Below are 57,671 nucleotides of genomic sequence, written 5' to 3'. Positions count from 1 at the left end.
AAATGCTCCCTCTAAATCTTCACTGATTACACTGGCAAAGATTTCATCGTCTAATGCACGGTCGAGTGCAATAACGGGTACGCCGCCAGTTTGAATACGTGGATAAAAGGTATTATCAGCAGGTAGGGCACTGGCCACAAGTAACGCATCGATACGACGACTTAAGAGTGTCTCAGCAACTTTCATTTCTGTATCAGGATCATCATCAGAGCATGAGATGATCAATTGATAGCCTGCTTTACGCGCATTTCTTTCAAGCAATTTCGCTAACTTGGCATAACTGCTGTTTTCCAAATCAGGAATAATTAGACCAAACGATCGGCTACTGCCTGCACGAAGAGAGGTCGCAGCGTGATCAGGACGGAAGTTATGCTCATTAACAACTGCCATTACCTTTACTTGTGTTTTTTCACTGATCCGGTATTTGCTAGCTTTGCCATTTATGACATAGCTAGCTGTTGTGCGAGAAACACCAGCCAATTTTGCAATTTCATCTAATGTCATGATGAGTTCTTATCGTTTGCTTATAGTTGAGATTAAAAAGAGATCTGTGCGCTTGATCATATAATCGCAAATGATCCTTTATAGAACAATTGCAATCATAGCTGAAACGATTCAGTATGTCTGCTGAAAGGTTTCAGCAAAGCTCGAAAATGTTAAGTGGCTTTACTGAAACTTTTAATTGCACCAAAAGCTGAAACGATTCAGCTTTTAAGTTTAAGCAGTAACTTATAATTAAACGACGTGTCGATGGGCATTTTAACTGGGTATGAATAGAGATTTTTTCCTCAGTGATTAGCGCTTAATCAGACAAATAGAAGACAGAAAATGCCATTGGAGTGAATTCATGTTGTCACTATCTAAGAACGATATTCAGTTAAAGCAAACCGCGACCAGTAAAGAAGATGCGATTAAAGCATTAGCAGCAAGCCTTGAAACACAAGGGTTAGTCGAAGCAGGGTATGTGAATGGCATGCTTGCACGTGAAGCGCAGAATTCAACATTTCTAGGTAACGGTATCGCGATTCCACACGGTACAACAGATACTCGCGGTTTGGTGAAGCAGACAGGTGTAAAGGTGCATCATTTCCCACAAGGCGTTAACTGGGGTAATGGCAAAACGGTTTATTTAGCAATTGGTATTGCCGCTAAATCTGATGAGCACCTTGGTATTTTGAAGCAGCTAACGAAAGTGCTTTCAGCTGATGGCGTTGAAGAGAAATTAAAAAATTGCGATAGCGAAAGTGGCATCATTTCTATCTTAAATGGTGAAGCGCAACTAGAAGCAGAGTTCGATGCCGGTCTTGTTCAACTGGCATTTCCTGCAACAGATTTGATTCAACTAACAGCCGTTGCGACTGGGCTTATTAAGAATCGTCAGTTTGCAGGTAATGGCTGTGTAGCAGATGCGATTGCAGCAGGTGCTACGCATTTAGGTCAAGGCATTTGGTTAGCAAAGAGCAATCAAGATGTGTCACGTACTGCATTGTCTTTTGTGACCCCAGCCGTGGCGTTTGAAGAAAATGGCCAAGCAGTTAAAGGTTTGATTATGGTTGCAGCGTGTAACAGCGCACATGTATCAAATTTGGGTTTTTTAACGCAGCTTATCTATACAGCACAGGCCGATAAATTGGCAACGGCAGATGCAGACAAAGTTGTGTCTTTACTGACTCAAGAAACCTTAGAAGGCTCTACAGCATCGTTCAAAATTCGAAACTCACATGGCTTACATGCTCGCCCAGGAGCGATGTTAGTGAGTGTCGCGAAGAAATTCAACTCCGCTATTCAGGTAGTTAACCTTAACGGCGAAGGAAAACCTGCGAATGCGAAAAGCTTGATGAAAGTGATTGCATTGGGTGTGAAATGTGGACATGAACTGCAGTTTACCGCTCAAGGTGATGATGCAGAACTGGCGCTTGAATCGATTGGTCAAGCAATAGCTGATGGCTTAGGTGAAGGTAAGTAATGATGAATACGACAACTATAGCTACAGGCGTTATTAAGCCGAAAGTGGTCACTGTTACATTAAACCCAGCATTGGATTTAACTGGCAGCTTAGATTCATTATCCCTTGGCACCGTTAATGTTGTGAACAAAGGCAGCCTTCATCCTGCGGGTAAAGGCGTTAATGTGGCAAAAGTGTTGGCTGAATTAGGTGCAGAGGTAACGGTTACAGGGCTATTAGGTGCCGATAACCAAGAACCTTTCTGTCAATTGTTTGAAGAGATTGGCGCGAAAGATAAGTTTATCCGCGTAAAGGGTGCTAGCCGCATTAATGTAAAGCTTGTTGAAAGTACTGGAAAAGTCAGTGATATAAATTTCCCGGGTGTTGCCGTATCGCAAGATGATATCAATCGGTTTGAACAGACGTTATTCGAATTAGCTGAAACACATGATGTATTTGTGATTGCAGGTAGTTTACCTGCAGGTATTACACCTGAATTATGTGCAGATTGGATCGCGCGTTTACATCAAAAAGGCAAAAAGGTGCTTTTTGATAGTAGTAAAGCGGCATTAGTGGCCGGCTTTAGCAAGAATCCATGGTTAGTTAAGCCCAATGATGAAGAGCTTGCACAGTGGGCAGGTCGAGAGTTAACAACGGAACACGATTTTACAGAGGTTGCAGAACAACTGGCTGAACAAGGCATCGCTAATGTAGTGGTTTCTTTAGGGGCAGATGGTGTGATGTGGCTGAATAATGAAGGCTGGTTACGTTCGCAACCACCAAAAATGCAGGTTGTTAGTACCGTTGGTGCTGGTGACACGCTGGTGGCTGGAATGTGCTGGGGACATATCAATAAGTGGTCGAAACAAGAAACTCTTCGTTTCGCAACTGCGCTTTCTGCTTTAGCTGTCAGCCAAGTCGGCGTGGGGGTTGAAGATATTAACGCGGTTAATGCGATGAAAGAAAGAGTCACTATTTCTGGTTGTGTACTTGCGGGTACAAATGAACTGGATAATTCAATTAATAATGTGAAGTGCTAACACGGATCTGAGGGTATCAACATGAAAATTGCAATCGTAACAGCTTGTCCTAGTGGCATTGCCAACAGCGTAATTGCTGCTGGCTTATTAGAAAAAGCAGTAGCAGAGCTAAAATGGAATGCTGACATTGAGTGTCAGTCAACGGTTACAGCTGCTACATCACTAACAACAGAACAAATTAAAGCGGCTGACTACATTGTGATTGCCGCGAGCACAGCAGTTGACACATCACGTTTTGCGGGTAAAAAAGTCTATCAATCTGCGGTGTCTGCTTGCTTCTCAGATCCAAAAGCCTATTTAGAAACTGCTATTGATAAAGCAGCTGTGTTGTCAGCATCTGAACTAAGTGCAGAAGCTGCTGTTAGTCATACATCTGGTAAGAAGAAGATTGTTGCTATTACAGCGTGTCCTACTGGTGTTGCGCACACATTCATGGCGGCTGAAGCGCTTGAGCAAGAAGGTCAGCGCCAAGGTTATGATATTAAAGTTGAAACACGGGGGTCGGTTGGTGCTAAAAACCAATTAACCAATGAAGAAATTGCAGCTGCCGATCTTGTGATCATTGCAGCTGATATCGAAGTGGATTTAGCCCGTTTTGATGGTAAAAAGCTGTATAAGACAAGTACAGGCTTAGCACTGAAGAAAACGAAGCAAGAAATGGACAAAGCCTTTGCAAGTGCCTCGGTATACAAACACGAAGCGGGCAGTGCATCTTCTAGCGACCAGACGCAAGAAAAGGCAGGCGCATATAAACACCTTATGACGGGTGTATCGCACATGTTGCCATTGGTTGTTGCAGGTGGTTTATCTATTGCTCTCTCTTTTGTTTTTGGTATCGAAGCCTTTAAAGAAGAAGGAACATTAGCAGCGGCACTAATGACAATCGGTGGTGGTTCAGCCTTCGCATTAATGGTTCCAGTGCTTGCCGGATTTATTGCTTTCTCTATTGCTGATCGCCCGGGTTTAGCACCTGGCTTAATTGGCGGTATGTTAGCGAGTTCAACGGGAGCTGGTTTCCTTGGCGGTATTGTTGCAGGTTTCCTTGCTGGTTACAGTGCGAAGTTCTTAGCCGATAAAGTGAAGTTACCGCAATCGATGGAAGCCCTTAAACCTATCTTGATTATTCCGCTTGTTGCGAGTTTAATCACCGGTTTAATCATGATTTACGTTGTTGGTGGCCCTGTTGCTGCAGCAATGACTGGCTTAACTGAATTCTTGAATAACATGGGTTCTGCAAACGCAGTGCTGCTGGGTATTATTCTTGGTTGCATGATGTGTTTCGACCTTGGTGGCCCAGTAAACAAAGCGGCATATACATTTGGTGTGGGTCTATTAGCGTCACAAACGTATGCACCAATGGCAGCAGTAATGGCGGCGGGTATGGTGCCTGCAATGGGCATGGGGTTAGCAACATTCCTTGCGAAACGTAAGTTTAACTCAAGTGAGTCAGAAGCGGGTAAAGCATCATTTGTATTGGGTCTTTGCTTTATCTCTGAAGGTGCAATTCCTTTCGCAGCGCGCGATCCAATGCGTGTAATCCCATGTTGTATGGCTGGCGGTGCGTTAACCGGTGCATTATCTATGTTGTTTGGTGCAAAACTAATGGCACCACATGGCGGTCTATTTGTTCTGCTTATTCCAAATGCTATTAGCCCAGCACTTCTGTATTTAGTGGCGATTGCTGCAGGTACATTGGTAACCGGTATTAGCTATGCACTCTTGAAAAAATCAGACCAAGAGCAATTAGCTGCAGCATAAAATGTAATGTGTAAGTAAGATTTAAAAGCCTCAGATAATCTATTAGTCATTAATAGTCTCTGGGGCTTTTTTATGCGTATAAATAAAACCAAGAATATGCACGTAAGTTCTTCGGTAATAATAAAATTATATGCTTAAGTGTTAAATATAATCATTGTTAATATATGTGTTTTTGAGGGAGATATTTAACATATTCATCTTCTAATTATACTCAGTAAAATAATAACTTATGTATTAATGTCAATGTGAATAATGGAGTTAATGTTAGTTGTTATTATATCTCTTACGAAAAAAGAGAGAGTTATACGTTTAGTGTGAAATATGTTTAGGTTAGGTTTTCTAGTTGTTAAATGTATGTTTTCATTGTATTTGATTATTGGTTTTTATGCTGGAAAAGTAAGATCTAGTGCAAGCTTTTTAAAACTGAGAATACCTTCTAAACAACTTAATCGTATAGTAAATGGCGAGTGCAATTAATTGCACTAGAAATATTAGTAAAGGTAAGTGATTTTTCTTTTAAGGAGAAATATGGAAATATTAGCCGCATCCTCAAAAAAAGAAAATGTAGTGTTTGATTACACGTTATTCTTATCTGCGTCTTGTAAGCATCGATTCACTTTTTTAGATGCGATAAAAGCGTGTATACCTGCGTTTGAGATATCATGGAGGTCATCTCTACCTAGCGGGTTAAGTGTTTCTGAACAGTTGCAAATGCAAGCATTAAAAGTGCTTTCTACCAATGTGAGTGATGCCAGTAATCTTGTACGCTTGTTGCGTTTAGCGCGCTCAGAGCACATTGATGAGATTGTGATTTCTTTGCCATATTCTTTGGATGAAGAACAATTATTATTAATCGAAGAGAAGTCGGGTTGCCACATTGGCTTTATAGAAGACAATAATGAACAGTTACGAGTCAGTATTTGATTAATGCTCTAATGCCAAATTAGTATTTATAGATAAAAGAAAAGCCAGTTTTAAGCTGGCTTTTTTGTGTCTGCTATTTTAGAACGAGTAAAATTAACAGAATTATAAGATACCCGTCCAAAGCATACCGACTGCAAAACACGCAGCAACGGTGAGCATACTAGCCGCCGCTTTTTCTTTCCCAACGAATACTTTTACGCCTTGTTCACGTTTAGCTTTGACGTAGAAATACAAACCAGGAAGGTAAAGTAATGCAGAAAGTAGCAGGTAATTTAAGCCCGAAGCATATAGAAGCCATAAGCCGTAACTACTTGCACAAATCCCAACAAATAACAGCGAACCGCGATTTTTAGTCTGGATAGCTAGCTGCAATGTATATGCACCAACGAAGAAATAAGGCACTAAGATCATTTCAGAAGCGATGGCTAGTAGGGTGTCATATGTTCCCCCTGCGTACATCACGAAAAATAAAGAAACTTGAATGCAGACGTTCGTTAATAATAGAGAGTTTACAGGGCTTCCTGCTGTATTCAGAGTAGCAAAACACTTAGGAAACATCTTATCTTTAGCGGCAAGGTAGGGCGCTTCAGAGGCTAGTACAGTCCAGCTTAAGAATGCTCCGCATACCGAAATTAACAAACCACAACCTATAATAACACCACCCCAAGGGCCTAAGATATGCGTGAGCACTTGTGCCATTGATGGGTTCTTATAGGTCGCCAATTCTTGAGTAGTAATGACACCCATAGAAAGCAGCGTTACCAGTACATAAATAGATAGAGCGGTTAATAAGCCAAGAATGGTTGCTCTACCAATATCTCTACGGTGTCTTGCGCGGCTCGAAACAACCACTGCGCCTTCAATACCTATGAAAACCCAGACGGTAATTAGCATGGTGCTTTTTACTTGGGAAAGTAGATCATGCTCTTCACCAAAATGAAGCCCAGTAAAATCAAAAATAAAGGTGTCCCACTTAAATGCTACAAAGGCAAAAGCAATAAACATAAAGAGGGGAACAAGTTTTGCGATGGTTGTTACCATATTAATAATGGCTGCAGTTTGAATACCACGAAGAACTAAAGCGTGTACAAGCCACAATAAAATGGAGGAGCCCGCAACAGCAAGCCAGGTATTTCCTTCGCCAAATAAAATCATATCGGGTTGATCGAAAAACATACCTAGCGTGCTGAAGACGATCACTAAATAAGAAACGTTGGCAAGCATTGCGCTTAGCCAATAACCCCATGCAGAACAGAAGCCAATGAAATCACCAAAACCTGCTTGTGCGTAACCAAAGACGCCACTTTCAATTTCTGGTTTTAAATGGGAAAGATGTTGGAAAGCGAGGGCGAGAAAAATCATGCCTACACCTGTAATGCTCCAACCAATCATTACAGCTGCTGGGCTAGCCACTGAAGCCATGTTTTGAGGAAGGCTAAAAACGCCCGCACCAATCATAGAGCCTATTACCAGTGCGGTCATCGCACCTAAACCAAGTTTATTATCCAAAATAAAATCCGGTGTATATAACTATAGGTCGTAGATAATAAAGCATTTCATTGTGCTTTTTTGGTAAATTTCAGAAATTATGTGACATTGATTAACTTAATAGCAGTGGATAACCCTTTTCATTGCTACAGATCAAAAGTTTAATCAGATATTTTGATTAAACAACAACACTATTCGTTTTTTCTAGCACTTATCGCGAATTAATGAAGGGTAACCTTATGTTTTGTTGCGTGATTAATAACGAAAGCGAGTGTTTGACCTTGTTCTGATGCTTGGCGAATAGCATCTGTTTGGAAGCTAGTAATGTTACCCGCCGCTATAACTGCACTGCAATTGCCACTAATTAATGCTTTTGTCATCAACGCTTGATTATCTAACGACTTTTTATTTTTTAAGACTAGCACCTTACTAATATTAACGCCTGCGTTTATAAGAAGCTTTTTATCAATCATTGCTTCGTCGCCAATGAACATAATCCAACGGCTCTGCAAGCTTGCCTGCTTTAATAAACGTAGAAAGTAGGCGAGTTGAGTTTGCGACTCATCGGTAAATGAAACATCAATTGGGCATTTAACCGACTGGTATTTAGGCATGGTAGAGTTTGTTGTAAAGGTTGATTTATATGCCTGAGAAGCAGTAACCGATTGTAGGTTATTCAATAATGCTGTCATGGTTTGTCATCCTTATACCAGTGGTTAATTAGTACTGTGTATCTATACTGTACTGTATGAATGCACAGTAGTGTTATTTAGGCTGGGATGCAAGTATTTTTTTGTGTCAGTTCCAGTCTCATTTGGGATTTTGTATAGGAAAATGAGATTATGGTTTTCTTATTATTGTATTGTTTTTTATGATCTTATTAAAAAAATGTTGTTTTTCTGAAAATCAACTTGTTCAGTTTAGATAAAGTAAAAACTAGAAAATGAGAGTCTAGAAACTTGAGTTACTTCACGCCTGCTGAGTGGACTATATAGTGAATGATCAGTATTACGTGAAGATTTGTCATTGCTAGTGGTCAGAACTTAATCAAATTAGATCCCGCGACGCACATAATGGGTTAAGAGCGTGATTTTCCTTCTTGCTTAGCCTTACATATCCCATAGATTTCAATGTGGTGAACCTCTGCTATGCCAGACGATGCTTAAAAATTGCGCATTTAGTGTTTGTTGACTTATAAGTCGGTAGTTAATGCCTAATTAATTAGACCCCCATCAAGTTACATATCAAATGACTACCGATTCTTCGAAGGGGAATGAAAAATAAATCTTGAAAAGTATGATGCTGACCATATGTACAGTGTGTGTTAACTTGGTTATGGAGTTCTAAAAGATGGCTGTTGATTGCTCGTTAGAAATGAATTGATATGAAAAAACTTAGGGGGTTGAGGTGAGTGGTCAAATAAAACAGGTGGCAGAAAAGCTCATTCCTCATATGGAAATGTTGAATGCTCATTTTGAAGAGAGTAATTCAAGGTTTAACTCGTTAATGGGAAAAGGTCATGATGATTTAGGGCGGGTACTGAAATGCCATCTTATCATTGAGTATTATCTAAATTTGTATCTTTCACATCAATATGGAATAAGTGATATCGACCAAATCAGACTATCATTTGCTCAAAAAGTTAATTTGTTACCGAAGCAGGGAAATGCCGTTGTCTATGTAAAAAAGGGCATCGAGAGAATCAATAAAATTCGGAATCGTTTTGGTCATAAATTGGATGCCTCAATCTGTGAAGGCGAGCTCAACGAAATAGATGACGTTTTAAAAGTTATGCGACCTGAAACCAAAGATTTGTCTCCAATCGAGCGCATTGAAAATTTCACAGCTACGGCTTGTACATTTCTGATCGTACAACCTAAAGAAATCGAAGAAATTTATGCTGATGCCTTCAATTTATTTTTAGCAGAAAAGACCAATAACAATGCTGGTTAAGTAGATTCACAATTGCTTGAACATAACATTTGAAAAACGTCTCGCGGATAAATAAGCAAAAAGGTCACGTCCATGGCCTTTTCTCTAACATACTTATGTCCAGAGGCGAGCCAACGCGATCTTGGTGAGCACATGATCACTGTCTGACACGCTCTTGCCCCATTCCTTGCTAGGGATACAGCTAGCCAGTTAACCGCAGCATTGCTTTTCTTATTGAAGCTAGGATCCGGCTCCATTCAATTCGCCCCCTGTTAATAAACGAAACGCTTGCGGATGAACGGCTAGGGATGCCAATTCGCCGATTTCAACTTACTGAATAATTTTCAGTCCATTCGGGTAATAAAGGTTTGCTCGTCATCCACAAAAGCAACAAAGCCGCCATAATAGATAAACATCCTACCACGCCCCTCAACTAGGCAGGCAAGCTGTGGGTTCAAATCTTCTTCGTTATCCTGGCTTTGAAAAGTGCCGGTATCGGTGATTACGCCGCTGAGTGTAGGCAAATATCCATAAGTGCGCTTGGCTTGATCAATCAGGTTCAATTCGCTGGCGGTAGAGAAGCAAAAGGGGATCGCACCGGCTTCTTCGATAAATATAGTTTTCAGTTCTTCAAAAGCTGTAATCACCAGCCAGTCGATGCCGTTAACATGATGGATAAACATAGAGTTTCTCGTTAATTCTGATGCGGAGATTTTATCACTATCAGGGGCAGAACGTAGTAGAGATTTAGTTGCTAAAGGCGGTAATTCTGTGCCATTTCCGGACATTAACTAGGCTAACTTGAAACACGTTTTTGCCCCTTTCTTTGTTAGTGCCATTACTCATTCATAGCCTGTTAATGTGTATTTACCATATTTTAATTAATACTATGGGACAATCAAATGCAGTAACGCAGCTATATTCTGCGCAAAACCCTAAGATCGTGACCAATATTTCTTGGCCACTACAATATTCTTGCAACTATAAATGGTAGTTTTGTTTAATAATTGAGATGGGATTTATGGTTAAACCTTTGATTGTCAACGAAAAAATTGACGAGATATTCAAGGGGCCAGATGGTTTGGGGGTTGAGAGACGATCCTATGTTATGGGAATAGCTCAAAACCTCATTGAAGCGAGAACCTTTGCCCTTAACTGCCTCTGAGTTTATCCAAAGGATTGAATCTCACCTATGTGAGTTTGGTATTGATACTGATTCTAACAAAGAAAGTATCGACTTTTCGGAGTCATTCTATATCAAAGCGTTTGATATAGGGGGCATGTCAGGTGGTCAAGTTTCTATCTCATGGTGGCGAGCAGAGGGGATGCCACTGATTAAAGAGAGACTATCTGGAATCGAATTTGAGGGCACTTCATTTGATGGGCGTCCAGAAACTGTTGCTTCCTCACACCCGACAAATATCGGCGTCAAAAGCAAAGCAATATTTAACGACTTTACCAATAAGCCAAAAACAAAGGACTGGTTTAGTGTAAGACCACATATGGTCTACTTGTTCGAACATGTCTTTAATCAGTTATGTGCGATATATAATCCAGATAAACTCAGCACACAGTTTATCCGCTCGCAAAACAAGCATCTTCCTCATCTTCTTTTCAACCTAAACGCCAAAACTCAGGAGATAGCTGACAATCCTGATTCGGAGTTTGGGAATGCTATTTGGATCAAGCCTCGTTACAACAGCAGAAAGCCAACAGATCAGTACATAATTCATGTTGAAATAGCGATCACGTTTAAAGAACATCAACATCATTTCATCTCTTTTCACAAAGGTATTAAGGGGTTAATTGAAGCTATTCAGAGGCACAAGTTTAAGAATTTTGTTTTCACCGATAAAGTGTAGGGGAAAGAATTTGTTGAAGTTATGACGGATAATATAGCTAGTGATCACTTAGAGCTGATTACACAACTTAACAAAGTTTTATCTGACTCGTTTTCACGTTTTCCAAGACGCCAAAATGACTACCGCCGTCTTATCCATGAAATGGAGAAAAAGCATAATATAACTGGTGTGAAATATCCTGCTGCGAATTGCGTGGCATCGCATATCAAACCACTAGCGCAGTGTGAAGTCTACGAAGAAGCCCATGATAAATTTAATGGATTGTGGCTGGACAAAAGAATGGATCAGCTTTTTGATAAGGGCTATATCACATTTACCGACGAAGGTGTGGTGATTATCGGGTCTCAATGTTGTGATGAACGACTTAATCGTCTTGGTTTACCAAGAAACGAAATTCATCACATTTCACCATTACTATCCGAACAGCGGAGCTACATGCAATATCACAGAGAATATGTTTTTAAACCTTAGCTCAAGAAAATATCCAAAGGCGTGCCAGCGCGAACATCGTTAGTACGCTTATGCCCCAAAGTTTGTTAGCACAGATATTGCACTTTCATTTGAACTATTTTCCAGTCATTGTTTATCGAATGGTTAAGTAAACTCAGATTGTGAGCCTAGGAATGGTATTTCACTCCCTCATATGATGTGTAAGTTTTACGGCAACATCCTGTAAATTACGCTGATTGCTCTTTTTAGCCAGCATTAGAGCTATGATAGGGCGCTATTCTCAGATACTTCTTCATGGAGCCATTGGGTAAATGCTTGAATACGTTCCTTTCTTGGGGAGCTAGGGTCAATACACAGATTCACTTGCACTCCGGGTGTCATCCCTATATCGAATGGTTTAACAAGAAGCCCTCGCTCAATGAGATCGCCAGCTAGGCTGTCGGTAGCCAAGCAAACACCATGCCCAGCCATTACCGTAGTAAGGCCCATATCAAATGTACCCACTGTCATCCATTGAATATCATTTCCCTCAGTTGAAACATTAGCTTGTTCGAACCACAAATCCCAAGGAAAGCAGCCACTTCCAAAGGATATTAGCCAACATTTTAAGAGGTCTTCTGGTTTACTAAGTTTGATAGAATTCGCGAGTTTTAGGGAGCAATAAGGGTAAACAGGTTCGTTCATAAGTACTTCATGCGATAAACCATCTTCTATACAAAGGTTCTCGCCTTGTATGATTGCGATATCAACTTCACCAAGCTTTAAGTTCGGAGCATCGCTACTAGCTAGTACTTTGATTGGAATTTCAGGGTGCCTTAATGAGAATTTCCATAATCTAGGTAATAGCCACCGCGAAGCAAATGAAGGAGGGCTTCCTACGACTAATACGCCCTCAAAAGGTTCTGATTTAATTTGATTTAAACCGCTTAAAATGGATTTGAAACCACAAGAGACATGTTTTAGTAACGTCTGCCCCTTCTGGGTAAGCGTCATTTCTCGTCCCTTTCGAATAAAGAGCTTACATGCGAGTTGCTCTTCGAGTTGTCTAATTTGTTGACTAACAGCAGCTTGGCTTACGAAGAGTTCTTCAGCTGCTTTGCTGTAGCTACTTAGTCGTGCAGCAGCTTCAAAGTACCTTAGACCTGAGAGGTGTCGCAATCGGTTATCCATAATCTCTGCTTATAGTTGGTGTTAGTAATGGTTGTTGGCTTATTTATCTGCATGTTTTCATAATAATGACAAATTAAAGAAGAAAAAAGGTGATAAAGTGAAAGTTGTATGGAATTGGAAGGAGAACATTAAGGATATAATGGCTTACTTCAAGGGGGGAAGTGAAAAAAAAATTGCTTATTCGCGAACTAAACTTATTCTCGTAGAACAGTTAAGTAGTCACCTTCAAAAGGATCTGGGTCTAGAAGCGGAACATACCGAGGAAAAGGACTACTCGAAGTTTCTATAACGTAGGGTTATATAATGCTTTGGCATATGTACTTACATAGTTTGTAGCGGACGAGTAAAGTCGGTCACTGTTTTGTAGTTAACTAGCGAGTTTGACATAGAAAAAGTTATCTGAACTTTGGACATCATCCGTACTTCGTAACTCGAAATTGTCCATTAATGATTTAGTTAGATTGTTATAAACTGATTTTTCCTGCTTAAGTTAGAAAACTTTCTTGCAAAGATTCGTGTGGTTCTAAATGGCTCCAAGAATTTTTAATATATAAATATGGGTTAAGCTTTATATTTTCTCATATCTCTTAGTACACTAAGATGTTCGAATTAAGCAAAGTGAACACATCTCTTGAGAAAGGCTGTGTTTGATGAGAATACAATTGAAGTGGTTGCGATTCGTTGAAATAAGAAAAGGTGCCAAGGGCACCTTTTTAAAGTTTAGTTAGCGTTAAGCTTCTGCCATTGCATTACTTTCTTCTTTAACTCGTTGCGTATATCGCTGCTGACTTAAGGCTAGCGCATGCTGGTACAAGGCGATGTCGACAAAATCATTCTGAACCACGACTGGCCCATTTTGTTTTGCGATTGCTTCTACCGTGTCTGGCTGTGTCAGCCAAGTGTAGGTGGCATGATCGAAGGTGGGTTTGGTAGCTTGGAGTAAGTTGCCGGTACCGGAAAACACTAAATCGTTTAACCAGGCTGTGACGTGCAGGGCGATTTGGCTTTTGTAGTGTTTCAGAGCAGCCGAACCCGTATTTTGCAGTTGGAGTACCGTATATTGGTACTGGGCATTTTTCTGCACAGTGCTGTTTAGGGCTGTAATGACAGCAGAGGGATCATTCAACGAGGCAGAATAATCCTCATCATTATAACTGTCATTCACATTACTGGCGCCAAACAATACGATAAGCCGTTTCCCCTTAGCGACTTGGCTTAAGGTTAATTCATGGAAACTATCTAGGCTGTTTGTTACTTGATAACCAACAGACGGAGATACGCTAGCCTGTAAACACGCTTCGACCTGTTCTTGATTGAGAGGCGTAAAGTTGTCGGTGTCGATACCGGATTTGGCAATGCGGACAATCGCAAATTCGTTGCTGTTTTCTTTGAGGTATTTGTCGATATCGGTTAGGAAATCATTAAATACTACGCCGGGAATAAAATTGTGTAAGTGGTAGGTTTGGTTCATGGAGAACACATTACCGCCATAGGCCGGACGGAAGTCAAAGTAGCGGGTACCAGTAACAAGCTGGGTATACGCATTATCTTTTTGTGTCAGTGATAAGTTAGCCAGCAACTGTTCACCGGCCTGCGTCCCGACCAACTCTAGGCTTGCTAGCACTGGGTTGGAATCGAGCATTTTTTGAATTGCGATTTTAGGATCATTGATATGTATTTCGTACATACCGGCATCATGGGAGCCACTTAATACTAAATCTCTGAATCTGAAATCCGGATTCTGTTTGGCTAGCGTTGTCATCCATTGCTTATTGTACTCACCCGCATAAATATAACTTTGGTTTCCTAGTGGAAGGGCGGCATGCGAAACGCCATAGTTCATCATGTAGGGTTTGCCATCCCCTTCGAATTGAATGGTGGTTTGTTTAAGTACGTCATTGCCTTCAATCGCGCTGGTGATCCTGTTTAGCTTAAACAAGACATTCTGATACTGACTATTATTGGAGCTCAAAAGTTGTAGATGAAAGTCGCGGTGGGTAGGTGCAGTACCTGTTGTATCAAAGGCGTAGCCACTTTGCATCGTACCTATGCTGGGTAAGAGACCTGAATGATAGGGGAAGGGGTGAAGTGCGTCTCCTTCAAGATCAAAACGTGGGGTCAGTGATTCCGTATTGGTCGATGTCCACAAGTCAAAACCTTTACCTTCGCTGATTGTGTTGGCATCTGCCACATTGAATTCATCGCTGCCTGATGTAGTAATGAAATATACATTGTCGAGGTAGGCTGATTTGTTGTTGGCTCTCGCTGAAATAGTATTTCCAGCCATATGCCAGTTATTGGTGGTTGCATAATGGCCTTGACCAATGCAGACGTCAAAGCGCTGACTGCCAATGGATAGCGTACCTTTAACGGCAAAATTTAACTTCTCTGGGCTATTGCTGCCGCGGGCTGTATGAACCATGTGGCGAGTGTTGTTATTAACGGATTTTTTGTACCAGCTGGCAACGTCCTGATTGCCGTTTCGGCTAACGTCCACGGTGAGAGTGAGTTTTCCTTTGCCTCCTGAGACTGAAATCTTGCCTAAATCAATGATTTTGTCTTTTTTGATCCTTGAGTCTGTAACAATGAAATCAACATGCTGGTTTGCAGCCTGACCACTAAATGAAAAGGTAACCTGATTTTTACTCATAGCATTCCTAGCCTTTGGGTTATTGATTTTAATTGGTGTGGTTTACTTACCTCATGATGGAGGTGTGCAATGAGTGTATGCAATGTTATGCATTGGTGCCTGTATTTTTGTTATGGTTAGCACAATACCTTGCTCATCAGCTTGTTGCTGTTATGAATAAAACGCTCTTCAAGAAGGGGAGATATGAGTTGTTTATCTTACTTGAATGCCGAAGAGTGCTCCCACAAAGAGTGTGTGATGGACTGTGTTGCTCATGGTTTATGGCGGTTTTGTTGTCTAGCTACTTGAAATTGATCAAATTTTATTAGTTTACTGTTTATTTTCTGATCGTATTTTAAAAGCATTTACTGTTTGATGGTTGTTTTAATAGATAGTAATCGCCTAAATTATTAAACTTTCATTAAGTTGCATATCAAACTCGGTTGGTATCATACTGTCTACATTTTTCTGGCACGAATACGTGGACGTACCGAAGGCGGTAGCGTACTTAATGTCATTCATGATTGACGTCGTTATATGCTGATTTAGTGAGGATATACGAATTCATTTCGTAGAATAAAATGTTAGGTTTTTGAGTGGCTCAAGTGGGAGAAAATATGATTTCTGTTGGTTACATGTATAAGTTAGCTTCTGAACACTCAATCAATTTAAAGGGGATGACTTTATTCTACTATGAAGTGTATGAAAAGCAGTGGGACTATGACGACTCTTGGGTAGAATTTTTCCCGAGGAATCCTTTCCCACAAACGTTGAAGTCCCTAAATCAAAAGTTTCTTTAGGGTTTGATATAGTCACGTATGCGAACAATGCTTCGGCAGAATGTTCTCCGCTTTCGTGTAACCGTATGGCTGAAGTAATTGACACGACCGAACATTGCTTATTGAAGACCCTGCAATCAGCTATAGATCTAATTGAGCAAGAAGAGTTTAGTCATTGTGAGCCTGGTCCGTATCGAATAGTTGAGGTGTTTAAATGTGAGAAAACCTAACAAAAACATCAAGTTGACACGTTTTGCTCCGCAGTTTTGGTGTGGAATTCAATGTGTTTTGTTTGTTGATCGTGGTGTAACTTATGTTAGACGTTATGTTTTCGAGGGAATATGAATATACAGCAGGTTACTTGGGAAGAGGCATTACCACTTAGGCGTCGTGTTTTGTGGCCAAATAAGTCGGTGTCATTTTGTAAAGTTAAGGGCGATGAATCAGCGACTCACTATGGTGCATTTATCAATGGGGAGTTGGTTTGTGTTGCGTCAGTTTATATTGATGGTAACGAGGCTAGATTACGAAAATTCGCAACTTTACATGAGCACCAGGGAAAAGGTATTGGTTCAAAAGTCATTGAGTATATTGTTCTCAATTTGAAATGTTTGAATGTTTGAATGTTAGATATTTTTGGTGTGATGCGCGTACAACAGCCCTAGGTTTTTACCAAAAATTTGGGTTAGAAGTCGAGGGTTGTGAATTTGATAAATCAGGTGTTTCATATTATAAAATGTCAGTTCAGTGGCATTAAAAAGTATAAAAATAACAATCGCATCAACACGATGTTTATTACATTCGGCGGTTTTGGTTTGAAGAGTAATTGGTTTGGATAAATCAGGGTTAGCACGTGTTATGCCAGCGTTATAACGCAGGAGATTTATGAGCAAACAAGACATATCTCAAATGGGTTCGGCTAGAGTTTCTATTGAGGTGCTTGAAGGGGTAGATTGTGTACTTAAGCAAGGTGCATCAGACGTTGAGATTAACTTCTACCAGTCAGCAGCCCCTAATTTAGCTGGAGTTAACATTCCGAACTTAGTCAAGCTCGATGGACGGAATTTATTTATAGAACGTATTCCAAACAGTATCTCGCTGAACAAATTGCAATCGAATCCTAAAGTGTGTGAGCAATTGGCAAGTCTTCATCGCTCTCAATATGTTCCATCTTTCCCTGTTAAAAAACATGAATGGACTAATGTAGCTACAACTGAAGCTCTCAGCATATTAGATCTACCCGAGAGTGCGCAGTCTTCAATAAAATTAATGCAGTCGTTATCTAGCTGCATATTTGAATGTTCAGGACTAATATCGGGTGATACCAATGATGGTAATTGGGGCACTAGAGCCAATGGGGAGCTTGTATTATTTGACTGGGAGCGTTTCGGTCATGGAAGCCCTGCGATTGATTTGGCACCTTTAGTCAGTGGACTAGGGGCAGTTTCTGAATATGAGTTAATCATTCGGCAGTACAGTCAGTATAATTCATCGTTGCCGGAAGCAGAGCTAATGAAGGATCTGATAATAGCTAAATGTTGGATAATCATTGAGGTGGTCAACATATTGGTTAGCCGGAATAACCCAGAAACAACCAAGTACATTAATTGGTATAGAAGTAATGTTCCCCAATGGTTAGCATCGGTGGCAAATGCGTTATAACAAGCGCTTCAAGCTGATTTGCAACGCGTGGCATTTTTGGTTCAAAATGCCACTGTGTTTACGGTGCAATGCAGAATGTTCGGTTTTGTTGCTCAAAGCTTAAGCGGACGTTATGCATTACTTTTACTCAGAATATAAGGATAGATATGAGCGTTCAAAAAGTGGCAGTGATTACAGGTGGCGGACGAGGAATTGGTGCCGCAACAGCTCAACTTTTTGCGAGAAAAGGGTATGCTGTATGTATCAACTATAAATCTAATTCAGAATCCGCGAATAAATTAGCTCAAGCAATAATAGCGGAAGGTGAAAAGTGTATTACTGTTCAAGCTGACGTTTCTTGCGAAGATGATGTCATTCGAATGTTTTCTACCGTCGATAGAGAATTAGGTTCACTATCTGTCCTTGTTAATAACGCGGGTATCTTGAAAAAACAATCACGTTTAGAAGATATGACAGCTGCTCGGATTAATTCAATATTTACAAATAATGTCACGAGTTACTTTTTATGTTGTCGAGAAGCAGTAAAACGAATGTCTACACGGCATGGTGGCTTCGGTGGCGTAATTGTTAATGTATCTTCTGGCGCTTCACGTTCAGGCTCTCCAAATGAATATATTGACTATGCTGCATCTAAAGGAGCAATTGATACTTTAACTAAAGGCTTATCATTGGAAGTTGCAGCGGAAGGTATTCGAGTTAATTGTGTACGTCCTGGATTAATTCATACTGAAATGCATGCTGATGGTGGAGAGCCTGAGCGAGTTGAAAGGTTAAAGAGCATAATTCCACTTCAAAGAGGTGGAGAACCTGCTGAAGTGGCAGAGGCAATTTATTGGTTAGCATCAGACAAGTCATCATTTTCTACAGGGAATTACTTGGATTTAGCTGGTGGGCTGTAATGCATAACAAATGCATCAACACGATTTTCTACATTCGGCATTCTAGGTGTGCCTTTAGTTTCAGAGATTAAGGCAGTAAAATTCAACTTAACCTGCATTGTAGTAAACGTGTTATGCAGGCTACATGGACTCCTCCGGTTGCCAACAACAGCGTCAGAGAATGCTAGGTTTGGGACTGCCGCTCTTCATTCGTTAGAAGGCTTTTTATTGCCCGCCTGCATATCAGGTTTTCCCGCAAATAGTCTTAACCATACATCATCATTGGCTATTGCAATGACCCGGTGAAGCTTGTTACTTCATTTTAAATGTGATTCTACAACTGTTAGTTTTTAATCGGTCCGTAGTCGGTACCGTGGCGGAGTAACGACCAGATAATTCGTGCATTTTTGGCTGTTAGTGCCACGGTCGCCCGTTTGAAGCCTCGTAGTTCAACGAGGCCTTTACACCACAGGCTTCCATCCCGATGATTGCCGGTGGGATATTGACAAAAGTAGTTAAAACTTTAGACCGCATTATTATTTTTTGAATCAACATGTTGCCTACAGAATCTTCGCCGTGGATACTAAAGCTATGTTTGGCTAAATCAATACCATTCGTTAAATACTTTAAGGGTTCTAAAAGGAAAATACTTTGATTCAGTTTAAACAAGTATCAGCAAAGTTAGCCCCAATGGAATTACTACTTGAAGCTGATCCTTCTGAAATGTGCATCAAAAAATATTTAGATGGCTCAGATTGTTTTGCTGCATTTGATGGTGACGTAATAGTTAGTATTTGCGTAACTAAACCGTTGAACGAATCAACTTCTGAAATCTATAATGTTGCAACAGCTCCGGAGTATCAGAAAAAGGGTATTGGTTCAAAGTTACTTCAATTTGCATTAAAAGAATTATCTATAATTGGTTTCAGTAACGTTGAACTTGGTACGGGCACTTTTGGGTATCAATTATCGTTTTATCAGCGGTACGATTTTAGAGTGGATTCTATTTTACAGGATTTCTTTCTCGATAATTACGATGAACCAATCTTTGAAAATGGTATTCAGCATAAAGATATGTTGCGGTTAGTGTGTAGATTACGCTGAATCGCATTTAAAAAACATCAAGTTGATACGTTTTACTCCGCAGTTTTGGTATGGAGTTCAGTGCGCTTGTTGAGCTAGCTATGGTGCAACTTATTATTGCAAAAATAAATTAAGAGGGTTTCATGGAAGAACAGTCTCAAGTCTACTTGGATAAGTATCTCAGTTCACTTTCTGAAACTGAGCGTAAAAAGTATCAATCACTCAGTTCAGACTATTTTTGTGCTGATGAACAGAATGCCAATCTGTGTGCTGAGTTAATCCGAATTGGTCAAAAGACAGCAACTTGTAGCCTAAATGTTTGGTATGAATCTGGTGAAGAACCAATGCCAACAGTTGGACATTTACAAGTGGTTGTTGATTGGAATGGTAGGCCAGTTTGTATCATCGAGATTGATTCAGTTGAAACATGTAAATATAACGAAGTCACCGCAGAATTTGCTTATGCAGAAGGTGAGGGCAACCGTTCACTGAAATGGTGGCGTGAAGCTCATTGGCGTTTCTTTGCTGCTGAATGTTCAGAGTTAAATATCGAGCCTAATGAGGACATGATTCTTGTATTGGAACGATTTCATGTCGTTTATCAATAGGTAATATAACAAATGCATCAACACGGTTTACTACACTCACCATTGTGGGTTTGTCTTTAGTTTTGATTTTTAGGCATTAAAATTCAACTAAATTTTCATAGTAGTAAACGTGTTATGCATTCGTTGGTATAGCTCTCCATGTCAAGCAGCATGTGCAAAATCGTACTCAAGTAAAGCCAGAACCATGATATCGGTGAGAGATGAGCTGACGTCTTAAATGAAGCCAGTAACTTTCGACGATTAACATGCTGGTATTCGTGGATTACTGATTATTGTAATCAGTCTTACCTACCTTACTTATTACGTCGTGGTACCAGTCTTCAGTCTATGCTCGTGGGTCAATTACTTATCGTAGCAGCCAGCCAACGCCTATCGGAGTTTGCATCACTAATCGTTGTTTAGGATCGACGGCGCAATCTTAATTGTGCTTTCCAAGCAATCTCTATGATGTCTTTACTGCATTTCAGCGGAGATCTTAGCGGGATGCAGGTAACTGTGTGCCCCTTCAACTAATAAGCGTCGTGCTCGGTGGTTGCCACGCATAGCTTGAATTGCTTTCACTAAGGGATAGTATCGGCATGTTTTTATATCATGGGGTAATGCGTTATCGATAAGAGTGAGCCACCGCAAGTGCTTTAGAGGCAACCTAAGTTGATTCTTTGTACGTGTCTAAGTCAATGAAAAGTATGTTATGTTTACTCGTGCTAGCCTTCCATGTATGTAAGTTAATCACATACATTATGGCTCGGGCTGTTACAGCGAACCTACGAAGTGGAGGCTAGCACTTCATGGGAGTCATTATGTCTATGTTTCTATGTGGCTCAGTCGAACTAATGAAAGAGAAATGAAAAATGAGTGAATTGGATAAGATGCTATCGGGCGACATTTATGATCCTAGTGATGAAGTGTTATCAGATATGCGCTTAAAAGCCCGAAATCTTACTTTCAAATATAATCAAACGACTCGGATGCAGAAAGATGAGAGGGAAAAAATTCTTCATGAGCTACTTGGGAGTATCGAAGGGAACATAAAAATAGAACCAAATTTTAATTGTGATTATGGGCGAAACATATCCGTAGGTAATAATTTTTATGTGAATTTTGGTTGCGTAATATTGGATTGTGCTGAGGTTATGATTGGAAATAATTGTTTCATAGGTCCTCAAGTCGGCATTTATACTGCTTGTCATCCAATTAACCCTATTGAGAGGAATAGTGGGTCTGAATTTGCCAAACCAATAGTTATTGGTGATAACTGCTGGATAGGAGGGCATGCAACAATCAATCCTGGAGTAATACTAGGTAATAACGTTGTAGTTGCATCTGGCTCAGTTGTTACGAAGTGTTTTCCTGACAACGTAGTTATCGGTGGAAACCCTGCACGCATACTAAAAAAAGTAGAATTATAAAAACATCAAGTTGACACATTTTACTTCGCAGTTTTGGTATGGAGTTGAGTGTGCTTGGTGAGTTAGCCGTGGTGTAACTTATGTTCGGTGTTTTATATTTCAAGGAAAGTGATGAGCATGGAAATCGAATGTCAGGGTGATATGGATCTTGATAATGGCTTAGATGAACACGGTTATGTTCTTAACCGTTGCTCACCCCAAAATATACAAAGAGAATTTCAACCACTTATAGTTGAAAAATTTAATTTACTTGTTTCAACATTCTCAAATCAAATTCATAGTATTTATCTTTACGGCAGTATTGCTCGTGGGGAGGCTGTGCTATACAAATCGGATTTAGATATTTCGGTAATATTTCATTCTCCTTTAGTTTACGCTCAACAATTACAACTAGAACAGCTTGCATCAATCATTTGTCGTGATTTCCCAATAATAAGCAAAGTTGATTTTGATCTCGGACATGTTGATGAGGTGATGGACTCTGTTGAAGAATATCATTGGCAATTTTGGCTCAAACACTGTTGCTGTTGTGTTTGGGGGAACGATTTATCAGTATTCTTCAGAAAACATAGGCCAAGTATTCAAGTTTCTCGTGCTATTAATAGTGATCTCGATTGTATGTTAAAGGCTACTCAAGCCCAGTTGAATACGGATAATGTTGCTGTTAAAGGGAAGTTTATCGCAAAGAAACTAATTCGGACCTCTTACTCACTGGTTGCAGAGATAGACAATAGTTGGCACCAAAGCCTAGAAAGGTGTGCACGAACAGTACTTACCTATGAGGAGGTGCAGAGTGATGGGATCAATCAAGCTCTTGCAATTTTAGATAACGATAATTCGTCAGTAGCTGAGGTTACAGCTTTAATTGACGGTTATGGTCGCTGGTTGGTTAATCGATTTGCTAACGAGTTTGCTAGCAAGAAGAGTTGAACTCTATCTAACGACTCTCACTTAGGGCTACTGCCTTGTATTTTTCAGTGTCCTTTATAATGTCCGCTTTCTCTATTCACAGAGGGGCTACGCCGATGAAGGCAGCGGCGTGATATAGCTAAGTTCTGGCAGGATGCTAATAATAGGTCCAGCAGCGATTTTCTTTTCTGTTTTTCAATCTTCACGTGTCGCAACAAAAGTTCGCACCTGTATTGTGTTTGGCTTCAGCGTTTACTTAGTATTAAGTTCGATGGTAGGTATTATAGCAATAAACATCAGATACAAAAAAACCTGCTAAAAGCAGGCTTGATGTATCTCTAAGAGAATTTGGTGCTCGCTACTGGACTCGAACCAGTGACACCTTGCATGTCATGCAAGTACTCTAACCAACTGAGCTAAGCGAGCAAATTGTACTGTGTGATAACAAATTATTTCGTGCTATCTAAAACTGGTGCTCGCTACTGGACTCGAACCAGTGACACCTTGCATGTCATGCAAGTACTCTAACCAACTGAGCTAAGCGAGCAAATTGTACTGTGTAATAACAAGCTATTGCGTGCTATCTGAAATTTGGTGCTCGCTACTGGACTCGAACCAGTGACACCTTGCATGTCATGCAAGTACTCTAACCAACTGAGCTAAGCGAGCAAATTGTTTGTTCGTTTTTGGGAACGAGAGAATAGTAGCGATTCGATTTATATCGCGCAAGTGTTTGAGATCGCTTTTTTATTAATTTACATCCATTTGCTCGCAGAGTAACCAGTTTGGTGGTCGTGTGAGCGTAAAAAGGCGAATAAATTGAGGGGAAGTTGTTGAGATTTATCATGATGATAGAGATTGCAGATGATTCTTTTAATGTTTAACTCGCAACCTTAATGTGATGGCACTGATGACGACTGATGGTTTTCTAGTTATTCACCAGTGTCATCAATGATTATTTGACGGTAATGTTAGGTTTCTACTTCAGCTAGCACGGGTGCACTTTTTTCAAGTGTTATAAATAACTGTTCAAAACTTTTCGTGAGTTTATGTGCCGGCAGCAAATGGATAAGTGGCTTTTGATGATAGTGTGATTCCTTCATTTTTATCGACTGAGGTAGGTAAGGTTCAAGAATCGGTAATCCGAGATCCTTCAAGTCAGCAATGATTTTCTTTGGGAAGTTAGCCTGAGCATTAAACATATTGACGATAACACCCTCAACCTCGAGTGTAGGATTATGGTCTTCTCGTAATTCCGATAAATTATTGAGTAGCGTTAATAGTGCTTGCTGTGAAAAGCTATCGCAGTCGAAGGGGATAAGTAAGCGCTGAGCGGCAATTAAGGCGGCTTTACTGAAAAAGTTTAGGTTGGGTGGGGTGTCGATATAAATACGCTCATATCGTTTGTCTAGTTCATCTAGCGCATCACGAAGCTTATATATCTTATAGCGGCGTTCTAATTCAGATTCGATTTTTTCTAATCGTGGGCTAGATGGAATAATGTCAAGGTTAGTAAATGACGTGGGTTGTGGGAATTCAATCACAGGTGTGGAAACACTAAACCAGCCAACGGTTTGGTTTAATAGATCTGCTATGGTTTGTTTACTTTCAGAGTTAACGTCGTAGCCTAAATAGTGACTACTGTTACCTTGAACATCCAGATCAATCAATAATGTTTTATACCCTTTAGCCGCGCTTAAGGCTGCCAAATTAGCTGCAATGCTGGATTTACCAACCCCACCTTTTTGATTAAATACGACACGACGCATTTATGACCATCCTTGATATTATCTGAGTGATGATAATAAGTTACATGGCTGTAAACAAGGTGGCAACATTTGTTTGTTGTAATTGCAATGAAGGCAAAGAATTAGGTAACGTGTTGTTATAAAAAAGCTAGATACAAAAATCAGCAGTCAGTTTGTAATCTGCTTGCTGATTGTTGTGCGCTAAATGATATAGCGAATAATGTGATTAGTATGACGGTAATTATTGCAGTAATTCGTGATCAGGTGGTAGTAGACGGGTTATCCAAAGCACCAACTTATGCTTCATGTTTACGCCATCTTCTTGATCAATGGCAAGAGGGGTAATTTGCTTACATTCGATGAGTAAACGGTAAATGCATTCAACACGTTCTGTGGATGAAACGGTTTTCTCTAAGTCTCCATATCCTTGCTTTTTAGCGAATGCAAAGCCTAGCTCCATGGCTTTCTTAAGTAATTTAGCATCATTGTTGTTCTTGTTTTTATTCTTTTTCATTGTTCATCTCTACCTATGAATGCGTAAAAGTTGTGCCCAAATAATGACAATGGATGTGTGCTGTATCTCATTTAACACTAAGACTAGATTACAACAAACGTAACAAATGAGGTATGAAATTTATGGTTTCATTGTGTAACGTTTGTTCGTTATTAACTTCAATTTTCCGCGATGAGCGCTGTATCACGAAATATAACCTCAAAAAAAGGGATGACAAAATGTCATCCCCTTTGATATTCCGCTATTTGTCAGTTACGCAATTTAGCATGAATGTAAAGTGCTACTGAATAAAACTTAAATAACCTTGTAAAACTATCAAGTTCGCGATATCGATAAAGAAAGCACCAACAATAGGAACAACCATGAAAGCTTGGGGTGATGGTCCATTTCGTGACACTAAAGACCCCATGTTCATCACTGCCGTTGGTGTGGCACCCATACCAAAACCACAGTGGCCACCAGCAATAACTGCAGCATCATACGTCCTGCCCATAACGCGGAAGGTAACAAAATACGCAAACGCAGCAAGCACGACCGTTTGTACTGTTAGGATCATCAGCATTGGTAAAGCCAATTCAAGCAATTCCCACAACTTAAGACTCATTAAGGCCATTGCCAAAAAGAGTGATAATGAAATGGTACCTAACGCATCAACCGTTTCACTGTTGATCTTATAAACTTTTGTTGTTTCACTAATGTTGGTGATAAAAACACCAATAAACAATGCATAAACAAAGTCAGGGATACGAAGCCAAGAAATACCAAAGCTATCAACAAGTTCTTTCACATGTGCAGCACCTGCAACACAGATCAACAAGATGAACAGTACTTCAATGGTGTTCTTTGACGTAATACGATCTTCTTCTTTATCGCTATAAGTAATCAGATCAGGATGTTCAATATGGTGATGCTCACCATCACCAAACGATGACTTCAATTTGTGTTTGTTAATCAGGCGCTGTGCAACAGGTCCACCAATAATTCCGCCCATCACTAAGCCAAATGTTGCAGAGGCCATAGACAGTTCAAGAACGTGTAGATTGTAATCTGCTGCAAAGCTTTGTGCCCAAGCAGCACCCGTACCATGTCCGCCAGACAGTGTTATTGAGCCCACTATTAAGCCAATAATAGGGTCTAAGCCAAGTAAGGTACTTAGTGTTACACCAACAGCATTTTGGATGATGATGAAAACCGTTGCTAACCCTAAAAATAAAAATACGCGTGAACCACCTTGTGCCAGTAGCTTGTAGCTTGCAGCTAGGCCGACGGTAGCAAAAAACATCTGCATTAAAGTGTCTTTAATACTGAGTTTGAAAGTAATGTCGATGCCTTGCTGATGTATTAAAGCAATTATAACCGCGACTATTAGGCCTCCTACAATAGGTTCTGGAATATTATACTTCCGAAGAACCGTTACTTTTGTATTAATGAAGTAGCCAAGAAAAAGCACAATAATCGCAATGAGCAAAGATTCTAGCTCGTTTATTTGAATTGTAGTATTCATGATTTAGTCTTTTCATACTTTTCTTAATGGTCAATATTAACCGCTAAAATCTCTTGTGCCTATATTGTGCTAAGCGCTCTAATAGTGTAGGCCTCACAGAGCTTTAATGTTTCAAATGTTGCTTGTTTGTTGGGGTGTTATCTTTAGTTTGTCTAAAGTGATTTTTTTGTGACGTTTGTGTAGAAAATAAGATTGGTATGATGTGTTGGTTCCATGTGGATATATATGTTGAATAAACGATACTTTATAAGCAAGTTAAGATGCATTTTTTAAAAAAAATGATATTAATCATGCATATGATATTTTTATGGTACTGCCAAATATGCTTTATATATTCTCTGTTGTGTAAAATATCAGTTAAATCTGTACTGATAGGGTATGAAAAATAAACAGTGGAATATGCGGAGAATCTTTATGGCTTATTTTGGAGTGGATTCAGCAATATTTATTAAATTAAATTTCATCTTTTAATCTGTTAGGAATCTAACTGCTGTGAATAGTTCATTTTTTGTTCTAATTGACGGTGGTTAAATATAATAGAACAAGTTTTTGGGGTGGTTCTCTTGATAATGTTTGTTACGTAAGTGGAGGGAAGAGTAATCAATAATATAGTTAGTATGAATTGTTTTGTCAGTTTAAGGTTAATTATGTATAGATGTAATGGTTGTTATTCTAGGATAAAAGAGCTGGTACTAAACCAGCTACTGTATGTTCTAGGTCTATACACTTCGGGTTTTTAGATTATTAAATACACTTAATTAAGAATCTGAATGTTTTTTCAGTTTTAGGTCTTTCTTTAATTGCTGAATAAAATCTAATCGTGATTGACTAACAGGTATCGCGTCTACTTTTTGTTGGTCAAGTGCATATAATTCTTGAGCTGTCATACAACGCCCATGAATACGTGTATGAGGTTGCTTTGTTTCCTCTGTCGCACGTTCTGAAGCATCTTCTTGTTCTCGTGCCATGGCTTCACGTGCTTTGCTCTGATTTGTAGCATCTTGCACTGATTGTGCAGGTTGACGTCTAAACTGTTGACGAGCAGGTGTTTGAGGGCGTTGATCGCGTTGTTTAATAAAATCATCTAAATAATCACTAAAGCTCATAATGCTGCCCCTTTATAATATCTTGAATATAGTAAGTCAGCCTCTTGCTGAATAGAAGCTTTAATAACTTAAGTATGGACGTTTTTTACATCTGAGACGTTTATTGTTTATAACAGACTAGCTTTCATTCAGAATATCTTCAGCATTTGCACTATCAGTGATAAATTTCACTTCGAATTCATCGATTGGCATAGGTTTACCAAAGTAGTAGCCTTGAAACTCTTCAACGCCAATGTTGGTCAAAAATTTAATTTGATCTTCGTTTTCGACACCTTCTGCTACAACGAGCATCGATAAGTTATGTGCTAGTTCAATAATAGAACGCGTGATTGTAACGCTATCTTTGTTCATTGGCAGGTCTTGAACAAACTCTCTATCTACCTTCAAAATATGTATTGGGAATCGACTAAGGTAGGCGAGTGAAGAGTATCCCGTACCGAAATCATCGATGGCAATTTTCACACCAAGAGCTTCTAATTTAATGAGCTTATCGAAGGCTAACTTCACATCGGCCATGACGACACTTTCCGTTATTTCTAACTCTAGGTAGTGGGGATTACAGCCTGACATAGTAACGGCTTTATACACAGTATCTACGATGTCTGAATGCAATAATTGGCGTGCAGAGATATTTAATGCAAAGTGTAGGTCTAACCCGTTACTCTGCCAAATTGCTAACTGTTCACAGGCTTGATTGATCAGCGTTTCGCCAACATTGACAATAAGCCCTGAATTTTCAAGAATCGGAATGATCCCTAATGGCGATTGGATCTGACCTTCTTCATTCTTCCAACGTAATAATGCTTCAATACCACATACTTTATGGGTTTTAGCATTCACCTTAGGTTGATAAAAAAACGTGTACTGATCAGTACCTAGACTTTTACGTAGGTCAGATTCAAGTTGAAGACGTTGTACACTTTCTATACCCATTTTGGGGGTGAAAAAACAATATCGATTACGTCCCTGATCTTTAGCGTGATAAAGTGCAATATCCGAGTTTTTTAATAAGGCATCACTATCTACAGAATTTTCAGGGTAAACGGCAATACCCATGCTTGCTGTAATCGATAATGATTTTTCTTCTATAGATAAAGAGGCACAAATATTATTTATAATGCGTTCAGCCAGAGTAGCAATACTTTGCGATGAGGTATCCGACTGAATTAAAATGGCAAACTCATCGCCCCCTAAACGAGCAAGAACGTCTTCATCTCGAAGTGAACGTGTAATACGTTTGGCAATGGTGATTAATACTTTATCACCCACATCATGACCAAGAGAATCATTTATCTTTTTAAAAAAATCGAGATCTATATTGAATACGACAACAGATGTTTTCATCTCTTCTGCGTTCGTGATGGCTTGTTCAATGTACTGCAGGAGAAGTAGACGATTAGGTAGTTCAGTTAAAAGGTCATAATGAGCGAGTTTATGAAGCTTACTTTCAAACAGCACGCGTTCTGTAATATCCTTTCCCGTCGATATGTAGTGACTTATTTTCCCGGTATCGTTACGAATTGGTGAAATTGTTTCGTCTTCATAGCAAACCGTATTATCAGATTTTTTCCGTGTAATAACGCGGTGAATTGTTTTTCCTGCTTTTAATTGTTGATGAATATGCTTTATTTCACTGGTTGTTTCATTAGCCCCCTTCATTAAAGTGCGTGAATCTCGTCCTAACGCCTCAGCTGAGGTGATGCCAGTAAACGCTTCAAAAGAGTGGTTAACATATTCAATAATACCGTTCTTATCTGTAATAAGAACAGTATCATCACTTTGCTCTACTGCATGAGATAGACTTTTTAACTTTAACTCTCTTTCAATCCAATCAGTGACATCACTAATATGAAGCAAGATTTCACTGGTTGAACTGAAAACAGTTTCACTAGCAATAAGAGCGATATATTTTATGCTTGTATGATTCGGCAGCTGGATACTAGCCTTGATTGGGGTATTGTTACCATCTGCCATAGCAAGCTGAACTTGATAGATGAGTTTGTTCAGTGCGTTTTTTGCTTTTGTATCATGAACTATCTCAGTGATATTTTTTCCCATGGCTTCGGCAGTATCAGTGATATTAAAAACACGTTCAGCCGAATGATTTAAAGCGGTTATTTCTAAATTATTATTCAACGTTATTAAACCATCAGGCGCATTTTTTAATACCGATGCGTAACGTTGAGCATTGTCATCAATTTCTTGTTTTAGCTTCTTTTCATTAATTAATTGTTGATACAGATGCCAAGCAAGCACAATAGAACCCGCGACTAATGCCATTACGAGAATACCAAAGGTGGCAAATTTAATGATACGTTGTTGAGAAAAGGACAGCTCAGTCACTAAACTCGGCATGTTGACTCTTGAAATAATTGTCCAAGGTAAATCTGCCCCCTCAAAAGGAAGGACAAATAATTTGGTACTGCTTAATTCTTTACTAGAAAAGAAGCGAGAATAGGTATAAAGGTAATCACCAGCACGTATTTGACCGTGTTTCTTTTTTCCTATTTCAGCCCAAATATTAGGGTACTGCTGAAAAAAGTCTTTTGTACCAATGGCATTATTTAAGTCAAATTGCCAAGAACTTTCTTTATTTGGACCTAGAAGCCATTGTCCATCATTATTGACGAGCCAATTTCCGCCACCTTGTCCCCAGTTATATTCTTGCTGTATTTGATGTAAAAAATCGTCTCCTAGATAATTTAATGTGATTAACCAAGATTCGCCATTGGATTTGAAATGGCTAACAAAACGCAGCATGGGTTTAATGGGGATTTCAATTTTACCGTTTTCGACATTAAGATCGAATTGCGAAGTATAAAAACTGCCAATTGGTACCTGAAGGCCTCTTTGAATATAAGGCCGCTTACTTTTATCTTGAAGTTCGTTGCTGGGTACTAAGACTATATCGTCGCCTTTTTTATTAACCCGCAGTACTTCCATTCCATTAGCATTGATCAGACGTATTTGATCGTAATGATTCCTTGTTTTCATAATACGAATAAAGGTTTCTAACATCCGATCTTTTTGATTTAGTGTTAACTCAGGCGTAAAAGCGAGTTCTTGTGACTTGGTCGTTAAATAGCGTAAATCATCAATAATTGGTGTGAAGTGTAAGCGGGTGATATGAAGGACAGATTGGTGTTTTGTGAGTTCTTTTTCCTGAATGCGTAGCTCTAGCTGGTTAGCATCTTCATGATATATGTACAGTGTTGCTACCGTCGTAATTGATAGTAGGGGTAACAGTAATACAATAAAACGAAGTAAAGCTTTTTTCATACAGCATCCATAAAATGGGAGGGGTCTCTATTTGTATACAGTATATACACGCGATAGCATAGTACTTCAAGTTGGGAAGATTTATTTTAGAGTTGTGACGGAGGAGGTTAATTAACTTATTGATTTAAAGGTTAATTACATGGTTTTAATGATTGTCGTCAGTCGAAAAACCCTCAAAGGCACCACCAGTGAGGGTTGTTTTTTCTGTATGTTATTAAATTTACTGGTTTTTTGTGTCTAACTTTTCAGACGTGGCGGCAGGGCTACTCCGCCGCGGTATTAAGCTCTGTTGTATTAGTCATTGCTAGCTTTTTTTCATACTGATTGTATTTCCACCATGCAAAACCTAGGAAAATAATAATACCACCAACGTTATAAAGCAGAATCATTGCAATATTACCGCCAGTAGGGAATGTAGATGCAATAAAACCAATAGAGAAAATAACTAATAACATGGAAACAATAGCAATACCAACATTGCGAGACCCCATTTTAAAATCACGTTCTAGGTGATCAAATTTCAAACGTAGCATTAGGTATGCAACCATAATAAAGATTGGTGGAAGCATCGCTGACGCTGCTGTCATATTGATAACGGTGTTCATTAAGTCTTGAGCTGATTCAGAGCCTAAAGCGGGGATGATAAGCAGTGGAATAACAATTAAGAATTGAATCCATGCACCACGAACAGGTACACCATGCTCATTTTGTTTAACGGTTTTTTTACCAAATATACCTTCAGGTATTTCAGAGAAGAAGATCTTAACTGGTGTTGCAGTCCACATTAGTAGGGAACCAAACATTGCAGCAAATAAGACAACACCAACAAAACGGTTTACTAATTCAGTTGAAAGTCCGTAGTGTAATGCCAGTCCTTCAAAAATTTGCACCGAACCACCGGTAAATGTTAATGCTTCTCTAGGTACAAATACATTCACGAGTAATGATGAAATAGAATAGAGCGCACCGATCAGGATACCAGCAAGAATAACTACTTTAACGAACGACTTATGGCCGCCTTTTACATCATTTACGTAAACTGAAATTGATTCTGCACCACCTGCTGCCATGAAAATCCATGTGATAACCCCTAGGAATGCCCAAGAGAAGGTGGGTGTCATACTTTCTACAGTAATTGGATCTGCAGGTACTGTACCGCCAAGAAGCGCACCACCAGCCAGCAGAATATACGAACCTGTGAGTAGTAAAACAAGTGTTGAGGTAATAGAAGTAATAGAGCCTAGAAGCTTTGCACCAGTAGTCGATACATAAGTAGCAACAGCAAATAGTACGGTACATAGAATTGTGGTGACTATTGGGCTAAAGACTACTTCGTAACCTAAGAAAGCATACGAAGCAAAAGCTATAACGTTGGGTAATAAAGATGTGAACCAAAATAGGTTAACAAACCAATAGGTATATGCGCCTAAGAATGCCCAACGTCCACCAAGTGTGGATTTTAGCCAAGCGTACACCCCAGATTCTGAGTTCTTATTTAAGGCAACAAACTCAGCTACAATTAAGCAAAATGGAATGAAGTAAAAAAGAGTCGCAATAATAAACATGGGTGCCGATGATAAACCGATTTCAATATTGTTGTTTACCACGTTGCGGAAGTTAAAAACGGCCGCTAGGGTCATTGATAGTAGGGCAAATTTTCCAATTGTGCCTCTTATAGACTCAGACATTGTGTTTCTCCGTTATTACACGTCAAGTATAAATGGGCTGCATGTATTACACAGCCTTGTTATTGGTTTAATTTATGGTTTTTGAGTTAAGTTATTTATTTAGGAAGTAGCCATCTTCAATCGTGACTTTAAGCACTACCTTGCGAATTCGCTTATCACCGATGAATCGGTAAGCGTTGTTATTGTCGAATATGACCACTTGCCCCTGACCAACCGTTTGTAAGGTGCCAGAGCCAGCAAGGTATTCTCGGTCCGTTTCATCTTGATAAGGCATGACGACGTCAAGTTGCTGCTTGTGGTTTGCCTCAATGGTTTCTTGGCCTTCGAGGTAGTAGTGGATATCAAAGTAACGACGGTTTCCGATGAAGTGCTCTGAGTTTTTAGCCACACCATCTTCAATCATGTAAGCCAGTGAATCGCCAATCGAGTGGTAAACGCCATCACGAATATTGCCGATGTTTTCGATAGCTTCGACACAGCGATTCCATTTACGTCCGTCGCGGTATAATGTTTTGAGTTGCTCGAGGTTCTCTAAAACAATCATCTATTTATCTCCGCCAATCATGCTTGGTGTGTTTTCTTGGATGTTTTGGGCTGTTTGTGTGTTGAGTGAAAAATCTTGACCCGCCAGGTAATTTGCACGGCAATTCGCTTGGCTAAATGGCAGTAGCGTTAAGGCGTATTGGAAATCGTTCATGTAAACACGGTAAGAATCTAATACTTCAGAACCCCAAGAGTTGGAGCCTAATCCCATTAGCTTATGATCAAGGTTTAGCGTGATATAACCGCTTTTTTCTAATTCATTGATATGTTGTGCTTCATGCAAGTGTTTACTGGTGTAATGCCATGCACTTAAATTAATAGGCTGTTGTGGTTTAACAAACAGACCATTACCTTGGCGGTTCACTAGCGATGCCCAACGCACGTCTTGGCGGTTGCCGTTATTTTGTGGGAAAGGGTAGTTCTCGAACATTCTTGTTACTGTTGACTGGTAAACATCAATGATGTTGCACTGTTTACTATCGAGATAGTTTTCTTCAGGACCACGACCGTAATATTCAACGTGTTCGAATTGCTTATTGATCCCCATATCCAATCCAAGTACAGGAATTACATGTGGGTATTCCCCGTATTTTTTTCCTGTAAGTGAGAGGTTTACTTGACCTTCTGAATGAATTTCATAGATATAAGTGCAACGCATACCAAAATCTAGAACTGGCGGAGCAACAATGCTGTTAACAGTGACGATAACATTCCCGTCTTGCTGCTCTATATGTAGTGTGCGGAAATGTTCTTCCATTATTTGCAGATGAGCAGGTTCCCATAAACCTTCATACTCTTGCTTATGGTTGTCGATCATTGGCTTGAAGAAATTCATCTTTGGTGAGCTAGCGATTATTTCAATACCGTTGCTCAGCCAAGATGTTAATTGACCGCTAATTTTAGAGAACGTCAGCTCGAAGTTGTAACCTTCAACTATCCACTCTAGGCGTTGCTCTTTAACATTAAGCGCAGTGCTATTGGTGTGTGTGAATGTAGGTAATTGCGCGGTATTTTCTTTTATTTGGAATTGGAATATGCCCAGCTCGCTATTTGCGACACTGTATCGTGTACTTGAATTCTTTCGTACTGAGACATTAATGAAGACTTCACGTTCATCTAATTCAGGTAGAGCAACTTGAAGGTCACGGCTTTCACCGACTTTTACATTGGCAACTGAAAGTTGGTATTGAGCCAGTGTTTCACCTTCAGCACGAATATCGACCAGTAAGGTGATGTCATCTAAGGTCGAGAACCAGTATTTGTTTTCAACAGTGATAAGGCCATTTTCTGCATCTTTTACACTGACTTTTACTGGGCAGATAACTTGTTTGTATTCACGTAAACCGGGACCTGGGGTTTGATCTGAATACACCAAACCATCCATACAGAAGTTATAGTTATTCGGGTAATCACCGTAGTCACCACCGTATTTATAAACGTCACGGCCTTTTTCGTCTTGTTCAAGAATACCGTGATCACACCATTCCCATAAGAAATGCCCTTGAATATGATCATGTTTGTAGAAGACATTTTGATATTCAGTTAACCCGCCCGGACCATTACCCATTGCATGAGCGTACTCACAAATAATGCGAGGCTTGTCCATGGGTTGTTCACCAAAATAATTCATCAGCTGAACGCGGGAGTACATGGTGCTAACAATATCTACAACTTCAGCATTACGATCTTCTTCATAATGAACAAGGCGGGTATCATCAATGGCTTTTGCTGCTTTACACATTGCGCGAATATTGCAGCCGTAGCCAGACTCATTACCTAAAGACCACATGATAATACTAGGGTGGTTCTTTTGCGCATGAATTTGACGTTCAATACGATCAACAAACACATTTTCCCATTCGGCATCATCGGTAATACGACTTAAGTCGCCGACGTTAGCAAAACCATGGGTTTCTACATCGGTTTCAGCCATCACAAACAAACCGTAAATATCACACATTTCATAGAAACGAGGATCGTTAGGGTAGTGAGCGGTACGTACTGAGTTGATGTTGTGTTGTTTCATTAAGATCAGGTCTTTTTCTACACGATCCATGCCTACCGCTCTACCATTTAAATGGTCATTGTCATGGCGGTTAACTCCATGAAGCATGGCGTACTGGTTATTGATATAGAACAAGCCATCTTTTACTTTTATGTCACGGAAACCAACACGTTGTGGAATGATTTCGATGGTACTGCCAGTATGATCTTTCAGTGTGAGGAATAGGTGATATAAATGCGGATTTTCTGCTGTCCAGTGAACAGGGTTAGTTACATCAATAGCAAAAGTAGCTGTGTGGCATTCTTCGATAGCTAGGTTATCGACTGAGCCATCGGAGATAAGCTGATTACCATCATATAACGCATATTCAAGTTGGAAGCCTGAAGCCTGTGCGGTTTGTAGGTTTTCGATGACGACAGAGCCAGAAAGTGTTGCACTTTGGTATTGAGTATCGAAATCTGTACGTATTGTATAGTCGTAAACATGGACGGGCTTTTTACCTATAAGGTAAACATCACGGAAAATCCCGGCAGTCCACCACATGTCTTGATCTTCGATATAGGTAGAATCAGCCCATTGCATAACACGAACAGAGAGTAAATTTTTACCCACTTTTACTTGTTCTGAAATATCAAACTCTGCGGTTAGGCGGCTGCCTTTACTGAACCCTACATATTGACCGTTTACATACACTTCAAAATAGGTTTCAACGCCATCGAATCTGATGATTGTTTGTTGTTCATCCCATGCGTCACCCAAGGTGAAAGTACGTTGATATGCACCTGTTGGGTTGTTAGTCGGAACAAAAGGAACATCAATAGGGAAAGGAAAGCCTTCATCAGTGTATTGAAGCTTACCATGACCTTCCATTTGCCACATGTTCGGAACTTGAATGCTATCCCACTCTGCCATTTCTTGATTGTAAAATTCATCAGGAACAAGCATTGGATTATTGAAAAAATTAAATGTCCACTGCCCACTAAGTAGCATGAAGTGACTACTCAGATCACGTTGAAAACTCTTAGCTTTATTTAATGCGTCGTAAGAGAAGAAGTAAGCGCGTGGCGCTATTCTATTTTCGCTAAGATGGTTAAAGTTTTCCCAGTTATTCACAATGCCTCCCGGACATATTTTTATAATCTGAGAGCTATGTTAGTTAAAATTTTAGTAAAATAAATCAGTAAAACTATTTTGCTTTAACTTGGTCACATTTTGTTCTTGAGTTTGTGAGCCGACTAACATTCTTGGCGGGAAAGAATATGAGCATTTAGCATATAAAAGAGGTGGCTGGAGTGAAAAAATCGACTGGTCGATGGTTTAATGTACGCGAAAGGTATACTTTTTGGTGGTTATTAAGGGAAATGTTTGTTGATAGCTATTAAGAGTACTTTCTGGGTGGAGTTATACTTTAAGGTGAATGTTGATTAAGTTTTAGTAAAATACGAATGTAATAGATGAGTAAGTCTTCTTTTTAACTCAGTTAGAGTCTATTCTCTGGTCTGTCTAAGCTTTTGCGATAGGCATAAAAAATGGCACAAAAGTACCATTCGTATTGAAGCAGAGATAAGCTGTTATTTTTTCGTTGTATCTCTTAATCTAAGCTTGCTGGGTACATAAGAGCGAATAGGGATTGTGCGGCCATCTCGGCTGCGTTCCATCAGCAAATTAACGCCTTGACTGCCCATTAACTCAGAATGAATTCTAAAGGTAGACAATGAAGGGAAGGTGAACTTTGCTGTGGGTATATCATTCACACTAATCAGAGTTATATCTTCTGGTATAGAGAGACCTTGCTCATGAATGGCACGCAAAACCCCAATTGCAATAGAGTCGGAAGCAATGAACAATGCTTTGGGGTGATCACCAGCAAGCATTTTTTTCGCCAGTTTATAGCCTGATGAACTAGTAAAATCACCACGATGGATATCAGCAGAAGAGACTACGCCTTTAAGCTGACCGTATTCAGTAAATGCGACCTCTCGCACATCAGACTTATTGGCACAGTCTTGCCCACCAATGAATCCAATACGATTGTAATCTTGCGCGATAAAGAAATTAATGACTTCTTGACTGATACGAGCAAGGTCGATATCGACAGAATCGAAGTCTTGATCAAAATCGGTATAGTCTACGTAAGCAATATTTGTAGATAGCGATTTTACTGTAGCAAGTTGCTCATTGGGTAAGCGACCTACTAATAATATGCCATCGATATGTTTGAGTTTATTATTAACCTTCGACTCGTACACATTGGTAAGACTAATGCCCAATTTTTCGCATTGAGTTTCAATACCGTGACGAATAGATAAATAATAAGGGTCGTTAAACTCAACATCTTGCTTGTAGTTGTATATAGCAAGGAAGTTAAGGCGTTGTTTAGTGCTAACCTTACGCGATGATGATGTTTTATATTCGAGCTTTTCTGCAATCTCAAATATTCTACGCTTTGTTTCTTCTTTTACACTGAGGCTCGGATCATCATTCAACACTCTAGAAACCGTGGCGAGCGATACGCCAGCTTCGTTTGCTATTTCCTTTAACGTTGCCATTCTTCCCTCCTGGGAGTTTATGCGTATTTACGGTTATCAGGTAGAGGATGAACATGCTTTAGAAGCTAACTTATATTACTTGTTAAGAATGCGATCGAACCGTAAACGTACTTAATACCAAAGCGCTGCATTTAAAATAAGTATAGGGATGCAGCAAAAGCCATTTTATGATGTTTTAGTAAAATTATCGACACCCTCATGCGTTTTTTACTCGTACATTTGATGATATTTTTGTATCAAATCAGCGTAACTATTCAATTACTACGCAAGTAATCGTTTACATTATCTATTGGGATATATGGCTTATATTCCACCTCTGTTATGAATCAATCCTTGTTGTTCCTCGACTTAATGGAAGTTGCGCATTTTTCGATGCGATTTATGTATTTTATATTTTAGTGGAAACGTTTACACAAGTGTGGTTTTGATCACGGATCTCAGTATGTTTTGCTTGATACACTTTTTAGCAGTTAATCGTTAATCAAGATTTGGAGAGAGATTGTGAAGGTATTAGTTACTGGTGGAATGGGTTATATCGGCAGCCATACATGTGTGCAAATGATTAATGCAGGGCTAGAGCCTATTATTCTCGATAACTTATCAAACAGTAATTCAGCAGTACTTGAAAGAGTGCATGCATTAACTGGTGTAACGCCTCTATTTTATGAGGGCGATGTACGTGACCAGACAATTCTTTCACAAATTTTTAGCGAGCAAAAAATTGACTCTGTTATTCATTTTGCAGGTTTAAAGGCGGTCGGTGAATCGGTAGAAAAGCCACTTGAATATTATGATAACAACGTTCACGGTACGCTGGTGCTTGTCGATGAAATGGTAAAAGCAAATGTGAAAAGTCTCGTCTTTAGTTCTTCGGCAACGGTTTATGGTGATCCGACTGAAATGCCAATTAACGAATTGACCCCTACAGGCGATGTTACTAACCCATATGGTCGTAGTAAATATATGGTTGAGGAATGCTTGCGTGATATCCATTTTGCCGATCCGACATGGAGCATTACGTTACTGCGCTATTTTAATCCAGTTGGTGCACACCCATCAGGTTCTATGGGCGAAGACCCGCAAGGTATTCCTAATAACTTAATGCCATTTATTGCGCAAGTTGCCGTTGGTCGTCGTGAGTACTTATCTGTATTTGGTGATGACTATCCAACTCCCGACGGTACAGGCGTTCGTGACTATATTCATGTGATGGACTTATCGGATGGTCATGTAGCGGCGCTAAATGTTGTTGGACAAAAATCAGGTTTGCATATCTACAATCTAGGCACAGGGCAGGGTAGTAGTGTATTAGAAATGGTAAATGCATTTAGCCTAGCGTGTGGCCATGATGTTGCCTATAAAATTTGTCCTCGTCGTTCAGGTGATATTGCTGAGTGTTGGGCTAATACGCAAAAAGCAGAACAAGAATTAGGTTGGAAAGCCCACTACAAGGTTACCGATATGGCACAAGATACGTGGCGTTGGCAGTCAGAAAACCCTCAGGGATATTAAACCCCATTTTCAGCAATATATTTAGTACATCAAGATATTTAAGCAGTAGGGCTAGATGCGTGAACCGCATTTATTGTGTCCATTTAAGCCTTGCTTCGTACAACTTTGAATAGGCAATTTTGATTATGTCGAATATGGATTCGAGCACAAATTTGAACAGCGACACTTTTGACGCAACCGATCATCCGCATCGTCGTTATAACCCTTTAACGGGTCAGTGGGTTTTAGTTTCACCTCATCGGGCAAAACGTCCTTGGCAGGGGGCTGATGAAACACCAGAGCCTGCAGTTGAGACACAATATGATAGTGGATGTTTCTTATGCCCAACGAATGCACGAGTGTCTGGTGATAAAAACCCAGATTATACTGGCACCTACGTATTCAATAATGATCACGCTGCGTTAACGGTTGATACACCAGACGCACCGCAATCTGATAACCCATTATTTCGTAGCGAGAGTGCTCGAGGGCTTAGCCGTGTAGTGTGTTTCTCTCCCGATCATAGCAAGACATTACCAGAATTGTCTGTACCCGCTATTCGCAGTGTTGTTGATACATGGAACGAACAGATTGAAGAGCTGGGTCAAGATTATGTTTGGGTTCAAGCTTTTGAAAATAAAGGTTCAGCGATGGGGTGCTCTCAGCCTCACCCGCATGGACAAATTTGGGCGAACAGTTTTTTACCGAATGAAATTGCCCGTAAAGACGACAATTTAAGAGCGTACTATCAAGAAAACGGCACTAACTTACTGGTTGATTACGTTAGCAGTGAAATGAAAGACGGATCTCGTACCGTGGTTGAAACTGAACATTGGATTGCTGTTGTACCTTATTGGGCTGCATGGCCATTTGAAACAATGTTAATGCCGAAAACGCATGTACGCCGTATGAATGAATTAACGGATGAGCAGCGCGATGACCTTGCGCTAGCCATGAAAAAGCTGACTAGCCGTTACGACAATCTGTTTAAGTGCTCGTTCCCGTATTCGATGGGTTGGCATTACGCCCCTTTCTTTAAAGAAGGTCAGGATAGCGACACAAGCATCGAACATTGGCAGCTTCATGCATTGTTCTATCCGCCTCTTTTGCGCTCTGCAACAGTACGTAAATTCATGGTGGGTTATGAAATGCTGGCTGAAAGTCAACGTGATTTAACCGCAGAACAAGCAGCAGACAAATTACGCGCACTGAGTGATATTCATTTTCGTGAACAATAGCAGTGAATCGCAACGTTAACCCTTATTCAACAGATTATTAGGTAGTAAGAACATGACAAAAAACAATAAATCTCAAGCCTTAATTCATAGCGTAACGTCTGTATTCACTGATCTATTGGGATATGCTCCAAGCCAAATTATTCAAGCGCCGGGTCGTGTAAACATTATTGGTGAACACACAGATTATAACGATGGCTTTGTATTACCGTGCGCGATTGATTATCAAACTATTGTGGCGGCTTCATGCCGTGAAGACAGTATCGTTCGTGTTGTTGCCGTTGATTACAGTAATGAAATAAAAGAGTTTGATTTATCTCAACCGATCACCTTTGATCAAGACTGCATGTGGATTAACTATGTGAAAGGTGTAGTGAAATGCTTATTAGAGCGTGGTTATGAATTTAATGGGGCAGACATTACGGTAAGCGGTAATGTTCCTCAGGGCGCGGGTTTAAGTTCATCTGCTGCGCTTGAAGTCGTCATTGGTCAGACATTTAAAGTGCTTTATAACTTAATGATTACTCAGCAAGATATTGCCTTAAATGGTCAACAAGCTGAAAACCAATTTGTAGGCTGTAATTGCGGCATCATGGATCAATTAATTTCTGCAGAAGGTAAAGCAAACCACGCACTATTAATTGATTGCCGAACGCTTGATACGACACCTGTATCTATGCCTGAAGATATGGCTGTGGTTATTATTAACTCGAATAAAAAACGCGGCTTAGTAGGCAGTGAATACAATACACGTCGTGAACAATGCGAAGAAGCTGCGCGTATTTTTGGTGTAAAAGCGTTACGTGACGTCACCATCGATCAATTTAATGAACGTGTGAATGAGCTTGATGAAATGGTGGCGAAGCGTGCGCGTCACGTGATTACCGAAAACGATCGTACTGAACAAGCTGCGCTTGCATTGAGTGCTGATGACATCAAGCAGATGGGGCGTTTAATGGCTGAATCTCATGCCTCTATGCGCGATGATTTTGAAATTACGGTACGTGAAGTTGATGTATTGGTTGATATGGTTAAAGAATGCATTGGTGAAGAAGGTGGCGTTCGTATGACTGGCGGTGGCTTTGGTGGTTGTATTGTCGCAGTTATGCCACCAGTATTGGTTGACAGCGTTAAAGCGGTTGTAGAAGCAAAATATGAAGCAGAAACAGGGCTGAAAGAATCTATTTACGTGTGTAAAGCCATGCCTGGTGCTGGTGAAATTGTAGACATAGCAACACTTGAATCAGTAACGGCTTAATAAGGACTGATGATGAGTAATACATTGCATCAATCTATGACACAAGATATTGCCTTTGATGGCAACCCCGCGAAGATTTTTACGTTAACAAACAGCAATGGTATGTCGGTATCGTTTATGGATATTGGCGCTACATGGTTAAGTTGTTGTGTGGATCTTGGTGAAACGACCCGCGAAGTATTACTGGGTGTTGCAACAATGAAGCAGCATCAACAGCAACAAGCCTATTTAGGGGCAACTGTTGGCCGTTATGCGAACCGTATTGAATCTGGCAGATTTGTTATTAATGATGAAACGCACCAAGTGTTGACGAATCAAGCGGGTAATTGTTTACACGGGGGGCCTGATAGTTTTACTCATCGTCGCTGGCAGGTTGAACAAGCCTGTGAGCAAACAATAGTCTTTACACTTGAATCACCCGATGGCGATCAAGGTTTTCCTGGTAAGGTCAATGCGTCTGTTTGTTATACCCTAACAGATAAAAATGAAGTGATTATCGCGTATAGTGCAACAACCGATAAAGCATGCCCGATCAACCTGACGAATCATGCTTACTTTAATTTATTGGGGGCAGATTCACAGTCAGATTGTCTTGGTCATTCGCTCATGATTCATGCTTCACAGTATTTACCTTCTGATAAGAAGGGCATTCCGGTTGGTGAATTGAAAGATGTACAGGGTACGAGCTTTGACTTCATGCAATCAAAGGAATTGAAGCAAGATTTTATGGCAGACCACGATCAGCAATTAGCCGCGGGTTATGATCATTCTTTTTTATTGGCAACAGAATGTCATCAAGGCAAAGCAATGGCAGCAAGAGTGACTTCGCCAGATGGAAAATTACGGTTAGAATTACAGACTACAAAGCCTGCTATACAGCTTTATACTGGTAATTATTTAGCGGGTTGTCCGAATAGAGAAGGCGGTGAGTACATCAACCATGCAGGTTTTGCGTTAGAAACCCAATTTTTACCTGATTCTCCCAACCACCCTGAATGGCAGCAACCGTCTTGTATTGTAAAACCTGAACAAACATATAAGCATCAAACAACGTATAGATTTTCTGTTGCGTAGCTACTCCTAGTTAAAAGCCATACCCTAAATAGAAAGGAGCCTCGACAATGAATGTTAAGGCTCTTTTTTATTGTTTACTAAACTAGCTTTTTACTTTATCGACTGATAAGCGGCGCACTAATGTTGGCATGAACATATGGGTATCGGTATCTACTTTCTCTGGCTCAATTGGTTGATTTTTATTGGCTAATTTCAATGATAATTGCGCCGCATGTTCAGCCATCATTTGAATGGGGTAGCGAATGGTTGTTAATTTTGGATGTAAATATTTCGCGATTAATCCATCATCGAAACCAATTAGCGACATGTTTTCAGGTGCTTGAATCCCATTTTCTTCCAAAATAGACAGCGAGCCCGCCGCCATATAGTCGTTATAAGCGGCGACAGCGGTAATCGGTAGGTTTTTAGCAAGCAAGTTAGTCATTGCTTGTTCGCCACCTTGCTCGTCTGGGCTGCCATATTCAATATAGCTCTCAGGGTGATGTAAACCATGTGCTTTAAGGGCTTCTTGGTAGCCGGCTTTTCGTTGTTCCGCATCTTCAATTTGGTGGTTTGAACAGACATAGGCAATATGCTGGTGGCCATGACGTATTAAATATTCAGTCGCAAGATAAGAGCCTTTATGATTATCTAACGCGATACATTTTTCGGCAATTTCTGGGATATATCGGTTAATCAGAACGAACCCTGATACTTCTTTAGCGTAGGCAATAAGTTCTTCATTAGATAAGCCCTTACTGTGAATAACTAATGATTCACAACGGCTGTTTATTAATAACTCAATTGCATCACGTTCAGTATCTGCATCGTGATAACCATTACCAATAAGAATATGTTTACCGTTGTTGCGCGCCACACCATCGATGGATTTAACCATTGAACCAAAGAAAGGGTCGGACACATCACCAACCAATACCCCCAGTGTATTCGTCGATTGACTAACCAATGCTCGTGCATTGGCATTCGGACGATAACCCAGTTTGCGCATGGCAATACTAACAGCATCAATAGCAGATTTACTTGCCTTGGGTGACTTGTTAATAACACGTGAAACCGTAGCAACAGAAACACCTGCTTCTTTTGCTACATCTTTAATAGTTGCCATACATTATCCCAATAAATATCAGTATTCTTTTTGCCTACTCTATTTAACAACGGTTGTGAAAATAACGCAAATTAAGATCATAGAGTTGATAGATAGGCTGCAACTATTCCTTGTAAATCAGCACTAAAAGTTAATGTAATCGTTTTCAGTGGAGTCTACAGAAGTGATGTAATGAACAATATAGTTAAGCCTTTATTTGGGAATTTATATCGATAAAATCATTGGTATAGAAATTGGTGCTGGGAAGGGGAGAAATAGAGATCACACAATTAATAGGAAGCTAAGCCAATATTCCTTGCAAAAAAGCGTTCAAATGATAATGTAAACGTTACCACTAAATCCTGTTGGAGTAATAAAATGGACACTATCACTTATCCAGATTTTGCAAAGTTAGATATACGCGTCGGTAAAATTATCGAAGTCGCCCGCCACCAAAATGCAGATAAGCTGTATATTGTACAAATTGATGTGGGTGAGAAGACGCTGCAAACAGTGACTAGCCTTGTGCCTTATTACACTGAAGAAGAACTGATGGGTAAGCAGGTTGTGGTGCTAACTAACTTAGCGAAAGCAAAGATGCGTGGTGAAACATCTGAATGTATGTTGTTGTGTGCAGAAACGGATGATGAATCAGAGAGTGTGCTTTTAACACCTGAACGTTTTATGCCAGCTGGTGTGAAAATCGTTTAATAATCGAAAAATAGCTTGATGTTGTTTCTAATAACAGCATGAAATAAGCCCCTTCCGTTTTGTTATGAGGGGCTTTTTACTATCTGAATTTATAAACTTAAGCTGCTATTAAATTCTTGATCCACTTGCGACTGCGTAAGCGATGTATACAAGCAAACCATTTGAAGACCGCCTCTAATAGAAACAATGCGTAGACCCATTCTGGTGGGAAGTTCAGCCAAATGGCGCCAAGGGCGGTGAGGGGAATACCGAATGCCCACTGTGTTAGCATATCTTGGTATAAACAGAATTTCACATCACCGCCAGCCCGCAATACGCCGACCACTAATGTGGTGGGCACGGAACGTAACACAACACCAAAACATAATATAATGATGAAACTTTCGGCGAGTTGGCGCGTGCCTGGTGTGAGTGCTGTGAACATATCTAATAATGGTGCTTTTAAGTTGTATAGGCCCATTGCCACCAAAAGTGAAACCAGAAAACTAATACAAGCGAAGCTAATCGCTTGATAATACACAGCGTCATAATTTTTGGCGCCAATTTGATTACCAACTAACACACCAGCTGCATTCGCAATGCCCACCAATAAGCTAAGGGAAAGGGATTCAATTGGTATAATGACTGATAATGCAGCTAAACCTTGTACGCCAGTTTGTCCCATTATTGCGGTGTAGGTAAAAAGACCAGCAGCCCAGGCTAAAAAGTTAAAAGTTGTAGGTAATGACAGTGAAAAAAACAGGGTGAACTTATCTTTATTGATGATGCGTTTTATATCGAGGAAGCTAAATGCCAATAAGTGCTGCTTACCATATAGGTAGCCATATAAGGCAATGACTTCAATCACGGAACTAAGTAGCGTGGCAATGGCTGCTCCTTTAATACCGAGTGCGGGTAATCCAAAGTGACCAAAGATCAGCACCCAATTAAGGAAGATGTTTGCAATAATACCGAGCGTACTGAACAGTGTGCTGATTCCGGGTTGATGCATTGAACGTAGCCCTGCAGACATACTACCGACACAGGCGACAGCAATCATACTGAAGCCCGTGATCATTAAATACTCACTGCCCCGCTGATTCACAAGTGCTGAGTCAGTAGCTAGTCCCATGATATGAGAAGGAAATACCAAGAAAACGCATACGGTGATTAAGGCAGTCCCCATGGTTGCAAGCCAGGTTAATGCGGTGCTCTCTCTGACCCCCTGAGTATCTTTTGCTCCCCAATATTGTGCCGTTAATAATGCTCCTCCTGTGGTAATTCCCCCTAACATAATGGTAGTAACAAAAATGGCACGGCTAGCAACACCAATGGTGGCGACATCGATTTCATCCAACTGGCTTAACATTAAAACATCAATAAGGCCTTTGCTGGAGAATAGAATACTTTGTAAGGTAATCGGAATAGCGATGGTAATGAGTGAGCGAAGAAAATGACCTTGAGTGTGTTGATAGATATTTCTGAGGATCGCTGTCATAGGAGCTTATCGTAAATGTGGAAATACTTATTTCACCACTATAAATAAGTGTTTTTTATTCTACAAGGTGAGGATGTAGGGTTTGTGATAATGAGCCGAGTAATGGTTTAGGTTAAAATAAGGACCAAAGATATATAAAGAAAAAGCCGGTAACACACTTTGTGCTATCGGCTTTTTAAGTAACGGGTTAGTAAAGGTGTACTTCGTTTAATGAGCAACTTCAAACGCCAAAGCTTTCTTTTCAACTTGGCGGAAAATCAGCGTTAGAATGCCATTCACAGCAAGGTAGAATACGCCTGCAACACTGAACACGATCAAGGTGTCATAAGTCTGGGCGTTAATACGTTGTGCGTAACCCATCAGATCCATAATCGTGATCGTGCTGGCTAGCGACGTTCCTTTAAAAACCAAGATAACTTCATTCGAATAAGCCGGTATTGCACGACGAATGGCAAAGGGTAATAAAACGCGTAGTGTCGCGACTTTATCCATACCTAAAGCACGGCATGCTTGCCATTGACCAGAAGGAATGGCGTTGAAAGCCCCTTTAAACAACTGTGTGCTGTATGCCGCCGTATTTAATGCCAAAGCTAACATCGCACAGAACCAAGGTTGGCTTAACCAATTCCAAAGAAAGCTTTCGCGTACTGCTTCAAATTGCCCTGGGCCGTAATAAATCAAGAATATTTGAACCAGTAGTGGTGTGCCTGTGAACAATGTAATAATGCCACGGCTGATCCAATGTAAACCCGTTGTTCGCATGATCAGTGTTAATGTCATTAATAACGCAAGCGTACAACCTACTAATAGAGAAACGGCTGTCAGTTCAAGACTTGTTGCCAAACCACCTAGCATTTGCCAAACATGTTGTTCATTCATGCGGTTGCTCCTTGTGGTGCGCTAAGGCCTTGAACAGTAAATTTCTTATCAATTACTTTAACCGCACGTTGTGTAATCAGTGTAATCACCAAATAAATAGCAGCAGCAGTGGCATACCAAGTAAAGGCTTCATGCGTTGCAGCAGAAGTGAGCTGTGCTTGTTTAAGTAAATCGGTTACGCCAATTAATGATACTAAGGCTGTATCTTTCAGCAGTACTAACCACTGGTTAGTCAAACCGGGTAGGGCATGCCTAACCGCTTGTGGCAAAATAATGCGAAAAAAACTATGTGCTTTACTTATACCAAGAGCACTTGCTGCTTCACGTTGACCATTATTCACCGCTTTTAATGCGCCACGTATCGTTTGAGCAGCATAAGAAGCAAAGATGAGTGACAAGGCAACGACTCCTGATACGAATGGGCTGATATCAACATAGTCACCTGTGATCATAAAGAGCACCTGACCTGAGCCGAAAAAGATAAACAGCACCACTAATATTTCAGGTAAACCACGAAGAATTGTAACGAATGCAGTTGTCGGCCAAGCTACAAGGCGGCTACGAGACATCTCGCCACTTGCAAAAATAACAGCTAAAACTAAGCCGACTAATAAACTGGTAAAAGCCAGCTGGATGGTCATCCAGCTTGCCTCTACGAGTGACATTGAGTAACCCGAAAAAACCATATTACTTACCGAAGTACTTATCGAAAATTTCTTGGTACTGGCCATTCGCTTTCACTGTTTTAAGTGCAGCATTTAATTGGTTAACCAGCTCTTCATTCTTTTTGTTTACGGCAATACCAAAACCGTTACCAAAGTATTCTTGGTTCGTGACTTGGTCGCCAACGTAAGTGAGTGTGTCGTTCTTTTTAAACCATTCAGCAACAACGGCAGTATCACCAAAGACAGAATCGATACGACCATTTTGCATATCAATAAATGCATCTTGGTAGCTTGCGTATGGCACTGTTGTTACGCCAGCCATTTGATCGATTAAATAACTTTGGTGTGTTGAACCATTTTGTACGCCTACACGCTTACCGCTTAGTGCTGCTTGGTTTGCTACTTTTCCTTCAATGGCAACGAATGCTGCTGAATTATCGTAATAAGGGTTGGTGAAGCTGACTTGCTTTTGACGTGCTTCAGTAATATCAATACCAGAGATAGCCGCATCGTAACGCTTAAATTTAAGTGCTGGAATTAAACTGTCGAATGCTTGATTGTGAAAGCTACATTTAGCGTCCATTTCTTTACAAAGCGCATTGGCTAAATCAACGTCAAAACCTTGAATTTGATTATTTTCGTCTACATATTCAAACGGAGCATAAGTCGCTTCCATCGCGAATTTAATTTCTTCCTGTGCAGCTGCATTTGCTGAAGCAAGACCAATAAGAGAAGCCAGTAAAATCTTTTTCATCGCGATACTCCGTGTATTCGTTTTTTAGGCATAGAAGAGCTTTCTGCCAAAATAAAAGGTAAATTTAAAAGGGTAATTAGTGGGCTAGGTATTCTGCGAACTCAGGGGTAGCCGGAGTAATGAATGCCTCTTTTGTGCCATGCTCTACGATGTATCCTTTTTCAAGATACAGAACATGACTTGCAATCTTTTTCGCAAAATCGACTTCATGGGTCACAACAACTTGTGTGATGCCAGTTTCGCTTAATTCGTTAATGATCTTGACGATCTGATTGGTGATTTCAGGGTCAAGTGCCGCTGTTGGTTCATCAAATAACAACACGTCAGGTTTCATCATTAGTGCGCGGGCAATCGCGACACGTTGTTGCTGGCCCCCCGATAATTGCATTGGCCATGCATCTGCTTTATCTGCCAGTTGCAGTGTTTCTAGAATCTCTATTGCTTCTTTAATTGCTTGGTCTTTATTTAGTCCTGCAACTTTAACGGGCGCTTCAATAAGGTTTTCTATGACTGTCATGTGTGGCCATAGGTTGTATTGCTGAAAAACCATACCGACTTTACGACGTAATTTAAGCCCGTCTTTTTCTTGTACTTCAGTGGCGAAGTTAAAAAACGCATCAGCGATATTCAATTCGCCGCTGTTTGCTGTTTCTAACAGGTTCAATACACGAAGTAGAGAGCTTTTACCTGCACCGCTTGGACCTAACAACACAAGGGTTTCACCTGTATTACACGTGAAGTTCACATCATGAAGAACTTGTGTGTTGCCGTAGAACTTATTGATACCGCTTACTTGAATACTCATGCTGACTTACTGCATTAATCGTCACTGGAGTCTTATACTACCTATGGTGGGTTGTTATGCAAGTAAAATGTATAAAAAATCCATTTTGTTAAATTATTGTTTCTTTAATGCTCGTTTTTTTGGGTTTATCAACTGGTTTAATCTGTTGTTTGGCGCGTTATTTGTGCTTTTATTGTTAACGAAAGATGTGGTGATGATTTTCAAGTAAGAAAGTCCATGCATTTTTTAAGTTTTTTATAGATTAGAGCTACGAATTGTTAATGTTGCTAACTAACAGAAGAATAACAATAAAATTTTTATGTATTGTTTACGTTGGTTATTATTGAATGCATACTTATTTGTAGTGAGTGAGGTAGGAACAAAGAAACTGAGGGTTATAAAGAAGGAGAATAAAAGATAAAGGCACGTTGCTGTGCCTTTGTTGTACTTAGGTTTCTGGGTTAATTGATTGCGTATTGCGGGTACTAATTCCCCCAAACTTCTATTTCTTGGAAATTATTCCAATTACTATCACTATTACCGTTGCATGTTAGCCTAATATACTTCACGTTTTTCTTTGTGATAGGAAAGCTAACAAGTGCTGTACTATTTCCTGGTGTAGTAATACTACTCACTGGTGTGTAGCTTGTACCATCAGTGCTAATCTCAACATCAACGTAGTATTGACGTTCATCACCTCTTGCTTGTGACCATTTGATTTCGCTTAAATCAGCAATATGAGTAAGCTCAATAGTAAAAGTAATATCTTGACCTTTTGCTGTCCATTTACTTATTGAATCGCCATCAATTGCCATTTGTGGAGTGTGCCCACTGCGGGTTGTTGATGCAGATACTGCTGCAATGCTTAATAACGACGGTACAGAGGGGGGGATTGAGGCATCACCTAAAAAACCGAGATAACGGCTTGCAAAAGCATTATCGTTTGCAGGGTTTAAAGATGGAAAAATATAGTCGACGCCAGTATCTGATAATCCAAACCAACGGCAAAGCGTTGCTGCCATTTGTTCTGACGATGTAGAAGGCATAAATTTGTTACCTGCTGCATTTACACCGTCATACATAAATTCAGGATATTGCCCGTAGATTTGTCCACCATTTACCGCGTTACCGACGATTAATTGGTTGCTGCCCCAACCATGATCTGTTCCTTTATTACTGTTGTTTCGAACGGTACGACCAAAATCAGACATGGTAAATGTGACCACTTTATCTTGTAGCCCTACAGACTCTAAAGATGAATGAAATGCGCTGATTGCTTCATCAATTTGTGTCAGTACACCGTCATGCTTGCCCCGTTGATTATTGTGATTATCAAAACCTCCAATAGAAATGAAGAATACTTGTCGTTGATGATTTAACTGCGTGCTAGCTTCCATTATGCGTTTCACCATTCTGCATTGATTACCTAAATAAGAGGCAGGAATAGATTCATCTGCAGGAAAATTATTCATTACACTATCAAGTTCAGCTTGAAAATCGATAATGCCTTTTAAGCGATTGATGTATTCCAAAGAAAAGTCGGAACCATAAGGTGAATTAACTAAAGTATTAAAGTTATTGTTAACAGCGTTAGAGTGACCGAGCGCATCCATTGCTCTTACACCATCACTACTAATACGTAAGTCTTGCGATGTTTGACCGCCTAGCAGCGCATTGCCACTCATCGATAAGCTTTCAGATACTGTCGCAGCATCGTTGGCTAGAATATCCATCATCATTCCAGCCCAACCATAAGGATGATATTCCGCGGTATTCCACGCAACTTGCCAGGCAATTTGTTGCTTGTTATGCGCACCTAAGCTTGCAGGACGTTTAACCGTGTCATAATTGTCTTTGTTTGTAGGCTCTAACAAGGTACCTACGTTTACTACTGCAGTCGCATTACCTTCTGTCATTAATTGCGCTAATTTCGGCATGCCACTGTTGATTGATACTTTTTGACCGCTTTCAGTATTAGGAATGGTGAGTATTTCAGCACTAGTTAAATGAATATCGGGGCGAGCAAGTACATAATTATCGTAGTTGTTGCCCGATGAAGGTACGATCATATTAAATGAATCGTTACCTCCATATAAAAACAAACAGACAATGGCTTTGTAGTCATCACCACCTGCTGCAAATGCATTACTTGGCAATGTTAGCGAAAGCGGTAATGCAGATGAAACGGAGGCTATTGCTGAACCCTTAAGAAAATTCCGACGAGAAATACTCATAATCGTTACTCCTGTACCATGAAGTTAGGGGAGATAAGGGCGAAGAAAATAATTTTAGGAACCGCCCAGTATTTTCTGTCGTGGGTATCATAAATAGCACTTAGACGCGCCTCTAGTTCGGGTATTATTTCACCATGTAAAAAGCGATTTCTGACCAATGATAGTAGTAATGCTTTGTCTTCATTGTTTGCTGCTTCTTCCATGTCTAATGGCGCAATGTACATTTCTTTTTTGTTGTTTGTTTTATTTCTGTTTTGACCATAATCTAAGGCTGTTCGGTAAAATACGTTGCTGATTTTAATGATCTGACTCCAATCAATCAGCTCAAATTCAGGTGCGGTAAGCCCTGCATTCATTAAGTAACCTTGAGGGCTATGATCGGGCGAAAAGAAATTAAAAACAGACGGTGATCCCAAAGGGTATTGGCTGAAAGTATCTTGGTAATTCATTGTGTCATAAACAATGTCACCACTTTGCCCTGGGTATGCATCCATTGCTCGATAAAAGTAGGTCATTGCTAAAAGAGGTTCTCGCATTTTTGCAATATTGATGGAGTTCTCTTTTAATACTTCTGGATCGGTAAGAATTGCTTTAATGACAGCACCAAGCTCACCGTTAGTATTGATAAATGTATTTGAAACACGCTCGACATAAGCAGGAGTGGGGTTTGAAGTAACAAAGCGTTTGATCAGTAACGTACTAATAAAAGGGGCTGTATTTTGATGTGCCATTATCACATCAAGAAATTGCTGCAATTCTTGTTCAGCGCCAACACCCTCAGGAAAGTTGTGATTTAAAATCCTCTTATTACCCATATCGTGATACATATCGTTAATTACCATGGGGGTCGATAGATTATTCCCATCTTGTTCCCAACCTGTAAATAAACGTGCAAGGTTATCTATATCATCATCGGTGTAGGTGTCTTCTGGTATGCCGTTATTGTCTAGAATATACGTACCATCAAGGTTTAATTTATGTAAACCTAAAGAGAATAATTGCATCACTTCTCGAGCATAGTTTTGATCTGGTGGTTGACCCGTCACACTTTCGGCTTTGTTACCTTCTAGGGTTAAAAACAGCCCCATAACAGGCGACCGTGTTACTTTTTCGAGTAAATCTCGATAATTACTAAACGCGTTTTCTGTCAGTAAATCGTAGAAACTTGCCATGTCTGCAGGGTAGGGAGCTAACTGTGCATCACGATCCCCTACAACCAGTATTTGGCTAAGTGCAAATGCCATACGTTGTCTTAGTTGTGCTCCTTGCCATAATGCGATATCGAACCAAGCACATACGCGCATTTCTTGCGTAACAGTATTTTTACCTCGTTGTTGAGCTTGGTAGTTTGTTTGATTTAGGTGGGACGCATAAGGTTCTACAAATTGAGCATCTATCCATGCACTTCGGTCATCAACCGCAAGAAATGTGTCAACGTCTCCCTTTTTTATTCCCATTGTTGCCATGTCTAAAAATCTTGATGCTTGACGGTAAGTTAAACCTTCCATTGTTTACCTCGTTGTTTATATGGAACGTATAATCAATTTTGTTCATATAAATTGAGTGCACCAATAATTTTTAATATGCAATTTGATTATTATGATGTTTGTGTAAAGAGTCATGTAACTGCAATGCAATATGCGTAAGAGGAATTTAATGCTGTGAAGAATAAGTATTGAAGTGAAATAGGACGTTAAATTTAGACTGTTAATGTTTCTTAGGTTACGGAAAAGTCAGGTTAATATAATTGTTCTAATCAATGTTTAATGGTGTTGACATTGAATGTGTCATACCTCACAGGTTTTAAATATATATTTGATTTACATTGATATATAAAAGGGTGATATTTTTACTTTATATATTTATTTTTTCGATGGTTAATGTATTGCGTTTGTTTTAAACATGTTTATTGAGTAACGTTGGCAAAGTCAGGCATAGTGTTTATATAAACGAATGAGTGAGGAGTAAAAAATGGATTTAACTAAATACAAAGGCATTATTTTTGATATGGATGGTACGTTAGTCGATTCAATGCCGGCGCACTTAAATGCATGGCAAGAGACATGTGAAGCGTTTGATATTCCATTTGATCGAGAGTGGTTTTATACCTTAGGGGGAATGCCAACCATTAAAACGGCGTATGCAATAAATGAAAAATATCAATTAGATTGCGACCCAGTATTATTAGCCGAAAGTAAGCTGCGTATCTTTGATGATATTCCCCACAAAGGAGATCTCATTCCAGCAACGTTTAACGTGCTAAAGCAACAGAAAGCATTATCTAAAAAGATAGCTATTGGTACTGGTTGCCAACGTCGCCATGCTGATGAACTATTGGAAGTAACGGGCTTAATGCCTTACCTTGATGCGGTGGTTACGTCGAATGATGTTGAAAATCATAAGCCCAATCCAGATACTTTTTTAGAAGCAGCTAAGCGTATTGGGATCGAGCCTAAAAATTGCATTGTCTTTGAAGACACTGAGTTAGGTCGTTCTGCTGCTATTTCAGCTGGTATGGATTGCTATTTAGTTACTGAAGGTCAGATTGCTGAGTTTAAATCTGCATAATGTCATTTAGATAACTAGCCTAGTCAATATAACGAGCTTGTAATCATAGAGGTCTCTCGCAACTTTTATCGCTATCCGTTATTCTTACCGCTCAACAAGCAGTAATGATGATGCAATGACAAATAAAGATAATAAGCAGGAACCTCGCCACAGTAAGTTATCCTCTGACGGCCATAGAAAAGGTAAACGAAAAGATGAACAACACGGTATGTCAGAAGCTCGGTTTTGGACCCAGCGCTTAGGTAAAACGGGGATAAGAGCATTACACATTTTAGGAATCGCAGCCTCTAGTGGTGGAATCCTTTATGGTGTCGATAAAGCGTTATGGGTAGGCTGGTGGATGCTTGCTATGTCGACAGGTATGATTATGATGTTAATGGAGATCTTACGTTCCCGATTGTGGCTTATCCAGTTAAAAGGGGTGCTTACCTTTGTTAAGCTACTTTTGTTAGCGTCTTTTTGGGTAATACCACAACACAAGCCTGAGCTTTTTATCACTATATTAGTGATGTCAGTTTTTATCTCTCATGGTCCTGCTGGCTTGCGCCATTATTCCATTTGGCATCGTCGACGTATTGATGAAAAACGCAATATGAATGGTTAAGCAAAAAAGTGATAAAAAAGCGAAGCTAAACAGTATTTTTTTGCGAAAGTTTTTTCTGCTATTACACTTATACCTAAGAGGCTTGCTCTGTGGGAATTTATTATCCTACATTTTTAAGTAACTAGGGATATTAGATAATAAGGAGAGACTCAGTGAAATCATTGCTCAGTGTTATTGTTGCACTATTCGTACTTACAGGCTGTTCAAAGTCAGTTGATCAGCAAGCAGATGATTACGTTGATGTAAGTTATACCTTATGCGGTACAAAGGTTAAGGCATTCTCTCAAGGTGATGATGGGAAAATTCGTGTTATCTGTGAAAATGACAGCTATTTTGTGGTGAAAAATCAAGATACATTAACTTATATGCATGAATTAAACGGTGCTTATTGTTTAGGGCTAGGCTTTGCTGTGTTCACCGAGCGGAGTAATTATTATACATTTACTTGCTCAAACGATAAAAATTTCAACATACCAAAATAACAATTAATGTTATAAACCATCCTAAATAAAAACCGCAATTGAACGCGGTTTTTGTCTACTTCCCTCATAATGTTAAAAGTATCAAAAAATATCCGTTATATAAAGTTCAGACTTTAGGCTGATTTTGCGCGCAAAAAACAATCAAAAGCTGCATTTATTGTACAAAATAAAACTCAGGTATTCATCATGGTTATATCTTCTTGTGAGTTATATTATCTCAGTGATTCATCCTGAAATGTAACCAGATATTAATATTTGTTTCTCTATGTGTATTTAATGTATATTCCCACCTTTAAAAATTAACAGTTCAATTGATTGCTACCGATGGATCAATTCAACAAGGAAGAAAATGCAAAATACAACAAATCTCATTACTAATGATGCAGTGGTTATGGGGCTACTCGCTGCTATTCTTGGTCTGGTATTTATTACAGAAAAGAGTGAACATCCGTTTTGGAAGAAATTCTATAAGTTTGTACCAGGTTTGTTACTTTGTTATTTCTTACCTTCATTACTGAATTCATTCGGTTTGATTGATCCTAGCTCATCGAAATTGTATTTTGTTGCCAGTCGTTACTTACTACCAGCGGCACTCGTATTACTTATTATCTCGGCTGACTTAAAAAAAATTGCAGGTCTTGGCTCAAAAGCAATCATCATGTTCTTAACGGGTACGTTTGGCATTATGATTGGTGGACCGATTGCCATCATTCTTATTGATCAAATAAACCCTGATCTTGTAAGCGGTGATGTTTGGCGTGGTTTAACAACCGTCGCTGGGTCGTGGATTGGTGGCGGTGCTAACCAAGCAGCAATGAAAGAAGTATTCAATGTTGATGATAACTTGTTCTCTGCGATGATTACTGTTGATGTCATTTGTGCCAATATTTGGATGGCAATCCTATTGGTTATGGCTGGTAATCAAAAACGGATGGATAAATGGTTAAAAGCCGATACAAGCTCAATTGATGACCTTAAAGAAACGGTCACTAAATATGAAAAAGAGAATGCACGACCAATTACCACAGCTGATGTCATGCTTGTTATTGCTGTCAGCTTTGGTTTAACAGGCTTAGCACATTTTTTCAGTGACAAGATTGCACCTTGGATCCAAATCAATGCACCAGAATTAGCGAAATATAGCCTTACTTCTGGATTCTTCTGGTTAATCGTTTTAGTTACCACATTCTCGTTGATTGCTTCATGCCTACCCGCAACACGTAGACTGGAGCATGCTGGTGCATCAAAAGTCGGTTCTGGTTTTATTTATATCCTTGTTGCCACGATTGGTATGAATATGGATATTACCGCCATTTTTGATAATCCTGGCTACTTCTTCATAGGTATTACTTGGTTATCTATTCATGCTATTTTGATGATAACGGTAGCTAAGCTAATTCGTGCTCCATTGTTCTTCATGGCAGTTGGTAGCCAAGCAAATGTTGGTGGTGCAGCATCTGCGCCAGTCGTTGCTGCAGCTTTTCACCCATCATTAGCACCTGTAGGTATTCTTCTTGCTGTATTTGGTTACGCATTAGGTACATACGGCGCATATGTCAGTGGTTTAATGATGCAATGGGCTGCTAACTTTGGCATGTGATTTCTAGATATTAAAACGATAAAATAGCCGCTTTTATTAGCGGCTCTTTATTGATATTAGTTGGTCTTTGGCTGATTAACTAACGTTATTTAAGTGGTATAACCTGGTGCTAATGTTGCGCTATTGACTTGGTATAGGGCTTGATGATTTCCCAGTGTCAGCTGATACCCTACGGTTTTATGCAAGCTTCTATTTTTACTGCAATCTACTTCCCATTTACGAAGTAAATAACCCGCTAAAGCCGCGCGAGTTTCAATCACTCTTTTTCCATCAACCATCTCATAATCGAGCTCGATAGCTTCAGGGTTACATTGCTCAGGGTGGGGGATTAACTCTAGGTTAATAAATTTTTGCCACTGACGGTCTTCTGCAATAAGTTCGTGATGGTGCGGTGCTTCATGAAGAATGATTGCATTGGTAACACGGTTACATACAACATCCATAAATCGCTCATTCTTGCGATCATACGAACGTACATGCCAGCGATTACCTGAATCAACAAGGCTGTGTGGGGCGATAATTCGGCTCGATTTACCACTGGACGTTGAAATGTATTCCACTTCAATTAATTTGTTTCTATAAATGCCTTCACATAACGTCGCCATAATCGGTGTTTTCGGTAAGGTGAGTAATTGAGGTGATTCACAGCAGATTGGAAACGCTTGGTGGCCAGAAAATCCATCACCATAACCCAAGGAGACTGTTGCTAACGTTTTCTCTAGATCGAGTGTAAACAGTGGCGAGAACGTATTTTGCTTATAATACTTTTTTGAGCGCATATCCAGCTTTAGGTTATCTGGTAACATCTCTTTATATAAGGCTAAATCGCGAGTCGTTGCTGCGTGTCCTACTGCAAACCTATCTATCAAATCCTTACGTGTGACTTCACCAAAAAAATACAGTGCAAAATCAATAAACGCCAAACGCTCTCGTTGAGCTGAACCAATAGTGTTTAGCTTTTGAAGAATATCTTGTGGCTGCTCGTGATGTTGAAAAGTCATGGTTATTTATCCAGTGGTTTTGTTATTTCACTATATACCTAAAATGAGTAGATGCAATACTGAAAAAGTTAAATGGCGATTTCATTCCAAAAGTTGTGAGTACAACGTTCTTCTTTTTAGAGTGGTATCTAACTTTATTGCCATCCGCGGCCAAAAATTTGACCTTCTGGGTAATCATTATTCAAGTGAAATGTTGAAAGTATTGATTTTATATACTGTTGAATGTATTTATAAATTAATGTTCTCTTTTTAATTTATAAATAGTTACGAAAAGATTGAAAAGCATTAAATTTAATATTATATAAAGA

At 39.8% G+C, this 57,671-nt stretch carries 46 protein-coding genes, 3 tRNA genes and 3 pseudogenes (1 of these 52 running past the window's edge); 23 read left to right on the top strand and 29 right to left on the bottom strand.

The window, feature by feature from the left end; all coding sequences use genetic code 11:
* Window positions 1-504: the 5' portion of a catabolite repressor/activator gene (cra, locus tag C9J48_RS20735; protein WP_006232135.1), read on the bottom strand. 480 nt of this gene lie to the left of the window's left edge; the window shows 504 of its 984 coding nt (coding positions 1-504); it begins with the start codon at window positions 502-504; the stop codon falls past the left edge of the window.
* A gap of 343 nt (window positions 505-847) precedes the next feature.
* On the opposite strand from cra, the gene fruB reads away from it, so the two are divergent.
* The 4 genes from fruB (at window position 848) to C9J48_RS20715 (ending at window position 5,667) form a co-directional block, all read left to right on the top strand.
* Complete coding sequence (fruB, locus tag C9J48_RS20730) at window positions 848-1,966, top strand: fused PTS fructose transporter subunit IIA/HPr protein (protein ID WP_006232134.1); 1,119 nt, start codon at window positions 848-850, stop codon at window positions 1,964-1,966.
* A complete protein-coding gene (gene pfkB, locus C9J48_RS20725) occupies window positions 1,966-2,985 on the top strand; it encodes a 1-phosphofructokinase (RefSeq protein WP_006232133.1) in 1,020 nt (339 codons plus the stop codon). Before fruB ends, pfkB begins: the two co-directional genes overlap by 1 nt.
* Window positions 2,986-3,006: 21 nt before the next feature.
* A complete protein-coding gene (gene fruA, locus C9J48_RS20720; RefSeq protein ID WP_006232132.1) occupies window positions 3,007-4,743 on the top strand; it encodes a PTS fructose transporter subunit IIBC in 1,737 nt (578 codons plus the stop codon).
* Between the two features lie 528 nt (window positions 4,744-5,271).
* On the top strand, window positions 5,272-5,667 hold the full coding sequence (locus C9J48_RS20715) for a RuvC family protein (RefSeq protein ID WP_006232131.1): 396 nt from the start codon (window positions 5,272-5,274) through the stop codon (window positions 5,665-5,667).
* A gap of 102 nt (window positions 5,668-5,769) precedes the next feature.
* On the opposite strand, the gene C9J48_RS20710 is transcribed toward C9J48_RS20715, so the two are convergent.
* Window positions 5,770-7,176, bottom strand: a complete 1,407-nt coding sequence (locus tag C9J48_RS20710) for a basic amino acid/polyamine antiporter (protein WP_006232130.1) — start codon at window positions 7,174-7,176, stop codon at window positions 5,770-5,772.
* A 200-nt stretch (window positions 7,177-7,376) separates the two neighbouring features.
* The gene (locus tag C9J48_RS20705; protein WP_006232129.1) at window positions 7,377-7,847 is read right to left on the bottom strand and encodes a cell division inhibitor SulA; all 471 of its coding nucleotides are present in this window, start codon (window positions 7,845-7,847) and stop codon (window positions 7,377-7,379) included.
* Window positions 7,848-8,562: 715 nt separating this feature from the next.
* On the opposite strand from C9J48_RS20705, the gene C9J48_RS20700 reads away from it, so the two are divergent.
* Entirely contained in the window at window positions 8,563-9,108 is a 546-nt protein-coding gene (locus C9J48_RS20700) for a hypothetical protein (RefSeq protein WP_006232128.1), read from the top strand.
* A 323-nt stretch (window positions 9,109-9,431) separates the two neighbouring features.
* Here C9J48_RS20700 and C9J48_RS20690 read toward each other — a convergent pair whose 3' ends face one another.
* Window positions 9,432-9,770 carry a hypothetical protein gene (locus C9J48_RS20690; RefSeq protein WP_036803741.1) on the bottom strand — a complete coding sequence of 113 codons (339 nt, stop codon included), beginning with the start codon at window positions 9,768-9,770 and terminating at the stop codon, window positions 9,432-9,434.
* Window positions 9,771-10,232: 462 nt separating this feature from the next.
* On the opposite strand from C9J48_RS20690, the gene C9J48_RS20685 reads away from it, so the two are divergent.
* A complete protein-coding gene (locus C9J48_RS20685; RefSeq protein ID WP_006232125.1) occupies window positions 10,233-10,949 on the top strand; it encodes a hypothetical protein in 717 nt (238 codons plus the stop codon).
* A 21-nt stretch (window positions 10,950-10,970) separates the two neighbouring features.
* Complete coding sequence (locus C9J48_RS20680) at window positions 10,971-11,420, top strand: HNH endonuclease (RefSeq protein WP_006232124.1); 450 nt, start codon at window positions 10,971-10,973, stop codon at window positions 11,418-11,420.
* A 240-nt stretch (window positions 11,421-11,660) separates the two neighbouring features.
* Here C9J48_RS20680 and C9J48_RS20675 read toward each other — a convergent pair whose 3' ends face one another.
* Both C9J48_RS20675 and C9J48_RS20665 read right to left on the bottom strand, forming a co-directional pair.
* Window positions 11,661-12,569: a LysR substrate-binding domain-containing protein gene (locus C9J48_RS20675; protein ID WP_006232123.1), complete on the bottom strand. Its 909-nt coding sequence runs from the start codon at window positions 12,567-12,569 to the stop codon at window positions 11,661-11,663.
* Window positions 12,570-13,299: 730 nt separating this feature from the next.
* Entirely contained in the window at window positions 13,300-15,066 is a 1,767-nt protein-coding gene (locus C9J48_RS20665; protein ID WP_258191566.1) for a phosphatidylinositol-specific phospholipase C domain-containing protein, read from the bottom strand.
* Window positions 15,067-16,318: 1,252 nt separating this feature from the next.
* Here C9J48_RS20665 and C9J48_RS20655 point away from each other — a divergent pair.
* From C9J48_RS20655 to C9J48_RS20645, 3 genes and pseudogenes are all read left to right on the top strand, one after another.
* A pseudogene (locus tag C9J48_RS20655) lies at window positions 16,319-16,734 on the top strand (GNAT family N-acetyltransferase).
* Window positions 16,735-16,862: 128 nt separating this feature from the next.
* Complete coding sequence (locus tag C9J48_RS20650) at window positions 16,863-17,639, top strand: phosphotransferase family protein (RefSeq protein ID WP_006232117.1); 777 nt, start codon at window positions 16,863-16,865, stop codon at window positions 17,637-17,639.
* A gap of 146 nt (window positions 17,640-17,785) precedes the next feature.
* Window positions 17,786-18,538, top strand: a complete 753-nt coding sequence (locus C9J48_RS20645) for an SDR family oxidoreductase (protein ID WP_006232116.1) — start codon at window positions 17,786-17,788, stop codon at window positions 18,536-18,538.
* Between the two features lie 322 nt (window positions 18,539-18,860).
* On the opposite strand, the pseudogene C9J48_RS28300 reads toward C9J48_RS20645, so the two are convergent.
* Window positions 18,861-18,992 (bottom strand): annotated as a pseudogene (locus tag C9J48_RS28300) (IS110 family transposase); the annotation flags it as partial.
* Between the two features lie 176 nt (window positions 18,993-19,168).
* On the opposite strand from C9J48_RS28300, the gene C9J48_RS20635 reads away from it, so the two are divergent.
* Complete coding sequence (locus tag C9J48_RS20635) at window positions 19,169-19,621, top strand: GNAT family N-acetyltransferase (protein WP_006232115.1); 453 nt, start codon at window positions 19,169-19,171, stop codon at window positions 19,619-19,621.
* A gap of 122 nt (window positions 19,622-19,743) precedes the next feature.
* Window positions 19,744-20,208, top strand: coding sequence for an ASCH domain-containing protein (locus C9J48_RS20630; protein ID WP_006232114.1), 465 nt, complete (start codon window positions 19,744-19,746; stop codon window positions 20,206-20,208).
* Window positions 20,209-20,612: 404 nt separating this feature from the next.
* Here C9J48_RS20630 and C9J48_RS20625 read toward each other — a convergent pair.
* Window positions 20,613-20,844: pseudogene (locus C9J48_RS20625) on the bottom strand (hypothetical protein); the annotation flags it as partial.
* A 215-nt stretch (window positions 20,845-21,059) separates the two neighbouring features.
* Between C9J48_RS20625 and C9J48_RS20620 the strand changes: the two are divergent.
* Entirely contained in the window at window positions 21,060-21,617 is a 558-nt protein-coding gene (locus C9J48_RS20620; RefSeq protein ID WP_006232112.1) for a sugar O-acetyltransferase, read from the top strand.
* Between the two features lie 117 nt (window positions 21,618-21,734).
* Window positions 21,735-22,547, top strand: coding sequence for a nucleotidyltransferase domain-containing protein (locus C9J48_RS20615; RefSeq protein WP_006232111.1), 813 nt, complete (start codon window positions 21,735-21,737; stop codon window positions 22,545-22,547).
* 328 nt (window positions 22,548-22,875) lie between these two features.
* Here the strand turns inward: C9J48_RS20615 and C9J48_RS20610 are convergent.
* The 12 genes from C9J48_RS20610 to ebgR form a co-directional block, all read right to left on the bottom strand.
* Window positions 22,876-22,952: transfer RNA gene (locus tag C9J48_RS20610), tRNA-Val, on the bottom strand.
* Window positions 22,953-22,996: 44 nt separating this feature from the next.
* Window positions 22,997-23,073, bottom strand: a tRNA-Val gene (locus tag C9J48_RS20605).
* A 45-nt stretch (window positions 23,074-23,118) separates the two neighbouring features.
* A tRNA-Val gene (locus C9J48_RS20600) sits at window positions 23,119-23,195 on the bottom strand.
* Window positions 23,196-23,497: 302 nt separating this feature from the next.
* Entirely contained in the window at window positions 23,498-24,295 is a 798-nt protein-coding gene (locus tag C9J48_RS20595; RefSeq protein ID WP_006232110.1) for a ParA family protein, read from the bottom strand.
* A 220-nt stretch (window positions 24,296-24,515) separates the two neighbouring features.
* Window positions 24,516-24,788, bottom strand: coding sequence for a DUF5062 family protein (locus C9J48_RS20590; RefSeq protein WP_006232109.1), 273 nt, complete (start codon window positions 24,786-24,788; stop codon window positions 24,516-24,518).
* A 280-nt stretch (window positions 24,789-25,068) separates the two neighbouring features.
* Complete coding sequence (gene gltS, locus C9J48_RS20585; protein WP_006232108.1) at window positions 25,069-26,292, bottom strand: sodium/glutamate symporter; 1,224 nt, start codon at window positions 26,290-26,292, stop codon at window positions 25,069-25,071.
* 758 nt (window positions 26,293-27,050) lie between these two features.
* A complete protein-coding gene (locus C9J48_RS20580; protein ID WP_006232107.1) occupies window positions 27,051-27,398 on the bottom strand; it encodes a hypothetical protein in 348 nt (115 codons plus the stop codon).
* Window positions 27,399-27,515: 117 nt separating this feature from the next.
* Entirely contained in the window at window positions 27,516-30,677 is a 3,162-nt protein-coding gene (locus C9J48_RS20575) for a sensor domain-containing protein (protein WP_006232106.1), read from the bottom strand.
* Window positions 30,678-30,940: 263 nt separating this feature from the next.
* Entirely contained in the window at window positions 30,941-32,365 is a 1,425-nt protein-coding gene (locus C9J48_RS20570; RefSeq protein WP_006232105.1) for an amino acid permease, read from the bottom strand.
* Window positions 32,366-32,456: 91 nt separating this feature from the next.
* Window positions 32,457-32,909 (bottom strand): beta-galactosidase subunit beta, encoded by a 453-nt coding sequence (locus tag C9J48_RS20565; protein ID WP_006232104.1) that lies wholly within the window; start codon window positions 32,907-32,909, stop codon window positions 32,457-32,459.
* Window positions 32,910-36,026: a beta-galactosidase subunit alpha gene (gene ebgA / locus C9J48_RS20560; RefSeq protein ID WP_036803408.1), complete on the bottom strand. Its 3,117-nt coding sequence runs from the start codon at window positions 36,024-36,026 to the stop codon at window positions 32,910-32,912.
* 458 nt (window positions 36,027-36,484) lie between these two features.
* Window positions 36,485-37,462, bottom strand: a complete 978-nt coding sequence (gene ebgR / locus C9J48_RS20555) for a transcriptional regulator EbgR (protein ID WP_006232102.1) — start codon at window positions 37,460-37,462, stop codon at window positions 36,485-36,487.
* A gap of 501 nt (window positions 37,463-37,963) precedes the next feature.
* Between ebgR and galE the strand changes: the two genes are divergently transcribed.
* The 4 genes from galE to galM all read left to right on the top strand — a co-directional run bounded on the left by galE (window position 37,964) and on the right by galM (window position 42,520).
* Window positions 37,964-38,974: a UDP-glucose 4-epimerase GalE gene (galE, locus tag C9J48_RS20550; protein WP_006232101.1), complete on the top strand. Its 1,011-nt coding sequence runs from the start codon at window positions 37,964-37,966 to the stop codon at window positions 38,972-38,974.
* 125 nt (window positions 38,975-39,099) lie between these two features.
* Window positions 39,100-40,191 carry a UDP-glucose--hexose-1-phosphate uridylyltransferase gene (locus C9J48_RS20545; RefSeq protein WP_006232100.1) on the top strand — a complete coding sequence of 364 codons (1,092 nt, stop codon included), beginning with the start codon at window positions 39,100-39,102 and terminating at the stop codon, window positions 40,189-40,191.
* Window positions 40,192-40,243: 52 nt separating this feature from the next.
* On the top strand, window positions 40,244-41,446 hold the full coding sequence (galK, locus tag C9J48_RS20540) for a galactokinase (RefSeq protein WP_006232099.1): 1,203 nt from the start codon (window positions 40,244-40,246) through the stop codon (window positions 41,444-41,446).
* Window positions 41,447-41,452: 6 nt separating this feature from the next.
* Entirely contained in the window at window positions 41,453-42,520 is a 1,068-nt protein-coding gene (galM, locus tag C9J48_RS20535) for a galactose-1-epimerase (protein WP_373456050.1), read from the top strand.
* Window positions 42,521-42,602: 82 nt separating this feature from the next.
* On the opposite strand, the gene C9J48_RS20530 is transcribed toward galM, so the two are convergent.
* Complete coding sequence (locus tag C9J48_RS20530; RefSeq protein ID WP_006232097.1) at window positions 42,603-43,625, bottom strand: substrate-binding domain-containing protein; 1,023 nt, start codon at window positions 43,623-43,625, stop codon at window positions 42,603-42,605.
* 357 nt (window positions 43,626-43,982) lie between these two features.
* Here C9J48_RS20530 and C9J48_RS20525 point away from each other — a divergent pair, with 357 nt between their 5' ends.
* Complete coding sequence (locus C9J48_RS20525) at window positions 43,983-44,315, top strand: tRNA-binding protein (protein WP_006232096.1); 333 nt, start codon at window positions 43,983-43,985, stop codon at window positions 44,313-44,315.
* 97 nt (window positions 44,316-44,412) lie between these two features.
* Here the strand turns inward: C9J48_RS20525 and C9J48_RS20520 are convergent, their stop codons facing one another.
* The 7 genes from C9J48_RS20520 to C9J48_RS20490 form a co-directional block, all read right to left on the bottom strand.
* On the bottom strand, window positions 44,413-45,792 hold the full coding sequence (locus C9J48_RS20520; protein WP_006232095.1) for an MATE family efflux transporter: 1,380 nt from the start codon (window positions 45,790-45,792) through the stop codon (window positions 44,413-44,415).
* Window positions 45,793-45,999: 207 nt separating this feature from the next.
* Window positions 46,000-46,671 carry an arginine ABC transporter permease ArtM gene (gene artM / locus C9J48_RS20515; RefSeq protein ID WP_006232094.1) on the bottom strand — a complete coding sequence of 224 codons (672 nt, stop codon included), beginning with the start codon at window positions 46,669-46,671 and terminating at the stop codon, window positions 46,000-46,002.
* Window positions 46,668-47,357 carry an arginine ABC transporter permease ArtQ gene (gene artQ, locus C9J48_RS20510; RefSeq protein ID WP_006232093.1) on the bottom strand — a complete coding sequence of 230 codons (690 nt, stop codon included), beginning with the start codon at window positions 47,355-47,357 and terminating at the stop codon, window positions 46,668-46,670. The genes artM and artQ overlap by 4 nt, the downstream gene beginning before the upstream one ends.
* Before the next feature lies 1 nt (window position 47,358).
* Window positions 47,359-48,090, bottom strand: a complete 732-nt coding sequence (locus tag C9J48_RS20505; protein ID WP_006232092.1) for an arginine ABC transporter substrate-binding protein — start codon at window positions 48,088-48,090, stop codon at window positions 47,359-47,361.
* Between the two features lie 76 nt (window positions 48,091-48,166).
* Window positions 48,167-48,895 (bottom strand): arginine ABC transporter ATP-binding protein ArtP, encoded by a 729-nt coding sequence (artP, locus tag C9J48_RS20500; RefSeq protein WP_006232091.1) that lies wholly within the window; start codon window positions 48,893-48,895, stop codon window positions 48,167-48,169.
* A gap of 464 nt (window positions 48,896-49,359) precedes the next feature.
* Window positions 49,360-51,108, bottom strand: a complete 1,749-nt coding sequence (locus C9J48_RS20495) for a DUF1501 domain-containing protein (protein WP_006232089.1) — start codon at window positions 51,106-51,108, stop codon at window positions 49,360-49,362.
* Between the two features lie 5 nt (window positions 51,109-51,113).
* Window positions 51,114-52,616: a DUF1800 domain-containing protein gene (locus C9J48_RS20490; RefSeq protein ID WP_006232088.1), complete on the bottom strand. Its 1,503-nt coding sequence runs from the start codon at window positions 52,614-52,616 to the stop codon at window positions 51,114-51,116.
* Between the two features lie 463 nt (window positions 52,617-53,079).
* Between C9J48_RS20490 and C9J48_RS20485 the strand changes: the two genes are divergently transcribed.
* The 4 genes from C9J48_RS20485 (at window position 53,080) to C9J48_RS20470 (ending at window position 56,362) form a co-directional block, all read left to right on the top strand.
* The gene (locus C9J48_RS20485; protein WP_006232087.1) at window positions 53,080-53,676 is read left to right on the top strand and encodes an HAD family hydrolase; all 597 of its coding nucleotides are present in this window, start codon (window positions 53,080-53,082) and stop codon (window positions 53,674-53,676) included.
* Window positions 53,677-53,791: 115 nt separating this feature from the next.
* On the top strand, window positions 53,792-54,280 hold the full coding sequence (locus C9J48_RS20480) for a hypothetical protein (protein ID WP_006232086.1): 489 nt from the start codon (window positions 53,792-53,794) through the stop codon (window positions 54,278-54,280).
* A gap of 152 nt (window positions 54,281-54,432) precedes the next feature.
* Window positions 54,433-54,762: a membrane lipoprotein lipid attachment site-containing protein gene (locus tag C9J48_RS20475; protein WP_006232085.1), complete on the top strand. Its 330-nt coding sequence runs from the start codon at window positions 54,433-54,435 to the stop codon at window positions 54,760-54,762.
* A 349-nt stretch (window positions 54,763-55,111) separates the two neighbouring features.
* On the top strand, window positions 55,112-56,362 hold the full coding sequence (locus tag C9J48_RS20470; RefSeq protein WP_006232084.1) for a DUF819 family protein: 1,251 nt from the start codon (window positions 55,112-55,114) through the stop codon (window positions 56,360-56,362).
* A gap of 89 nt (window positions 56,363-56,451) precedes the next feature.
* Here the strand turns inward: C9J48_RS20470 and C9J48_RS20465 are convergent, their stop codons facing one another.
* Window positions 56,452-57,363: a WYL domain-containing protein gene (locus C9J48_RS20465; protein ID WP_006232083.1), complete on the bottom strand. Its 912-nt coding sequence runs from the start codon at window positions 57,361-57,363 to the stop codon at window positions 56,452-56,454.
* Between the last annotated feature and the right edge of the window lie 308 nt (window positions 57,364-57,671).

The sequence above is a fragment of the Photobacterium profundum genome (assembly GCF_003026285.1).
Lineage (GTDB): Bacteria > Pseudomonadota > Gammaproteobacteria > Enterobacterales > Vibrionaceae > Photobacterium > Photobacterium profundum.
This window is presented reverse-complemented; position numbering and strand designations above follow the sequence as displayed.

What these genes read in the sequence shown, in the direction of transcription:
- fruB (WP_006232134.1), top strand. Translation starts at nt 848, where the DNA reads ATGTTGTCACTATCTAAGAACGATATTCAGTTAAAGCAAACCGCGACC.
- pfkB (WP_006232133.1), top strand. Translation starts at nt 1,966, where the DNA reads ATGATGAATACGACAACTATAGCTACAGGCGTTATTAAGCCGAAAGTG.
- fruA (WP_006232132.1), top strand. Translation starts at nt 3,007, where the DNA reads ATGAAAATTGCAATCGTAACAGCTTGTCCTAGTGGCATTGCCAACAGC.
- C9J48_RS20715 (WP_006232131.1), top strand. Translation starts at nt 5,272, where the DNA reads ATGGAAATATTAGCCGCATCCTCAAAAAAAGAAAATGTAGTGTTTGAT.
- C9J48_RS20705 (WP_006232129.1), bottom strand. Translation starts at nt 7,847, where the DNA reads ATGACAGCATTATTGAATAACCTACAATCGGTTACTGCTTCTCAGGCA.
- C9J48_RS20690 (WP_036803741.1), bottom strand. Translation starts at nt 9,770, where the DNA reads ATGTTTATCCATCATGTTAACGGCATCGACTGGCTGGTGATTACAGCT.
- C9J48_RS20680 (WP_006232124.1), top strand. Translation starts at nt 10,971, where the DNA reads ATGACGGATAATATAGCTAGTGATCACTTAGAGCTGATTACACAACTT.
- C9J48_RS20675 (WP_006232123.1), bottom strand. Translation starts at nt 12,569, where the DNA reads ATGGATAACCGATTGCGACACCTCTCAGGTCTAAGGTACTTTGAAGCT.
- C9J48_RS20650 (WP_006232117.1), top strand. Translation starts at nt 16,863, where the DNA reads ATGAGCAAACAAGACATATCTCAAATGGGTTCGGCTAGAGTTTCTATT.
- C9J48_RS20645 (WP_006232116.1), top strand. Translation starts at nt 17,786, where the DNA reads ATGAGCGTTCAAAAAGTGGCAGTGATTACAGGTGGCGGACGAGGAATT.
- C9J48_RS20630 (WP_006232114.1), top strand. Translation starts at nt 19,744, where the DNA reads ATGGAAGAACAGTCTCAAGTCTACTTGGATAAGTATCTCAGTTCACTT.
- C9J48_RS20620 (WP_006232112.1), top strand. Translation starts at nt 21,060, where the DNA reads ATGAGTGAATTGGATAAGATGCTATCGGGCGACATTTATGATCCTAGT.
- C9J48_RS20615 (WP_006232111.1), top strand. Translation starts at nt 21,735, where the DNA reads ATGGAAATCGAATGTCAGGGTGATATGGATCTTGATAATGGCTTAGAT.
- C9J48_RS20595 (WP_006232110.1), bottom strand. Translation starts at nt 24,295, where the DNA reads ATGCGTCGTGTCGTATTTAATCAAAAAGGTGGGGTTGGTAAATCCAGC.
- C9J48_RS20590 (WP_006232109.1), bottom strand. Translation starts at nt 24,788, where the DNA reads ATGAAAAAGAATAAAAACAAGAACAACAATGATGCTAAATTACTTAAG.
- gltS (WP_006232108.1), bottom strand. Translation starts at nt 26,292, where the DNA reads ATGAATACTACAATTCAAATAAACGAGCTAGAATCTTTGCTCATTGCG.
- C9J48_RS20580 (WP_006232107.1), bottom strand. Translation starts at nt 27,398, where the DNA reads ATGAGCTTTAGTGATTATTTAGATGATTTTATTAAACAACGCGATCAA.
- C9J48_RS20575 (WP_006232106.1), bottom strand. Translation starts at nt 30,677, where the DNA reads ATGAAAAAAGCTTTACTTCGTTTTATTGTATTACTGTTACCCCTACTA.
- C9J48_RS20570 (WP_006232105.1), bottom strand. Translation starts at nt 32,365, where the DNA reads ATGTCTGAGTCTATAAGAGGCACAATTGGAAAATTTGCCCTACTATCA.
- C9J48_RS20565 (WP_006232104.1), bottom strand. Translation starts at nt 32,909, where the DNA reads ATGATTGTTTTAGAGAACCTCGAGCAACTCAAAACATTATACCGCGAC.
- ebgR (WP_006232102.1), bottom strand. Translation starts at nt 37,462, where the DNA reads ATGGCAACGTTAAAGGAAATAGCAAACGAAGCTGGCGTATCGCTCGCC.
- C9J48_RS20545 (WP_006232100.1), top strand. Translation starts at nt 39,100, where the DNA reads ATGTCGAATATGGATTCGAGCACAAATTTGAACAGCGACACTTTTGAC.
- galK (WP_006232099.1), top strand. Translation starts at nt 40,244, where the DNA reads ATGACAAAAAACAATAAATCTCAAGCCTTAATTCATAGCGTAACGTCT.
- C9J48_RS20530 (WP_006232097.1), bottom strand. Translation starts at nt 43,625, where the DNA reads ATGGCAACTATTAAAGATGTAGCAAAAGAAGCAGGTGTTTCTGTTGCT.
- C9J48_RS20525 (WP_006232096.1), top strand. Translation starts at nt 43,983, where the DNA reads ATGGACACTATCACTTATCCAGATTTTGCAAAGTTAGATATACGCGTC.
- C9J48_RS20520 (WP_006232095.1), bottom strand. Translation starts at nt 45,792, where the DNA reads ATGACAGCGATCCTCAGAAATATCTATCAACACACTCAAGGTCATTTT.
- artM (WP_006232094.1), bottom strand. Translation starts at nt 46,671, where the DNA reads ATGAATGAACAACATGTTTGGCAAATGCTAGGTGGTTTGGCAACAAGT.
- artQ (WP_006232093.1), bottom strand. Translation starts at nt 47,357, where the DNA reads ATGGTTTTTTCGGGTTACTCAATGTCACTCGTAGAGGCAAGCTGGATG.
- C9J48_RS20505 (WP_006232092.1), bottom strand. Translation starts at nt 48,090, where the DNA reads ATGAAAAAGATTTTACTGGCTTCTCTTATTGGTCTTGCTTCAGCAAAT.
- artP (WP_006232091.1), bottom strand. Translation starts at nt 48,895, where the DNA reads ATGAGTATTCAAGTAAGCGGTATCAATAAGTTCTACGGCAACACACAA.
- C9J48_RS20495 (WP_006232089.1), bottom strand. Translation starts at nt 51,108, where the DNA reads ATGAGTATTTCTCGTCGGAATTTTCTTAAGGGTTCAGCAATAGCCTCC.
- C9J48_RS20490 (WP_006232088.1), bottom strand. Translation starts at nt 52,616, where the DNA reads ATGGAAGGTTTAACTTACCGTCAAGCATCAAGATTTTTAGACATGGCA.
- C9J48_RS20485 (WP_006232087.1), top strand. Translation starts at nt 53,080, where the DNA reads ATGGATTTAACTAAATACAAAGGCATTATTTTTGATATGGATGGTACG.
- C9J48_RS20480 (WP_006232086.1), top strand. Translation starts at nt 53,792, where the DNA reads ATGACAAATAAAGATAATAAGCAGGAACCTCGCCACAGTAAGTTATCC.
- C9J48_RS20470 (WP_006232084.1), top strand. Translation starts at nt 55,112, where the DNA reads ATGCAAAATACAACAAATCTCATTACTAATGATGCAGTGGTTATGGGG.
- C9J48_RS20465 (WP_006232083.1), bottom strand. Translation starts at nt 57,363, where the DNA reads ATGACTTTTCAACATCACGAGCAGCCACAAGATATTCTTCAAAAGCTA.